The organism is Streptomyces sp. NPDC059875 (assembly GCF_042731085.1).
Taxonomy (GTDB): Bacteria; Actinomycetota; Actinomycetes; order Streptomycetales; family Streptomycetaceae; genus Streptomyces.
Genome location: NZ_JBHWJZ010000041.1, coordinates 1 through 56,527, shown reverse-complemented (window position 1 = coordinate 56,527; position 56,527 = coordinate 1). Strand labels below are relative to the sequence as shown.

Sequence of the window (56,527 nt, the reverse complement as noted above, 5' to 3'; positions counted from 1 at the left end):
CGGAGATCGCGCAGTCCCTCACGGTGAGCCTGGAGACGGTCAAGACGCACGTCGGGAATGTGCTGACCAAGCTCGGCGCGCAGAACCGGACCCATGCGGTGGTGATCGCCTACGAGTCCGGCCTGGTGGTCCCGGGCTTCGTCGGCTGACCGGCTTCAGTACGGGCCGCGACGTAGCTCCGCCCTGCTGTGTGTGACACCCTCGGGCCTCGTGCGCACCCCCACGCACCGTCGGCACCCTCGGGGGAACGGGCCCGGCTCAGAGGCGCGAACACGGGGAAATTCACTAGGTGACGACTTCAAGAAGATCTCGTCGTGGGCGGCCATGCTGTCTGCATCTACGTTGGTGGGCACCAACCACGGGATGAACTTCGATCCATTGATCAACTTCGCAGTCGCGAACGTCGCCGCGGAGCCATTCCGACGCCCTGGGGAGAATCTGGGGAGCATGCGCGCCGCTGGGGGCCCGCCGCCGCTGTGCCGGCGATCCGGCTGGGGGACCTTGCCGGGGTGGTGAGCCGGGCGCACGCTGGTCTTATGGCTGCGCACGAGGGCCCTACGCTCATCACTTCCGTGCAGAGAGCCTTCCGTCTGCTGGAAGCGGTAGGCGCGCACGCGAGCGGCGCGCCGGCGAAGCAGTTGGCACGCGAGACGGGCTTGCCTCTGGCCACCACCTATCACCTGCTGCGGACGCTGGTCCACGACGGGTATCTACGGAAACTGGACGACGGCGGGTTCGTCATCGGGGACCAGCTGGAGGTACTCCATGCCGGAAGCCGCGGGCAGGCGCTCCTCAGCCGTATACGCCCCACTCTCGCCGCTCTGCGGGACGAACTGTCGGCCGCCGCCTACTTGACCTTCTACGAGGAGGGCGAGATCCGGGTCGCCGAGATCGTCGACGGCCCCCGGGCCCCCCGGGTCGACCTGTGGGTGGGATTCGAGGACGCCGGACACGCCACCGCGCTCGGGAAATGCGTGCTGCGCGAGCTGGACGACGACTCCCGCAACGACTACCTCTCACGCCACTCCCTCGTCGACCTCACGCCCCGGACCATCACCCACCGTTCCGAACTGATCCGGCGACTCGACTCCTCGACCACCGACCCGGCCGTCATGGACTTGGAGGAGTACGCCCTCGGTACGGTCTGCGTCGCGGTGCCCGTATACAGCGGCGACACGCTCGGATCGCTCGGTGTCTCCCTGCGGGCGGACCGGCTCTCCCGCATCGACGAGGTGCGGGCGCGACTGGTGCCGACAGCCGGTCGCGTGACCAGGGGTCTTTCGCTCACTATCTGAAATTTCTCTCCTTGTGGCACCCGCAGGGAACCTGTTCCCTGAATGAAAGAGACATTCGGGGCAAATGCGCCGCTGTCAGGAGAGGAATGCGGACCACGACATGAGTCAGGCCGGAGACCATGAAGGCGGCTGGTGGCGGACGTGGCCCTTCGCGACGCCCCGGACAGCCGCCGCACAGTTCGCCGCGGGTATGCCCGCATTGATCGTCTCTGTCGTCGCACTCCTCACCCTCGTCAGCGGAGCCGGGATGACCTGGCTGCCACTGCTCGCCGCCGGACCCGCGCTGGCCGCCACCACCAGCCGGCCGCGGGGGGTTCTCTGTGTCGGCTTCCTCGGCGCCGCTCTGGGCGCCGCACTCGGGGCTCGCGACGCCGTACCGGGTCACGAGCTGGCAATCGTGCTCTCGGCGTTGGTCGCCGTGACCCTGGCGAGTGGCATGGCCAGCGGGCTGCGCGTGCGCCGCGAACAGGTACTCGCAGACGTGCGCTCGGTCGCCGAGGCCGCCCAGCACGCCCTCCTCAAGCCCGTGCCCCCGAGGGTCGGCCAGTTCCAGGTGGCCGTCCGTTACAGCGCCGCCGCGGCGGAGGCCCGCATCGGCGGGGACCTCTACGCGCTGGTCCCGACTCCGTACGGGGTCAGGGTGATCGTCGGCGACGTGCGCGGCAAGGGGCTGCCCGCGGTGGGCACCGCCGCTCTGGTGCTCGGTGTCTTCCGCGAGGCCGCCTACGACGAGCCCGACCTCCTCGACGTCGTCAGCAGGATCGAGCGGAGCCTGGCGCGCAATCTGGGTGCCGACGACTTCGTCACCGCCGTGGTCGCCGGGTACCCCGGGGCCGGGCGCATGGAAGTGGTCAACTGCGGGCACGCCCCACCGCTGGTGGTCCGCGATTCCCACGTCATGGCCGTCGAGCCGACCCGTCCGGCTCCACCGCTCGGGCTGCGCGCCCTGACCGGCGAGACCCCGAGCCTTCAGGTACTGCCTTTCGCCGACGGTGACCAGTTGCTCCTCTACACCGATGGCGTCACCGAGGCCCGCAACCATGATCGTGAGTTCTACCCGCTCGTCGAGCGGGTGGCGCGGCACCTTTCGGACGAGCCGTCCCATACCCTCGCCGCGCTCCACGACGAGCTGCTGGCGCACGTCGGCGGTCGGCTCCACGACGACGCGGCGCTGCTCCTGCTCCGGAAGCCGGTCACTGTCGAGTCGGCGTCCGTCACCGAGAGTCAGACTTCGGCTCGGCGGTCGACTTGTTGCCCGGCCGAAGCACCCTGACGCAGGCGGATCGGGAGGGACTGGTGGCCGTTGCTGATCAGGGAGGGCAGGGGGCGCAGTTCGGTGGGCGGGACGGCGAGGGAGAGGTCGGGGAAGCGGGTGAAGAGGTGCTCCAGGGCCGTGGCCACCTCCAAGCGGGCCAGCGGGGCGCCGAGGCAGAAGTGGATGCCGTGGCCGAAGGCCAGGTGGTCCTTGGTGGTGCGGGTGACGTCGAAGGTGTCGGCCGTGGGGCCGTGCCAGTCCGGGTGGCGGTTGGCTGCCGCGTACGAGGCGAGGATCGCTTCACCCCGCGCGATGGTCCGGCCGTCGGCGAGCGGGATGTCGGTGACGGCGTAGCGCAACGGGAGGTGTTTGACGGCCGGTTCGTGGCGGAGGGTCTCCTCCACGACGTCGTTCCAGCCGGACCGGCCGGCGCGGAGGTGGGCGAGCTGGTCCGGGTGGGTGAGGAGGGAGGTGACCGCCTGGTCGATGACGTTCACCGTCGTCTCGTACCCGGCGCTGATCACCAGCAGGAGCGTGTCGCGCAGTTCGTCCTCCGCCAGGGTGGAGCCGTCCTCGTCGCGCGTGGCGATGAGCAGTGAGGTCATGTCGTCGCCGGGCACGGCCCGCTTGGCGGCGATGAGGTCGTCGAGGAGGCCGTAGAGGCGTACGGCGTTGGCCGTGGCCTCCTCGGAGGTGAGCGTCGTGTCGAAGACGCCGTCCACGAGCGCGCGGAAGCCGCCGCGCCGGTCCTCGGGGACGCCCATCATGTGGCCGATGAGGGCGATCGGCAGCGGGTACGCGAGCCGTTCGCGCAGGTCGACGACCTCGCCGGGCGGCACGGTCGCCAGGTCGTCGAGGAGCCCGGTCACCAGGGCGTCGACGACCGGGCGCAGGGCGGCGACGCGGCGGGCGCTGAACGCGGGGGCGACCAGGCGGCGAAGCCGGGCGTGGTCGGCGCCGTAGGCGGTGAACATGTTCGACACCGCGACCCACAGGGCGAGCGGCCAGTGGGGTACCGCCTCGTCGAACGCCGGCCAGTGGGCGCGGCCGTCCTTGGACACGTCCGGGCTGGTCAGGAGCTTCCTGAGCAGGACCGGGTCGGTGACCGACCACGCCTGCACACCGAGGACGTCCACGCGGGCCGCGGCGCCGTGGGCGCGCAGCAGCCGGTGTTCGGCGTGGTGGTCGGCGCCGGTGGGGTCGAGGACGATCGGGGGGTTCGGCCGGCTCACGGGAGTCCTTTCGAGGGGGTAACACGGGAAGCCCTCCAAGGGTGGGGGGCCGCGGGGTTCTGACGGAAGATCAAGATGTGGCCCCTGTGGCCGGTTTCAGGTGGGTGTCGCGTCCATCAGGTCATCTGTCCCGGACTCTTGACTCCGCTCGCGGCAGTCGGGATCCTCGACACGCCATTCGCGCGGAACATGACAACCTCCCTCGACCGAAGACGTGAGTGATGTCCATGAGACCCCCCTCGCACAGCCGTGCGTCCGGCAGGCGCGGGCCGCTGGCCGTGCTCGCGCTGCTGCTCGCCACCGTGGCCATGCTGCTCGGCCCCGCGTCGGCCTCGTCCGCCGACGACTCCTGGTGGAACCCGGTCGCCCGCCCCGCGCCCGACTCCCAGATCAACGTCACGGGCGAGCCCTTCAAGGGCACGAACGCCCAGGGCGAGGTACGCGGCTTCGTCGACGCGCACAACCACCTGATGTCCAACGAGGCCTTCGGCGGCCGCCTCATCTGCGGTCAGACCTTCTCGGAGCAGGGGGTGGCCGACGCCCTCAAGGACTGCCCCGAGCACTACCCCGACGGTTCGCTCGCGATCTTCGACATGATCACCAAGGGCGGCGACGGCAAGCACGACCCGAACGGCTGGCCGACGTTCAAGGACTGGCCCGCCCATGACTCGCTGACCCACCAGCAGAACTACTACGCCTGGGTGGAGCGGGCCTGGCGCGGCGGCCAGCGGGTGCTCGTCAACGACCTCGTCACCAACGGCGTGATCTGCTCGGTCTACTTCTTCAAGGACCGCAGCTGCGACGAGATGACCTCCATCCGCCTGCAGGCACGCAAGACGTACGAGATGCAGGACTACGTCGACAAGATGTTCGGCGGGCCGGGCAAGGGCTGGTTCCGGATCGTCACCGACTCCGCGCAGGCCCGTGAGGTCATCGAGCAGGGCAAGCTGGCGGTCGTCCTCGGCGTCGAGACCTCGGAGCCCTTCGGCTGCAAGCAGATCCTGGACATCGCGCAGTGCGACCGGGAGGACATCGACCGCGGCCTGGACGAGCTCCACCGGCTGGGCGTGCGCAGCATGTTCCTGTGCCACAAGTTCGACAACGCCCTCTGCGGGGTCCGGTTCGACGAGGGCGCGCTGGGCACCGCGATCAACGTCGGCCAGTTCCTGTCCACCGGCACGTTCTGGAAGACCGAGAAGTGCACGGGCCCGCAGCACGACAACCCGATCGGGCTCGCCGCGGCGCCGCAGGCGGAGAAGCAGCTGCCGGCTGGTGTGGCGGTCCCGGCGTACGCGGGCGACGCGCAGTGCAACACCCGGGGTCTCACCGAACTCGGCGAGTACGCGGTGCGCGGCATGATGAAACGCAAGATGATGCTGGAGATCGACCACATGAGCGTCAAGGCCACGGGCCGGGCGCTGGACATCCTCGAGTCCGCGTCGTACCCGGGTGTGATCTCCTCGCACAGCTGGATGGACCTGAACTGGACCGAGCGGGTCTACGGTCTCGGCGGCTTCATCGCCCAGTACATGCACGGCGCCGAGGGCTTCAGCGCGGAGGCGAAGCGTACGGACGCCCTGCGCGAGAAGTACGGCGTCGGCTACGGCTACGGAACCGACATGAACGGCGTGGGCGGCTGGCCCGGTCCGCGCGGCGCGGACACCCCCAACCCGGTGCGGTACCCCTTCCGTACGACCGACGGTGGCTCCGTCGTCGACCGGCAGACGACCGGGGAGCGGACCTGGGACCTCAACACCGACGGTGCCGCGCACCACGGCCTCGTACCGGACTGGATCGAGGACATCCGGATCGTCGGCGGCCAGGGCGTGGTGGACGACCTGTTCCGGGGCGCGGAGTCCTACCTCGACACCTGGGGCGCCTCCGAGGGGCATCGGGCCGGGGTGAACATGGCCTCGGGCGCTGCGGCCGCCGCCTCCACCACGGAGTGGTGGAACCCGTTCGTCACGTACGCGCCCGGCCGGGCCGTGGACGGGGACGGGGGCACCCGCTGGGCCAGCGAGTGGAAGGAGGGGCAGTGGCTGCGCATCGACCTCGGGGAACCGCAGCTCGTCAAGCGGGTCACCCTCGACTGGGAACGGGCGTACGGCAGGGCGTACCGCATCGAGGTGTCGGACGACGGCGCCGCATGGCGTACGGTCTGGTCCACCACGACCGGTGACGGCGGCCTCGACACGGCGCGGTTCGCCGGCACGACCGCACGGTACGTAAGGATCCACGGCGAGCAGCGCGGTACGGACTGGGGGTACTCGCTGCACGAGGTGGGCGTCTACAGCGGCTGAGCCGCGACGGGACACAGCACTGCAGAGCAAGGCAAGGCCGCCGGGCCGGGCGAGTGGGTCCCATCGGGTCCCCCGCCCGGCCCGCGCGCCGCTCCCCCCAGGGGGCGGCCGACCGGAAAACGGAAAGGATCCACCGTATGTCCCGCAGGCCGCTCGCGGAACGGCGCCGGCAACTGACCGAGGCCGCGATCCGCGCGATGACCCGGGACGGCGTTCCGCGGACGACGACCCGGTCCATCGTCGCCGAGGCGGGGGTGTCGCTGAGCGTCTTCCACTACTGCTTCGACTCCAAGCAGGCCCTCCTGGAGTCCGTGATCACGACCATCACCGACCACTACGTGGGGGTCGTGAAGGAGGCGCTGCGCCCGCGGGCCACCTTCCGGGAGACCATCCGGGCCGGCTTCGAGGCCTACTGGGACCACGTCCGCACACACCCCGGCGAGCACATGCTCACCTACGAGCTCACCCAGTACGCCCTGCGCACACCGGGGTTCGAACCGCTGGCCCGCCGCCAGCACGAGCGGTACGCCGAGATCTACCACGGCCTCATCGAGGAGCTCAGCGCCGGCATGGGCCTCGAACTCCGGGTCCCCGTCCCCGTCCTGGCCCGCTACCTGGCCTCCGTGACCGACGGGCTGACCCTGAACTTCCTGGTGCTGGGCCACGACCCGGACACGTCGGCGGCGATGCTCGACCTGATCACGGATCAGGTCGCCGCGCTCGCGGGCGATCTCGCGGTGCCGACCGCCGCCGGACGGGTGGGCACGGCGGGCGCGTAGCCGCGGGGGCCCGGGAGTTCTTCGTGTCATCCCTGTTCGGGCCCAGCCCTGCCGTGGAGTCCGGCCTTGGCGCGCACCCGGGGGTGCTCGTCCTCGTCGAGGGCGCCGTTCCCGAGCCCTGGCGTCGAATGCGACCTGGCACCCTGTCAGGCCGCGTTCGGCTGTACGGCTGCGTCCAGTGCGGGGGCGATGATCGCGAAGGCGCGGTCGATCAGGTCGGTGGGGTTCTCGGCGCCGCTGCCGGCGCTCCACCTCTGCAGGGTCACGTCGAAGGCGGCAAGTGCCATTCCGGCCGCCAGGCGTGGATAGAGGTCGGCCTCCGGGTCGCGCCCCAGGCGCTGCGCCAGTTCCGCCGTCAGGACGTCCGCCCATTGCGACCGGCGTTCCAGGAAGCGGCCGTGCAGGGCGGGGGTCCGCAGGATCAGCCGGACCACGCGCAGGGCACGTTCGGTGTGGTCGGGGTGGTCGGTGCAGGCGTCGATGGGGATCGAGACGGCGTGTCGGAGCGCCACTGAGGGGGGTTCCGTGGCGGGGCGGGTGGCCAGTTCGGCGCGGATGCCCGTGCCCATCTCGGCCAGGAACTGGACGACCACGTCTTCCTTGGACGCGAAGTAGCGGAAGAACGTCCGCTTGGACACGCCGGCGGTGGCGACGATCTCGTCGACGGTGACCGCGTCGAACCCTTTCACCGCCAGCAGTTGCAGTGCCGCTTCGGTCAACTCGTCGGCGACGAGCTGACGTTTGCGCTGGGCCAGGCTCACTTCAGGGCGGGAACTCACTCGACCATGGTAACCCCATGCCCTCCATGACACTCAGGCGCACCTTGACACTTGGTGCCACAAACGGCAGCGTGTGCCGCATGACAGAGCATCAGCACTGGACCGCCGACCGGATCCCGGACCAGACCGGGCGGGTCTTCCTCGTCACCGGCGCCAACAGCGGCCTCGGCCTGGCGACCACGCGAGCGCTCGCGGGACGCGGCGGGCACGTGATTCTCGGCGTACGGGACGAGGCGAAGGGCCGCCGCGCGGTCGAGGAGATCACCGCCGAGCATCCGGGCGCCCGGCTCGAGGTCCGCCACCTCGACCTTGCCGACCTCGACTCGGTCCGTGCGTTCGCCGACCGGCTGCGCGCCGACCATCCCCGCCTGGACGTGCTCGTCAACAACGCGGGCGTGATGGCGCCGCCACGGTCCCTGAGCGCCCAGGGTCACGAGCTGCAGTTCGCGGCCAATCACCTCGGCCACTTCGCGCTGACCGGGCTGCTGCTCGACCTGCTGGCCCTCGGGGACGGTCCCCGTGTGGTCACGGTGAGTTCCGTCAACCACCGCAAGGCCCGCATCCGTTTCGACGACCTGAACGGCGAGCGCGGTTACTCGCCCATGTCCTTCTACGACCAGTCCAAGCTCGCCAACGCCGTCTTCGGGTACGAGCTCCACCGGCGGCTGGGTGAAGCGGGCAGCCCGGTGCGGAGCGTGCTCGCCCACCCCGGCTACACCGCCACCGGCCTTCAGACGAGTGCGCCGGTGGGTCTGGTACGGCTGGTCTTCGGCCGCCTCCTCAAGCCGCTCGCCCAGCCGCCCGCCCGTGGCGCGCTGCCGCAGTTGTACGCGGCGACCGACCCGAGTGTGGAGAGCGGCGAGTTCATCGGGCCGGACGGCGCGGGCGAACTGCGCGGTGGACCGGCGCGGGTGCGGCTGTCACCCGGGGCGACGGACGCCGGGACCGGCCGCCGGCTGTGGGAGGTGTCGGAACGGCTGACGGACGTGCGGTTCACCTATAAAGGGCGAATGGGAAGCGCCGAACGCTATGAGCTGACATTTCCGGTGTCGGGTGACTCCATCGTGGTCACCCGCACGGACCGCAAGGGCGCCGGCGGGCACCCCGTGTACGCCGACGAGACCGGCATCGTCCAGGCCGAGATCGACGAGCAGGGCCATGTACGGATGCTGGCCAGTGGCGGCCATCAGAGTCACGACGTGCCCGTGAGCGCCGCCCCGCTGCCGTGACCTGCCGTCACGCGTGGGGACCCGTCACGCGTAGGGGTCGAACGGGATGCCGGCCGGCTTCGCCTTCGCCAGATGGGGGGCGAAGTTGCCGTCCTTCAGACCGAAGACGGCGCTGCCGAAGTTCGCCTGGCTCAGCTTGTCGCGCAGCCCGGCCGGGTAGCCGTTCCAGCCGACCAGGGCCGGGAACTGCCACTGGTGCTCGTGGTTCTCCGGCGGCTCGTCGTTGGAGTTGGCAGGGCGGAAGCAGTGGGTGCTCAGGCCGTCCTTGTGGTAGACGACCTTCGGATGGGTCCCGTCCCAGCGGATCTGGTCACGGCCGTAGGTGTTGAAGTTTCCGTGCGCCGACGTGGAGACGTACCGAGCCTCGTTGTTCTGGATCCAGACCACGACGTGCTCCCAGTCGTGGCGGTGCCCGCCGAGTCCGCTGCCCGCCACGGCCTGGTCCTTCTCGAAGTAGAGGCCGTACAGGACGGCGCACCAGCCGTTGTTGCACTTCGAGCGGGCGTAGCCGTTGGTGTTGTCGAGGTCCCAGGAGTCCCGGCACTGGCCGTTGAGGGCACCGGACGGGTTGAGGCCGCCGTTGACGGTCCCGTCCGGGCCGATGGCCGGTGTGGAGTAGCAGCCGTCCGTGTCGTAGTCGTAGGCGGGCTGGAAGGTCTGCTCCAGCCCGTCCGCCGACGCCGGCAGCGCCGTGGGCGGCGCGGCGAAGGCGCTGCCCGGAACGGCGACGACCAGTGCGATGCTGCTGCCGAGGATGAGCGCGACCCTGCGGATCCGCGAACTCGTCTTCACCTGTGTCCTCCTGACGGACCGTCGTACGGTTGCGACGGGATTGGCATGCCCAGATCAGTCATGCCGTACCCCTGCGAACCATGGAGGGCCGTGCGGTGGCCGTGCGATGAAGGACGGCGGCCGAGTCCTCGCCGCGGACCGCGGTGCTCAGACCGCGGACCAGCCGTTGTCCACGGGCAGGACGACGCCGAAGATGTTGCTCGCCGCGTCCGAGGCGAGGAAGACGAGGGCGGCGGCCTGTTCGGCCGGCTCGGACACGCGCCCGATGTTGGCCCCGTATGCCCCGAGCGCGGCCGGGCCGAGCGCCGTCGGGTCGAGCTCGGGGCGCATCCCGGTGAGCGTGCCGCCGGGGGCGATGGCGTTGGCGCGGATGCCCTTGTCCCGGTAGGTGACGGCGAGCGACTTCACGAGGCCGACGATGCCGTGCTTGGAGACCGTGTAGGCGGCCCCGGCCGCGCTGCCACGGAGCGCGGCCTCGGAGGCGGTGAACACGAGGGAGCCGCGGCCGGCGTCGAGCATGTGCGGAAGGACGGCCCGGCTCAGCAGGAAGGGTGCGGTGAGGTTGATCCGTATGACCCGGTCCCACTCGGCGTCGCCGACGTCGGCGGCGGCCGACATGCTGTCCATGATCCCGGCGTTGTTGACCAGGACGTCGATGCGCCCGAACACCCGGAGGGCGGTGGCGACGACCTCGTCGACGACCGCCTGCTCGCCGAGGTCGCCGACCACCGCGACGGCGGTGCCGCCGAGCGCCTCGATCTCGGCGACGGTCCGGGCGGCGCCCTCGGTGCTCAGGTCGGCGACGACCAGGTCGGCACCCCGCTCGGCGAAGGCGAGCGCGGCGGCCCGTCCGATGCCGGAGCCGGCGCCGGTGACGACGACGCCGCGGCCGGTGAAGTCCTGAGGTGTGGTTGCGGTGTTCATGCGTGGCTCTGCTTTCTGTGCCGGGGGAGGTACGGAGGACGGTCAGGCCGCGGTCTCGGACACCGGGCGCGAGGTGGCGGTGGTCTCGGGGGTGCCGGAGGTGTCGGCCCGCTGCCGAACCGGGATGAGGAACGCGACCGCTGCGGCCGCGAGGCCCACGCCGCTGCCGATCAGCAGGGCGACACGGAAGCCATCCTCGGAGGGCAGCAGATGGCCTCCGAAGTCCGTGGTCATCTGAGCGAGCACGACACCCATGACGGCGGCCGAGACGGAGCTGCCGATCGAACGCATCAGTGTGTTGAAGCTGTTGGCCGACGCGGTCTCCGACACGGGGACGGCGCCCATGATGAGGGCGGGCATCGCGCCGTACGCCAGGCCGACGCCCGTGTTGCAGACGAGGGTCACGACGAGCAGGCCGCCGGTCGACCCCATGAGGGGCAGGGCCGACGCGTACCCGAGGGCGATGACGAGGCTGCCGACGCCCAGCGTGACCTTGGGGCCGCGAGCGGCGGTGAGCTTGGCGCCGAGCGGGGCGAGGACCATCATCATCAGGCCCGCGGGGGCCATCCACAGCCCCATCGCCAGCATCGACTGGCCCAGGCCGTAGCCGGTGGCCTCGGGCAGCTGGAGGAGCTGCGGGACGACCAGCGACTGGGCGTACATCGCGAAACCGACCAGGACCGAGGCCCCGTTCGTCATCAGCACCTGCGGGCGGGCCGTGACGCGCAGGTCCACCAGCGGCTCGGCGGTGCGCAGTTCCCACCGCCCCCAGGTCAGCAGGACGACGACCGCGGCGGCGAGGAGGCCGAGTGTCGTGGCGCTCCCCCAGCCCCAGTCGGAGCCCTTGGACACGGCGAGCAGCAGACAGACCAGGGCGGTGCCCAGGCCGAGCGCTCCCGGTACGTCGAAGCGGCCCGGGGCGGTTTCGGTCCGGCCCGCGGGGACGAGCAGCCGGATCAGCACACCGACCACGAGGCTCAGGGCGGCGGCGACCCAGAACAGCACGCGCCAGCTGGCGTTCTCGGCGACGGCCGCGGAGAACGGCAGGCCGAGCGCGCCGCCCACGCCCATGGAGGCGCTGATGAGGGCGATGGATCCGCCCAGCCGCTCGGCCGGCAGCACGTCGCGCAGCAGGCTGATGCCGAGGGGGACGACCCCCATGCCCATGCCCTGCAGTCCGCGCCCGACGATCATCGGGACGACGGAGGAGGAGAGGGCGCAGACGACCGAGCCCAGGACGAGCGGTGCCACCGAGACGAGCAGCATGCGGCGCTTGCCGTACATGTCGCCGAGGCGTCCGGCGACCGGGGTCGCCACGGCCGCCGACAGCAGGGTCGCGGTGACGACCCAGGACGCGTTCGACGCGCTGGTGTCGAAGAGGCGCGGCAGGTCGCCGAGCAGCGGGACCACCAGGGTCTGCATGAGCGCGGCCACGATGCCCGCGAAGGCGAGTACGCCGACGACACCGCCGGGGCGGGCGTCGGTCCTTGAGCTGTTCACGTGGTTCTCCCTCGACACTTGCTCGACGATGTGCATCGTACACATCATTTGCAGAGTACATATTGCATGTATCCTGCATATGCAGCGGGGATGGTTGGCGGGCGGCCGCGCGGGGTTGGGAGGATGGCGCCCATGGAAAAGCCCACGCACCTGATCGAGTTCGAGACCATGCTGATCGGGCGCCACTCGCATCTGTTCAATCCCCGGGCGCGGAGCACCGGCGGGCGGCTCGACCGCAGCGCCTACGTCCTGCTCAGCCGCATCCGGATGGACGGGCCCATGTCCATCGGCCAGCTGAGCGAGGCGTTCGGCCTGGACGCCTCCACGCTCAACCGGCAGACCGCCGCGATGCTGAAGGCCGGGGTCGTCGAGCGCATCCCGGACCCCGACGGCGGCATCGCGCGCAAGTTCAGCATCACGGCCGAGGGCCGGCGCCGTCTGGACGCGGACCGCTCCGAGAACGTCCACGGCCTCGAGCGGGTCCTCAGCGACTGGACGGCCGACGAGGTGGCCGACTTCGCCGCGTATCTGAAGCGGTTCAACAGCGACATCGAGCGCCTGGAAGGACGCCCCTGGCCCCGCCCCGACGCGACGCATCCGGCGTGAAGGGGTGTCTAGACTCCGGGCCATGACGAGCGTGACGGCTGACATCACCGCGGACCTGGCGCCGACCGGCGTCCTGCGGACATCGATCAACCTGGGCAATCCCGTCCTGGCCCAGGGCACGCCGGAGTCCCCCGCAGGGGTCACCGTCGACCTCGCGCGGGAGATCGGCGCGCGGCTGGGGGTGCCGGTCGAGCTCGTCTGCTTCGACGCCGCGCGCAAGTCGTACGAGGCGATGGCCACGGGCCGGGCCGACCTCTGCTTCCTGGCCGTCGAGCCCGCACGGGAGGCCGAGGTCGCCTTCACCGCGCCGTACGTCGTGATCGAGGGGGTGTTCGCGGTGCTCCGGGACTCGGACCTCACCACGGCCGCCGACGTCGACCGTGACGGAGTGCGGATCGGCGTGAAGCGGGGGTCCGCCTATGACCTCTTCCTCTCGCGGACCCTGCGCCACGCGTCCGTCGTACGCGGGGAGGAGGGCGTCGACGTCTTCCGGTCCGAGGGCCTGGAGGTCGCGGCCGGCATCAGGCAGCCGATGACCGAGTTCGTCGCGTCCCGCCCCGAACTCCGGCTGATCGAGGACCGGTTCATGGAGATCCGGCAGGCCGTGGGCACGACCCTGTCCCGGCGACCCGCCACCGTACGGTTCCTGTCCGACCTTGTCGAGGAGCTGAAGGCCGACGGCTTCGTCGCCGAGGCGCTGCGGCGCGCCCACCAGTCGGATGCTCTCGTCGCGCCCCCTCAGAAGGGGTAACGGGCCTGCCGGCCGGCGATCGTGACCCAGCGGGTGTTGGAGAAGGACTCGATGCCCCAGCGCCCGCCGAAGCGCCCGTAGCCGGAGGCCTTGACGCCACCGAAGGGGGCATGGGGCTCGTCGCCGACGGACTGGTCGTTGACGTGCACGATGCCCGAGTGGACGCGACGGGCGACCGCCAGTCCATGGGTGGCGTTCTCGGTGATGACGCCGCAGGTCAGCCCGTTGTCGGTGTCGTTGGCCAGGGCGACGGCCGTGTCGTCGTCGGCGAAGGTGTCGATCACGCACACGGGTCCGAAGACCTCAGCGTGATGGAGGTCCATCTCCTGGGTCACGCCGCTGAGCACGGTGGGCGGGTGCACCGCGCCCTCCGGCTCCCCGCCGCCTGTGAGCACGGTGGCACCCGCGGCGCGCGCCTGCGCGACGAGCGCCGCGACCCGCCGGGCCGCGGCCGGGCTCACCAACGGCCCGACGACGGTGTGCGGGTGGCCCGGGTCGCCGGTCCTCAGCGCCGCGGCCCTGGCGGTGAACCTGCGCGTGAACTCCTCGGCGAGGCGCTCGTGGACGAGGACGCGGTCGCCGGACATGCAGATCTGGCCGGCGTTCATGAAGACGCCGAACGTGGCCGCGTCGACGGCGTAGTCCAGGTCGGCGTCGTCGAGGACGATCACGGAGTTCTTGCCGCCGAGTTCGAGGACCGCGGGCTTGAGATGGTGCGCCGCGAGCGCGCCGATGATCCGCCCGGTCGCGGTCGAGCCGGTGAAGTCGACGGCCCGTACCCGCGCATCGGCGATCAGGGTCTCGGCGATCCCGGGGCCGTCCTCGACAGCGTTGGTCACCACGTTGAGCACGCCGTCGGGCAGCCCGGCCTCGTGCAGCACGTCGGCGACGAAGTACCCGGCGGCGACCGGCGCGTGCTCGCTGGGCTTGGCCACGACCGTGTTCCCCGCGGCCAGCGGGGCGGCGACGGCCCGTACACCGAGGATGAGGGGCGCGTTCCAGGCCGCGAACGCGGCGACGACCCCGAGCGGTTCACGCACCGCGAGGCCGAGCGTGCCCTCCTCCTGGGCGCTGAGCACCTCACCCCGGGGCGCGGTGACCGCCGCCGCTGCCTCGCGCAGGATGTTCGCGGCGAGCGCCACGTTGAAGAGCGCCCACGCGCGCGTGCCGCCGGTCTCGTGGGCCATGAGTACGGCGGCCTCCTCTCCCCTGGCGTCGAGGAGGTCGGCCGCCTTGAGGAAGATCGACCGGCGGGCGAAGGGGGCGAGCGCGGCCCATGCCGGGAAGGCCGCATGGGCGGCATCGACCGCCCGGGTGACGTCCTCGGGGGCGGCGGCGGCCACCGTCGCGTACACCTCGCCGGTGTACGGGTCCAGGTCCTCGGCGGTACGGCCGGAGGCGGCGGGCGTGTACCGGCCGCCGATCAGCAGCCCACGTGTGACGACCACCGTGCGGTTACTCCGCGCCCTGCCGTGCGCGCGGCCCGAACGGGGCGGTGGGGCCCGCGCCCTCCGCGCCGCGCTCGTACCAGTAGTCCCCGGCGGTCATGCAGCGGGCGGAGGACCCGTGGCCGGGCGCGCCGACGGTCCCGGCCTCCCACGGGGCGGGGGTCGGCGGGATGGCGGGGTTCTGGTGGGTCGGGCGATCGGGCATGGCGGCTCCTGGTCGTGGCGGCTGTTCCATGGCGGCTGTTCCATCCTGACCCGCGCGCTCTCCGCTCGCCTCACGGCGCGGCTCGGGGGCGGCCCGGAGTCGACCGACCGGCCCAGGGTGGCGCGGTGAACCGCCCGGTCGGTCCGATCAGCCGCTTCTGCGGCGTCGGCCGGATCCGGTGCGGATCTTCAGCACCAGCAGGGCGATGTCGTCCGTACGCCGCTGGGCCGGGCGGACCTGTGCCAGGAGGGTGTCGATGAGGAGGTCCAGGTCCTGGTCGTCCGCCGTGGCGAGATGACCCGCGAGTTCGGCGAGGGAGGCGTCGTAGTCGGTGCCCGGCGTCTCGACGAGACCGTCGGTGTAGAAGAGCAGGAGCAGTCCGGAGGTGAGCGGGCTCTCGGTGACCGGATAGGCGGCTCCGGGGACGACGCCCAGCAGGGGCCCCGGGGTCACGTCGAGCGGGGTGGTGCGGCCGTCGGGGAAGCGCACCAGGGGCGGCGGATGGCCGGCGCTGGCGAGGGACAGCCGTTGCCGGGCGAAGTCGAGGTGGGCGTAGAGACAGCTCGTGAACAGGCCGGGATCGAGCTCGGTGAGCTGCTGGTTGGCGGCCGAAAGGACCTGCTCCGGCGGCTCGCCGAGAGTCGCGTGCGCGTGGACGCCGGTACGGACCTGGCCCATCAGGGCGGCGGCCTCGACGTTGTGGCCCTGGACGTCTCCGATGACGGCCGCGGCCGCGGTGTCGCCGAGCCGGATCAGATCGTAGAAGTCGCCCCCGATGTCCATGCCACGGGTGGCGGGCAGATAGCGGGCGGCGACGTCGAGGCCGGCCACGGCGGGGAGGCTGTGCGGCAGCAGGGCCTGCTGGAGTCCGTGGGCGAGCCGGTGCTTGGTGTCATAGAGCCGGGCGCGATCGAGGGCCTGCGCGACGAGGCCGGCGAGCGAGGTCATGACGGCGCGTTCCTCTGCGGGGAACGTGTGGGGTCGGTCGTAGGACAGCAGACAGAGGCCGACGGGACGGCCGGAGACGATCAGGGGCAGAAAAGCCCACGCCTGTTTGCCGGTGACCGACTGCACCTCGGGGTAGATCCGTCCCATCTCCTCGGGGTCGGCGAGGAACGAGGGGATTCCGCTGGAGACCGCCTGCCCCGCGGGGGTGGAGGTGGCGTCGATCGGCAGCGCGTCGAAGCGTTCGACGATCTCGGCGGTGTAGCCGCGGTGGCCGTTGATCCGCAGGCGACCCGAGTCGACCGTGGCCAGGATCAGGCCCTGCGCGCCGAAGGCGGGCATGATCTGGTCGGCGACCAGATCCACGACGTCCTGGACCCCGACGACCTCGGTCAGGCCCGCGGCCAGGTGCAGGAGCTGGTAGAGCTGCCCGGCGCGGGCCGGGGTGGCGGTGCTCGTCTCGCGCCGCGGCGCGGGGGCCGCCGGAGGCGCTCCGCCCGTGGGCACGATACGGACGCTCACACCGCCGGCGTCCGGGTAGAGGTGGAAGTCCAGCCAGTGGTCCGGCGGGCGACAGGCCGTGAAGGAGACGGGCTCACGGCCGATGACCGCGGCGCGGTAGCGGTCCTCGTAGGTGGGGTCGTCGAGCCAGGGCAGGGACTGCCACGGCAGGGTCCCCAGCAGGGCCCCGGTCTCGGCGCCGAGCAGTTCGGCGCCGCCGGAGCTGAGATAGGTGATGTGTCCGTCCAGGTCCAGGGCGCAGCAGCCGCCCGGCAGGCGCTCGGCGAAGTCGGCCACCGCCTGCGCCGGGCTCGGCGGCGGGCGGGCGGTGTCGAGGGCGAGCACACGGGGCAGGTCCGCGTGGACGAGCGGCAGGCCGCTCTCCTCGCTCGCTTCCAGGAGCTCGGCCAGCCGCCGGCAGCAGGCGGTGACCAGGCCGTGCTCGCGCCGGGTCAGCCGTGGCGGGCGGGTGGCCGGCCACATCAGAAGGAGGCAGCCCCAGGGGCGTCCACCGGTGATCGGTGCGGCGGCCAGGGCGAGGGGGTACGGGAGGGCCACCGCGGTACGGGGGTAGGAGCGGGCCATCTCCTGCTGGCTGCCCACCCAGACCAGCCGGTTCTCGCGAACGGCGTCGGCCACCGGGGCCGGTGCGGCCAGCGGGACCCTCGCCCACGGGGCGGCGAACTCCGCCGGCGCGCCGCAGAGCGCCTCGATGCGGAGCACCTCGGCGTCGGGCTCGAGGAGGTAGACGGCTCCGATGGAGGCGCCGGTGCGGCGGACCGTCTCCGTCAGCGCGGCACCGGCCCCCTCGGCGCCTCTGGCCGAACCGACCGTGCTCGTCACCTGGCACCTCCAGCGTCACGGCCCCGGTGCACCGTCCCATTATCGCGCGGGCCGCGGTCCGCGGCGGCAGGAGGCGGCAGTCGCAAGGCCCCCACGGCGTCCGAAGGCGGCGGTCGGCGGCTCGCGGCGGTCAGAAGACGGAGAGCCCGGTGATCGTGGTGAAACGGTCCAGGGCGGCGACGCCCGCGACCGAGTTGCCGCGTTCGTCGAGGCCGGGGCTCCACACGCACAGGGTGCAGCGGCCCGGCACGACGGCGATGATGCCCCCGCCGACGCCGCTCTTGCCCGGCAGGCCCACGCGGTAGGCGAAGTCCCCGGCCGCGTCGTAGGTGCCGCAGGTGAGCATCACGGCGTTGACCTGCTTGGCCTGGCTGCGGGTGAGCAGCCGTGAACCGTCCGCGCGGATGCCGTGCCGGGCCAGGAATCCGGTGGCGAGCGCGAGGTCGGCGCAGGACGCCTCGATCGAGCACTGCCGGAAGTACTCGCGCAGGAGGACCGGAACGGGGTTCGCGATGTTCTCGTACGAGGCCATGAAGTGGGCCAGCGCGGCGTTGCGGTCGCCGTGCGCGGTCTCCGATGCGGCCACGTCCCGGTCGAAGTCGAGGTCCTGGTTGCCGCTCTCCGCGCGCAGCAGGTCGAGCAGGCAGCCCGACGCGTCGCCCGTGAGGCTGTGCAGCCGGTCGGTGACGACCAGGGCGCCGGCGTTGATGAACGGGTTGCGCGGGATGCCGTGCTCGTACTCCAGCTGCACGAGGGAGTTGAAGGGGTTGCCGGACGGCTCGCGTCCGACGTGCTCCCAGAGGGGCTCGCCCTCCCGGGCGAGGGCGAGCGCGAGCGTGAACACCTTGGTGACGGACTGGGTGGAGAAGGGCTGTTGCCACTCCCCCACCCCGTACACCGTCCCGTCGAGTTCGGCGACGGCCATCCCGAAGCGGCCCGGGTCCCCGGCGGCGAGCACAGGAATGTAGTCGGCGGGCCGGCCCCGGCCGACGAGGTCCCCGATCTCTTCGGCGATACGCTCGAGGACCGGTTGGAACGACAGCAGCATGATCCTCATTGTGCCGCCCGGCCGAAGGTCCGTTCTACAGGCCGACGTCCCGGCGGCTCATGTCGTCGAGCGACTCCCTACGTACGAGCGTCCGTGCCCGGCCGTCCGCGACGGCGACGACGGGCGGGCGGCCGACCAGGTTGTAGCCGGACGCCATGGACAGGTGGTACGCGCCCGCCGCCGGGACCGCGAGCAGGTCCCCCGGGCGCACGTCCCCCGGCAGCGGCACGCCGTCGGCCAGGACGTCGCCCGCCTCGCAGTGCCGGCCCACAACGGTCACCAGGCGGGGCGCCGACGACGAGCCGCGGCCGATGAGGCGCGGCGCGTACCGCACCCCGTAGAGCGCGGGACGCGGGTTGTCACTCATGCCGCCGTCGACGGCGACGAAGGTGTGCGAACCGCTGCGCTTGACGGTCAGGACGCGGTAGACGGCCACTCCGGCGGGACCGATCACCGCCCGGCCGGGTTCGAGGGTGAGGCGGGGCACCGGCAGCCCGGCCCGCGCGCATCCTTCCTCGATCTCGGCGCGGACGCGACCGGCCAGGACGCCGATGTTCAGGCTCTGTTCGCCGGGGCGGTACGCGATGGCGTGTCCGCCGCCGACATCGAGTTGGGGCAGGGCGACGCCGTGCTCGTCCCGTACGCGCGCCATCAGGCCGATCATCCGCCGTACGGCGGCGACGTACGGCTTGACGGTGGCGATCTGGGAGCCGATGTGGCAGTGCAGCCCGACCAGTTCGAGCCGGGGCTGGTCGAGGACGCGGGCGATGGCGTGGCGGGCGGAGCCGTCCGTGATGGACAGGCCGAACTTCTGTCCTTCGGTACCGGTACGGATCTTGGCGTGGCCGCCGGCCGCGATTCCCGGCACCACGCGCACCATGACCTGTTGGCGGGTTCCGGCGGGCGTGATCGCGGCGAGCCGGGCGATTTCCGAGGCGCTGTCCAGGACGACGCGTCCCACGCAGAGGCGGACGGCGGTGTGGAGGTCCTCGGGGCTCTTGGCGTTGCCGTGCATCACGATCCGCTCCGGCGGGAAACCGGTGGTGACGGCGAGTGCCAGCTCCCCGGCGGAGCACACGTCCAGGCCGAGGCCCTCCTCCATGGCCCAGTGGGCGACGGCGCGGCACAGGAACGCCTTGGCCGCGTAGACCACATCGGCGGCGGGGAAGGCCGTGCGGTACGTACGGCAGCGCTCGCGGAACTCCTGTTCGTCCAGGACGTACAAGGGCGTGCCGAAGCGGTCGGCCGCCTCGGCGAGACGGACGCCTCCGACGGAGACGTCGCCGTCGGGCTCGGGGTGTGCGGTGCGGGGCCAGACGGACAGTCCGGCCGAGGCCTCCGACGACGGGGTCGCCGGGGACGACACCAGAGAAACGGACATGACGCCTCCTCAGCCGATCAGCAGGTTGTCGCGACGGACGGGCGCTGCGGTGACCCGTCGCGGCACGGGCCGAGGGGCGGGAGCGGTGAACTGCGGGTCGACGGTGACGACGGTGACGCCGAGGGGTGCGGCGAGGGCGCGCAGGGCGGGCTCGGAGAGCCTGATGCGGGCGTGGTCCGCCCCGAGGGTGGCGGCGAGTTTCTCCGCCGAGGTGAAGCCGACGGCCGTGCGGTCACCGAGGGGCGTGCGGAAGAACCGGGCGGCGCAGCCCTCGGTTCCCGGCCGGACGGGCACGAAGAGAGGTCCGGCCGGGAACCGTTCGGAAGGCTCGGGATCCTCGGATGCGGAGTGCTGGAGGGCAGTCATGACGATGCTCCCTGAGAGGGCCAAGGTGAGGCCCGGCCGGGACGGCCGGGCGCGTTCCTGTGACGCTATGCCCGGCGTTCGAGGGCCCGGCCGTCTCCTTGACGGATGATTGACGGCCGGCCGGGGTCTCGTAACGCCCCGCTGACGGGAACCGCGGGCCCGGCTGGGAAGTTGTCGAGGCATGGCAGTCATCCACCACACCACCATGAACCCCACCAAGCTCGAGCTGTTGGCCTCCTGGCTTCCCTCACAGCCGTGGTACGTCGCCACCGGGCGCGCACCCGAGCTCGCCAAGGCCGGGGGTTTCCGGCTCGACGACCCGCAGGGGGAGGTCGGCATCGAGTTCATGGTCGTCACGGACGGCTCCGGTGACGGGGCCGTCGCGTACCACCTGCCGCTGACCTATCGCGGCGCTCCGCTCGACGGGGCCGACGCGGCGCTCGTCGGCACCTCCGAGCACGGGGTGCTCGGGAAGCGGTGGGTGTACGACGGGATCCACGACCCGGTGCTCGTGGAGCGGCTGCTCGCGCTGCTCGAGGGCCGCGCCGAGCCGCAGGCCCAGAGCGAGACCGGCGCCCCCGACCGCTCCGTCACGGGACGGTTCGACGGGGTCGGCCTCACCGCCGTCACCGGACCGGATGCGGTGAACGACGGTCCGCACGGAACGGATCTGGCGGTGCGGGCGGCGGGGGACACGGGGTCCCCGCTCACCCTCGGCGTGACGCGGGTGCTCCGGGCGGACGGTCCGGCGGAGGGCCGGGGGCAGGTCACCGCCGAGTGGCAGTCACCCGACGGGAGCCGCAACCGTGTGGCGTTCGTCGTCGTGCGCGAGTCTCGTTAGGGCCTGTCAGGCGTCGCGGCCCCGGCCATGATCCGCCGGACAGGCCCTGGTCCGCGGGCTGACGGGAGGTCACGGGGCCGACGCGGCGGTCAGTCCGGCACCGGGTCCGCGTGGCCCCGGCGCCGGGCGGCCGCCGGCCTGCAGCGCAGCAGACGCGCCGCCGTCAGCCACCCGCCCCGCAGTGCGCCGTGGCGGCACAGCGCCTTGACGGCGTACGTGGAACAGCTGGGCGTGTACGCGCAGCACGGCGGACGGCGCGGGCTGATCTCGTCGCGGTAGTACTGGACGGCCGTGTACAGCGCTCCGGCGACCCGCCCCGGCGGTCGGCCGGATGCGGGTCGCCTGCCGGACGAGGGGCGCAGCAGCGCCAGGAACAGGGCCGGAAGCATGGTCAGCCACATCTCGCCGCAACAGCACTGCCGCGACCCGATGCAGGTGTCGATCATCCCTGAGCAACAGCCCTCTTCACCGTCGTCGCGCCGCTTGCGCCGTCGCTCTCGCCCGGGGTTCCTCATGACGTCACTCCGCCCCCTCCGTGTCCATCGGATGATACGTACGCGTCGAAGGGCCGGTACGGGACGGGCCCGCCCGGAGGTGGGCGGGCCCGTCAAGGACGGCTGCCGGGAGGGCAGCCATCACGGGCGGCTACCGGGCCGGCGTCGTGGCCGCCAGTCCGGCCGGCACCGGGGCGTAGCCGGTGGGCCGGGTGGTGAAGGTGCCCCGGCCCTGGGTGCGGCTGCGCAGCCGGGACGCGTAGCCGAACAGCTCGGCCAGCGGCACGGTCGCGGTGACCACCGCCGTACCGGCCCGCGCGGTCGAGCCGGAGACCCGGCCGCGCCGGGCCGCGAGGTCACCGAGCACTCCGCCCACGGCGCTGTCGGGCACCGTGACCGTGACCTCGACCACCGGCTCCAGGAGCGTCATCGCACTGGCGCGCAGCGCCTCGCGGAGCGCGAAGCGACCCGCCGTACGGAACGCCATCTCCGAGGAGTCCTTGGAGTGCGTGGCGCCGTCGGTGAGCGTCACCCGCACACCGGTGACCGGGTGGCCGCCGAGGGGGCCCTCCGCCAGGGCGTCGCGGCAGCCGGCCTCGACCGCGCGGATGTACTCCTGCGGTACCCGGCCACCGGTGACGGTCGAGCGGAACGCGAACTCCCCCTCCTCCAGTGCCGTCACGTCGAGGACGACGTGCGCGAACTGGCCCGCGCCACCGTCCTGTTTGACGTGCCGGTAGACCAGGTCCGAGACGCCGCGGACGACCGTCTCGCGGTAGGCGACCTGTGGCCTGCCGACGCCGATGTCCAGGCCCTGGGCCCGGCGGATCTTCTCCACGGCCACCTCCAGATGCAGTTCGCCCATGCCCGACAGCACGGTCTGGCCGGTCTCGGGGTCCGTACGGACCGTCAGCGAGGGGTCCTCCTCGACGAGCCGGGCGAGCGCGGACGCCAGCCGGTCGGTGTCGAGGCTCCTGCGGGCCTCGACAGCCACGGAGACGACCGGGTCGGCCACGGTGGGCGGTTCGAGGAGCAGGGGCGCCGAGGGTGCGCACAGGGTGGCGCCGGTCCGGACGTCCTTCACGCCGACGACCGCGACGATGTCCCCGGCCCGGGCCCGGTCCACTTCCGTGTTCCGGTCGGCCTGCACACGCAGGATGCGACCGATCCGTTCGGTGCGCCGTGCGGCCACGTCGAGCACGACATCTCCCTTTCCTATCGTCCCCGCGTACACACGCAGGTAGGTCAGCCGTCCGGTGGCGGTCGAGTTCACCTTGAAGACCAGGGCGGCGAACGGCGCCGCCGGGTCGGCGGCCCGCTCCTCCTCCGCCTCCGCGCCGTCGACGGTGCCCCGGACCGGTGGCACGTCCAGCGGCGAGGGCAGGTAGGACACGACGGCGTCGAGGAGGGGCTCCATTCCGCGGTTGCGGTAGGCCGAGCCGCACAGCACGACCACGCCGTCCCCGGTCCGCGTGAGATCACGCAGCGCCGTGGTCAGCGTCGGCGCGGCCAGCTCCGAGCGCGCGCAGAACTCCTCCAGGGCGGCCGGATGGAGTTCGGCCACCGCCTCTTCGAGGGCTCGGCGGCGGCGCCGGGCCTCCTCCACCAGCGCGTCGGGCACGGGGCCCTCCGTACAGGTGTCGCTGCCCGGCGCCCAGACCAGGGCCCGCATGTGCACGAGGTCCACGACTCCGCTGAAGCCGTCCTCCTGACCGATCGGCAGCTGGACGACGAGCGGCACCGTGTGCAGCCGGTCCCGGATCGAGGCCACGGCGGTGTCGAGGTCGGCGCCCGCGCGGTCCAGCTTGTTGACGAAGGCGATCCTCGGTACCTGGTGCCGGTCGGCCTGCCGCCAGACCGTCTCGCTCTGCGGTTCGACCCCCGCGACCGCGTCGAACACCGCGATCGCGCCGTCGAGGACGCGCAGCGAGCGCTCCACCTCGTCGGAGAAGTCGACGTGTCCGGGCGTGTCGATGAGATTGATCCGGTGGTCGTCCCAGACGCAGCTGACCGCCGCGGCGAAGATGGTGATCCCGCGGTCGCGCTCCTGCGTGTCGAAGTCGGTGACGGTCGTGCCGTCGTGGACCTCGCCGCGCTTGTGGATGGCGCCGGTGAGGAACAGCATCCGTTCGGTGACGGTGGTCTTGCCCGCGTCGACATGGGCGAGGATGCCCAGATTCCGGACGCTGTCGAGGGAGTTGGGCAGGGGAAGGTGAAGGTGGGTACGCACGGCCCGGGGCCTTTCGGGGTGTTCGAGAACAGGGCGGCGCGATTCCCGGACGAAACAGCCCGGAAGCGGGCGGGGAGAGCCCCCGGAGAAGGGTCGGCTCAGGAGTTCGTCACGGGCGTCCGGTGGCGGCCGCGCAGCCGCCACCGGTCGGACCGGGACATCAGGATCACGTCGTACCGTGACCGGGGAACGACGACAGCGATGCGGCAACGCACGGTCGGGCTCCCCTCATCGGATCGTCAGGCGCGCCGGGTTCCCGGCGGCTCGTGAAGTGAGTGTAGGGAGCCGCCCCGGATCGGGACACCGAATTTCCGTGCCGCGGCCCGGACTTGCCCACATCGCGGGTCAGGCGCCGTCGGCCTCCTCGGCCGAAGGTGCCGAAGTCCTCGGTGCCGGTGAGGGTCCGGGGCAGCGTGACGGCATGGCCCTCGCCGAGCGCGGCCGTGAGGGCGCCTTGGGGCCGTCACTCCGAGAACGGCTCCGGGGCGCCCGCCGGGGCGAAGTAGCGGGCGACGGCGTCGTCGGTCACCTCGGCGAGCGTGGGCGGCGACCAGTGGGGGTCGCGATCCTTGTCGATCACCTGCGCGCGGATGCCCTCGACGAGGTCCGCGGAGGTCAGGGCGGCGCAGGAGAGCCGGAACTCCATGTCCAGCGCGGATTCCAGGGTGTCGAGGCGCCGGGCCCGGCGGATCGCCGCCAGGGTGACCTTGAGGGCGACGGGCGAGCGGCCCAGGAGTGTCGTGGCCGTCTCCTTGGCCTCCGGCACTCCGGAGTCGATGAGCCGGTCGACGACGGCCTCCACCGTCTCCGCCGCGTAGCAGGCGTCGATCCACTCGCGTCGGCCGGCCAGCTCTCCGGGCGGGGCGGGCTGCGAGAACCGGCGCACGACCTCGTGTGCGGGGGCCCGCGTGAGCTCCTCTGCGAGCCGGGGCAGCTCGTCCGACGGTACGAAGTGGTCGGCGAGTCCGGTCAGGAGCGCGTCGGCGGCGCCGGCCTGGGCGCCGGTGAGCGCGAGATGGGTGCCCAGTTCGCCGGGCGCCCGGCTCAGCAGATACGTGCCGCCGACGTCGGGCGCGAAGCCGATGCCCGTCTCGGGCATCGCCACCCGGGAGCGTTCGGTGACGAGGCGGACGGAGCCGTGGGCCGAGACGCCGACGCCGCCGCCCATCACGATGCCGTCCATGAAGGCCACGTAGGGCTTGGGGTAGCGGGCGATGCGGGCGTTGAGCCGGTACTCGTCGCGCCAGAAGTCGACGGAGGCGCGGCCGCCGGAGCGGGCGTCGTCGTGGATCGACCGGATGTCGCCTCCGGCGCACAGTCCGCGGTCACCGGCTCCCTCGATGACGACGGTCGCGATCGCCGGATCGTCCTCCCAGGCGGTCAGGGCCTCGTCGACGCGTTGCACCATGGCATGGGTGAGCGCGTTGATGGCCTTCGGCCGGTTCAGGGTGATGAACCCGGCCCGCCCTTCGGTGCGCACCAGGACGTGCGGGGCGTCGGTCGCGGTCATCGCGGGGGCTCCGCCGGGCCGGGGGCCTCGAAGAGTCGCATGATCCCGTTCACTTCCCTCCAGGACGATCTTCCCGCCACCGTATCCGGTGGAGCCTCCCGGGGAACAGACGATCACGGTGGCAGGGGCTTTTCCCCACCGGAGTTGAGTACGGGCACTCAGGCCGTCGGTCCGAACGGCTCGTAGCCTCGCTGCCATGGAAAGTCATGATGCCGTCGCCGACGGCTCCCTCCGCGTCGGAATCACCGGGGCCGGCTCCTGCCTGCCCGAGCAGGTCGTGGACTCGGAGGAGCTGCGGCAGCGGGTGGTCGCGGGCAGCGGGTTCGCGCTGCCCGCCGGCATGTTCGAACGGGCCACCGGGATCGTGACCCGTCGGGTCGCCCGGCCGGACCAGTACGCGTCCACCCTCGCGGTGGGCGCCGCCCGCGTCGCGCTGGGGCGGGCCGGGGTCGGGCCGGCCGACATCGACCTGCTGGTGTTCGCCTCCGCGACGCGCGACATGGTGGAACCGGCCACCGCGCACATCGTGCAGGCCGAACTCGGCTCCCGGGCCCACGCCCTGGACGTGACGAACGCCTGCAACAGCTTCGTCAACGGCATCGACCTCGCCCGCACCATGGTCCTCGCGGGGCGCGCCCGGCGGGCCCTCGTCGTCACCGGGGAGACACCGAGCCGGGCCGTCCGGCACGATCCGGCCGACCTGGCCCAGTTCCGCGACGGCTTCGCCGGCTACACCTTCGGCGACGCGGGCGCGGCGGTGGTGCTGGAGGCGGTGGAGCGCGGCGGGATACTCGACGTGGACAGCGAGACCCACTCCGAGCACTGGCGGGTCGGCGGGATATTCGGCGGCGGGTCACGTCATCCGCGCGGCGACGAGCACACCTATTTCCGCGGCGACGGCAGCGAGCTGCGCGAGGTGTTCGAGAAGGTCGGCGCGTCGGTGATCGACCGGGTGCGGCACCGTACGGGTCTGGAGTGGCGGCACTTCCGCCACGTCCTGGTCCACCAGGTCACCGTGCCGTACCTGGAGCGGTTCGTGGAGATCACCGGCGTCCCCAGGGACCGGCTCGTGGTCACGGTCCCGGAGCTCGGCAACATCGCGAGTGCGAGCCTGGGTGTGCAACTCGACCGGATCCACGACGGGTTGCGCCCGGGAGACCGGGTCCTGTTCGTCGGTCTCGGCGGCGGTGTCAGCATCATGACGATGGTCTGGGAGAAGGCGTGAGCGCGCTGTGGGTGGTGGTGCCCGCCCATCAGGAGGCCGCGCGCATCGGCGACACCCTGGAGGCGCTGGCCGCCCAGGCGGACCGGGACTTCCAGCTGGTCGTGGTGGACAACGCCTCCGAGGACGGCACCGCCGCGATCGCCCGCGCGTTCGCGGAGCGGGCGCCGTTCCCCGTGCATGTGCTCGACGAGCGGGACAAGGGGGTGGGCTGCGCCGTCGACACCGGGTTCCGGTATGCGATCGGGCGCGGGGCCACGCTTCTCGCCCGCACGGACGCCGACTGTCTGCCGCACCCCGGCTGGACGGCGGCGGCCAGGACCGCGCTGCGCAGCGGCGCCGGGCTGGTGTGCGGGCGCATCGACGCCCGCCGGGACGAACACGGGCCGCTGGGGCGCGCCCTGTTCCGTACGCTCGTGCGCGTCGCCGCGTTCTTCGGCCGGGTGCGTCCCGCGCACCGGCGCCGGCACGGCTATCTGGCCCCGTACCGGATGCACGCGGGCAACAACATGGCCATCACCGCGCGGCTGTACGAGGCCGTCGGCGGGATGCCCCGCCGCCCCTCCCCCACCGACCGGCTCTTCCTGAACCGGGTACGGCGCCGCACGACCGCCATCGTCCACGCCCGCGACATGGTCGTGGAGAACTCGACCCGGCGCCTGCGCGCGTACGGAATCGTCGGAACCGCCCGCTGGTACCTCGACAAGGGCCCGGGCCGTCACGGGGAGGACCCGCGCTGATGCTGGACGCTCTCGCCCACACCCTGCGGTCGCGGCCCGGACGCCCGGCCGTTCTCGGCACCACGCACACCGGAGCCGTCCGCACGAAAGCCACCTGCGGGGACCTCGCCGATCTCGCCTACCGGTACGCCGCCGCGCTGCACGCACGCGGCCTCCGGCGCGGTGACACGGTCGGTGTCGCGGTACGGCCGGGGCCGCGCGCGCTGGCCGTGATGCTCGCCGTGCACCGGCTGGGGCTGCGGGCCGCGGTGCTCGATCCCGGCGCGGGCCCCGACGTCCTGCGCGCCCGCCTCGCGCTGGCCCGCCCGGACGTCGTGCTCGCCGATGCCGCGGCCCAGGCGGTCGCCGGATGGGCGCGGCCGCTCGCCCGCCGGGCCCGGCTCGCGCTGCCGGACCTCGCCGAGCTCGGCCCGGTGGCCACGGTCGGCCGGAGGCTGCCGGGCTGTGCCCCGGCGCTGGACACCGGCGTCGGTACGGCGATCCTGCCGCGCCCGCTGGACGAGGACGGTGATGCGGTGATCGTCTTCACCTCGGGCACCACGTCGATGCCCCGCGCGGTGGTCCACACCCGCTCCTCCCTCGCCGCCGGCATGGCCACGGTGACCGGACTCGTTCGGCCGGAGCCCGGGCGCCCGGTCCTCGGCGGTACGTTCTTCGTCCTCGTACCGTCCCTCGCGAGCGGTGCGCCGGTCGCGCTGCCGGCCCGGTCGCCGCGCGTCCTGGCGCGGCAGATGCGACGACTCGCCCCGCAGGCCACGTATCTGACGCCGCCTCAACTACGGGCGGCGCTGGCGGCGGACGCGCGGTTCTGCGGGCGGGTCTGGACCGGTTCCGCGCCGGCGAGCGCCGAGCTGCTCACGCGCGTGCGGCGGGCCGGGGCGGACGAGGCGTGGGGGGTGTACGCGCTCACGGAGCTGTTCCCGGCGGCGGCCGTCGAGCAGGCGGAGAAGGCCGCCTTCGAGGGCGAGGGCGAGGGCGATCTGGTGGGGGCGCCGCTTCCGGGGGTGGAGGCGAAGGCGTCGGCAGCCGGGGAGTTGCTGCTGTCCGGTCCCGCGTCCCGGGACCGCTATCTCGGGGAGGAGCCCGAGGCCTGGGTGCGCACCGGTGACCGGGGGCGGCTCGACGCGGACGGCCGGATCGTGCTGGAGGGCCGCTGCAAGGACATGATCCTGCGACGGGCGGAGAACATCTACCCGGGGCTCTACGAGCCCGCGCTGCACGTGCCCGGGGTCGAACTGGCCCTGCTGGTGGGCGTTCCGGCCGGGGACGGGGACGAACGTCTGGTCGCCGTCGTCCAGCCGCGCCGCGAGGCCGACCACGACCGGGTACGGGCGGCGCTCACCGGCCCACTGCGACGCATGGGCGCGGCCCGCCCGGACGCCGTTCTGCTCGCCGACATCCCGCTGTCCGGCCGCTCTATGAAACCGGACCGCGCGGCGACGGCGCGACTGGCGGCAGCGCGGACGGCGGAGGCGGTTCGATGAGGACGGCGCGGGAGCGGCGAGCGGCGAGAACGGAAGTGGGGGCAGGGGTGGGGGTGCGGACAGAGCCGGGTGCGGTGGCTCAGCGCGCCGTACGCCACGCGGACGAGGCGGCGGAGGCGGGACCGGGTGCGCGGGCGGGAGCGGCGTCCGGGTCGGCTCCCGCCGCAGAGCCCGCCACAGAGCCCGCCACGGAGCCCGGCGGGGCGGTCGGTACGCGGGTGGATACCGCGGCCGCGCTGCGGGGCGCGCGACGGCGGGATCGACGGGTGTACATCCGGTCGCATCCGGTGCTGTTCGCCCTGCTCGCGGCGGTCCGGCGCCGCCCGGTGGCGCGGCTCGGACGCGCCGTCCTGGTGAGCGGCACCGAGCCGTACCGCGAGGCCCTCACGCGGATCCCGCTGGACCGCGCGGCGGCTGGGACGACGGGCGGCGCGGCGCGCGAACTCTCCGGTGGGGGAACCCTGTTCGACCAGGAGGGAACCGACCACCGCGACACGCGGCGGGCCGTCGCCGGAGACCTGGGCGCCGCCGGTGTGGAGCGGCTGCGTCCGGTCTGGCAGGCCGTGCTCGCCCGCGAGCTCGCCCCGCTCTCGGCCGGGCACACTGTCGACCTGGTCCCACTGGCCCGTGCGCTGGCCGGCGCTACCGTCCGCGCCCTGTTGGCCACCTCCGCCGACCCCTCGGCCCTCGCCGAGGCGGCGGCGGACGCCGCGTCCGCTGCCGTCCGCGACCACCTCCCCGGACCACGCCCGCCGGGCACGGCGCGCGCTGCGGCCAGGGCGACCGCCCGCCTTGAGGAACTGCTCGCGAGCGAGGACGCGGTGCTCCGGCACCGAAAGGACGCCGCGAGGCAGCCGGTGGCCGGCGCGTGCCCACACAGCAGCGCCGACGGGCAGGACGACGGCGCGGCGGTGGTGGCCTCCCGTGACGATGTCGCGCTGCGCGCGATGGTCGCCGTCGCCGCCGTCAACACCACCGTCGCCGCGTTGCCGCGGGCCGTCGCGTGGTGCGCGGACGGCGGGCTGTGGGAGCAGGCGGCCGATGACCGGCTGCGGCCCGCGCTCGTCGGCGAGCTGCTGCGGGTCACCGCGCCGTCCCCGCTGCTGCCGCGCGTGGCGGCGGCCGACGCCGTGCTCGACGGGTGTCCGGTGAAGGCCGGGGACCGACTCGTACTGGTGGCACGGCACGCCGTGGGGGCCGACCTCGATCCGCCGGACGCCCTGCGCCCCGCACCGTCCGCCGTCGGCCGGCTGGTCTTCGGGGCCGGTCCGCACGCCTGCCCCGGTGCGCGGCTCGCCCTCGCGCAGTTGGACGACCTGCTGGCCGCCCTCGCCCCCTACCGTCCGACCGTCGTCACCGCGCGCGTGGACCGGCGCGCCGCGCTGCCGGGCTGGCGTCGGCTGACCGTCCGCGCGACCACGGAGACCCCCTCATGACCACGATCGCCGTCACCGGAGCGAGCGGCTTCTGCGGCTCCCATGTCGCCGCCCTCGCGGCCGCGCGCGGCGCCGACGTGCTGTGTGTGGGGCGTCGGCCGGGACCCGTCGGCCGGCACGTGTACTGGGACGCGGAGGCCGGCCCGCCGGAGCTCGCCGGCGCCGATGTCGTCGTGCACTGCGCGGCGGCCGTCGGCGACCCGGTGCCCGGTTCGCCGGCCGAGGGGACGATGCGGGCCGTGAACGTCGACGGCACCGCCCGGCTCCTGGAGGCGGCCGGTGGACGGCCGGTGGTCTGGGTGAGCAGCGCCAGCGTGTACGCGCCCGGTCCCGGCCGGGACCGGATCTCCGAGGACCATCCCGTGCGCGGGCAGCTGAACGCCTACGGCCGTACGAAGGCGGCGGGAGAGGCCCTCGCGCTCGCGGCGGGGGCGGTGGTCCTGCGGCCACGCGCGGTGTACGGTCCCGGCGACCCGCACCTGGTGCCCCGGCTCCTCGCCCGCGTGCGGGCCGGCCGCTTGCTGCTGCCGGGCCCCGACGTCGTCCTGAGCCTGACGGCCGTCGAGAACCTGGCCGACGCGTGTCTCGGCGCCGCCGACTGGCGCCCGGGCGCGTACAACATCGCCGACCCGGTGCCGTACCGCCGCGACGAGGCGATCGGTACGGTCCTGCGGGCCCACGGCGTACGCGCCCGGATCCATCACCTCCCGCTGTCGGTGGCCTGGGCGGCGGCCGCGGCTGCCCAGGCCCTGGGGCGTCTCCGGCCGGGGGCCGAGCCGCCGCTGACCCGCTACGCCGTCGATCAGCTGGCCCACCGGGTCGTCCTGGACGTGTCCAAGGCGCAGGCACAGGGCTGGCGGGCGAGCCGTACCCTGACCGACTACGCGTCGGAAGCCCCGCTCGGGCGGCGTTGATCGGCGAGCTCGCCGAAGGTGCCGAGCCCTTCCTCGGGGGTGCCCGAAAGACGTCTCCAGGCATCGACGCGACTGTGGTGCCTGCGCTCTTCGCGGACACGGAGAGTCGCCTGCGCGGGACGCGCCGCGCCGGGGAGCACGGCAACAGGACATGCCCCATCACCTGATGTATGCCTTTCACATGGATGCCCGCCGGCGCGACCCCGGACCCCGCCTCTCCCGGCGCGGCGGGCGGCTGCTGCTCTCCGCGTCGTTCGCGCTGATCGCGGCGGTCACGGTGGTGGACATCCTGGCTCCGCCCGAGGTCCACCTCGGGCCGTTCCTGATCGCCGCGCCGGCGGTGACGGCCTCGTTCGCCGGGCCCCGGATGACGGCCTTCGTGGGTGCGGTCGCGGTCCTCGCGCAGTCGGTGGTGGCGATCGTGCGGACGAGTCTGACCGACCTCAACCACACGTACCAGATCGTCGCGCTGATCCTGATCTCGATCATCGTCACCTTCTTCGCGCACCTGCGCGAGCGTCACGAGAGCAAGGTGACCCAGCTCCGCTCCATCGCGCAGGCCGCGCAGAGCGTCGTCCTGCGTCCGCTCCCCCATCGGTCGGGTCCGCTGCGGATCTCCTCGCTCTATCTGGCGGCGGAGGAGGAGGCGCAGATGGGCGGCGATCTGTACGCGGCCGCCCGCACGGGGTCGGGGACGAGGCTGCTGATCGGGGACGCCCGCGGCAAGGGGCTCGACGCGATCAGCGAGGCCTCGCTCGTGCTGGGTGCCTTCCGCGTCACCGCGGGCCGGGAGACCGAGCTGCCCGAACTGATCGGGCACCTGGAAGCCGGTGTCGGTTCGGCGGAGGGGCACGAGCGCGAGGGCCCGGCCAGTGGCCCCGGGGACGCCGACGAGGCCCAGGAGGCGTTCGTCACCGCGCTGGTCCTGGACATCCCCGATCACGACCCGGTCGTCCGGCTGGTCAACTGCGGACACCCGCCGCCGCTGCTTCTTCGGCAGGGCCGGGTCGTCGCCCTCGACAGCGCCGACTCGAGCCCGCCGCTGGGGCTCGCGGATGTCCTCTCCCCCTCGGTCACCGTGGAGTCCTACCCCTTCGATGTCGGGGATGTGCTCCTGCTCTACACCGACGGTGTCGTCGAGGCCCGCGACCGCGACCGCGTCTTCTACCCCCTGACCGAACGGCTCACCGCCTGGGCGGGGGACGACCCGCAGACCTTGCTCGGCCATCTGCGGGACGACCTCCACGCCTACGCGGGCGGCCACCTCGGTGACGATGCCGCGCTGGTCGCGGTCGAACGGCTGGCCCCGGAGCCGTAGCCCGGCCTGCTTCGGATCGGTGCGGCTCCGGGGCCGATGCGGGCGCGGACCGGGCGGCGTCGTGAGGCCACGATCACGGGTGAATGCATCAGGGCTGATGACTCTTCGCCTTCTGCCGAGCGTAGTAAGCGCGGGCGCGGTTGCGGTCGCCGCAGTCCTTCGTGTTGCACCAGCGGCGGTTCCGCCGCGGTGACGTGTCGAGGTAGACCCATCCGCACTTGGCGTCCTCGCATTGGTGGAGGCGGTCGAGGTCGTCGCGCTGGGTGAGAGCCACAAGCCCGCGGACGATGCGGTTGCGGGGCAGGCGGAGGTCGGCATCCCAGTCTTGCCATTGCCAGCGGCCGCCTGTGTGGACCAGGTCGGCTGCGGCGATCGCCGCCCGGTACATGCTCGCGAGGTCTGCGGCGGCTTCGGCGTCGTCGTCGAAGAGAGCTCGGTAGGCCCTCTCGCGCGCTTCGACGACCTGTTCCCGTTCCCGCTCGGCCCCGGCGCCGTCCCGGCCGGCGAGGTGGTGCAAGGCCTCGGCCTCATCAGTGCTGATCAGGTCGGATTCGATGCACCACTCGACGACGTCGGAGAAGGTCTTCAGGGACTCGATGCGTTCGGGCCCGCCGAGCCGCCAGGCAACGGTGTTCACCAGGTCGAGCATGCGGTCACCCGCGATGTGGCCGAACCTCACCATCAGCTCCTCTCGCCGGCAAAGGCGCTCGTGCCTGCGAGTCAGCTCTCACGGGCAAAAGCAGTATTGCATGTGAGGTGATCCACTTGGCATCATTCCCAATCGGCCAATCACCCATGAGATCATCACGAGGAGAACGATCGTGCCCGTCGCCGCCCTCAGACCGTTCACCGCACTGTGGGCGTCCCAAGCGTCCTCGAACCTCGCCGACGGGGTGTTGCAGGCCGCCGCACCGCTGCTCGTCGCCACGCTGACCCGTGACCCACTTGTGGTGGCGGGCATGACGGTGGTGCAGTTCCTGCCCTGGCTGCTCGCAACCCTCCCCACAGGTGCGATGGCCGACCGCATGGACAGGCGCCGGATACTCATCGTCGGCAATTTGCTGCGCGCGGCGGGGTTCGCGCTGCTGGCCCTCGCCTTGGCCAACGGTTGGCACCACGTCGCACTTCTCTACGCCGCGGTGTTCATTGCCGGCTGTGCCGAGACGATGGTCGACAACGCCGCCCTGGCCATCCCGCCCCGTCTCCTGCCGCGCGAGAAGCTGGAGCGCGCCAACGGCAGGTTGTTCGCCACGCAGTCCGTCATCAACACGTTCATCGGTCCGCCTGCCGGCGCGGCGTTGTTCGCGCTGGCGGCATCGGCGGCCTTCTACACCGGCGCGGCCGCGTTCGCCCTCGCCGGCCTGGCGGCCCTGCTGCTGCCCGCGCTGCGCCCCACCAGCAAGGAACACGAGCACCGCCGCTCGAACCCGACCACCATGACCCAGGACATCCGCTCCGGATGGGCCCACTTCTGGCGCCACGACCTGCTGCGCCGAGTCGCGTTCATCTCGGCGGCCATCAACTTCTTCAGCGCCGCCACCGGTGGGCTCCTCGTCCTGCTGATCACCGGCCCGTACCAACTGGCCATGTCGAGCTACGGCCTGTTCATCGCCGTTCCCGCAGCCGGCGCGATCGCCGGCTCACTGCTCGCCGAACACGTCGTGCCCCGCATCGGCGGCGGCCCCACCACCTGGCTCGCCGCCCTCACCCCGGCCGCCGGCTACGCCGTCCTGGGGCTGGGCCACAGCACGCCACTGGCCCTGGCCGCCATGTTCGGTGCCGCTCTTGCCACCTCGCTGAACCAGATCGTCGTCAGCACCCTGCGCCAAGCAGCAGTCCCCGACGAACTCCTCGGCCGCGTCACCGCCGCCTACCGCCTGATCGTCCTGGGGGTCGTCCCCCTCGGCGCCCTCGGCGGCGGTCTGCTCGGACGCAGCATGGGGATCCGTGCCACCTTCGTCGCCGCAGCCCTCGGACTCACCCTCGCCGCGATCCCACTCGCCTTCCGGGTCACCACCCAAGGCCTCCGCGATGCTGAAACACACCCCTCACGCCCGCGCCCGCTTCAAACCGGTTCCCACTGACACCGGCAGCCACGGCACCGGGACCGTCCGCGTGCGTCGTCGCCGTACAGCCGTGGCCCGCATGGTTCGCCGTGGTGCGGGCACGCGCGGGGCAGCAGCCCCGGCGGGAAGGAGCGCGTCATGCCCGCGGACGCGCGCATCGGTGCCTCGTACTGGATGCACGGCACACCGTCCCCCGACCGTCCCGCCCTCGCCGACGACCTGACGGCCGATGTCGTCGTCATCGGGGGCGGTATCGCGGGGCTGTGCACCGCCCACGAGCTCGTCCGCGCCGGGCGGGAGGTCGTGGTGCTGGAAGCCGACCGCGTCGCCGGCGGAGTCTCCGGACATACGACGGGCAAGCTCACCGCCCTGCACGGCCTCACCTACGCGCGGCTCCGCGCGGCCCATGGCGACCTCGCCGCCGCGCGGTACGCCCGTGCGCAGCAGGAAGCTCTCGACCACGTCGTCGACCTGTGCGCCGAGGTCGGCATCGACGCCGAACTGGAGCGGGCTCCGGCCTTCACCTACGTCACCGATGCGGAACGGTCCGGGGAGATCCGCGCGGAGGCGTCCGCCGTCCTGGGGGCGGGGCTCGACGCCGCGTACGTGACGGAGACCGATCTGCCCTTCCCGGTGGCCGCGGCGGTACGCCTCGACGACCAGCTCCTCTTCCACCCGCGCAGGTTCCTGCTCGGTCTCGCCGAGGATCTCGTCGCTCGGGGCGGCATCGTCCACGAGCACACCCGGGTCACCGATCTGCGGGAGCTCGCGGACTGCAGGCTGACCACGGAGGAGGGAGCGACCGTGCACGCCCGGGACGTCGTCGTCGCCACGAACTTCCCGCTGACCGTGCACAGCTCGCTCCTGGCCAGGCTGACGGTACGCCGCGAACTGGTGATCGCCGCCCCGGTCGCCACGGCGACGGCGCCCAAGGGCATGTACCTCACCCCCGAGGAGCGCACCCGTTCGGTGCGCACCGCCCCGTACGACGACCGCCACCGGCTGCTGATCGTGACCGGCGAGGCCTTCGAGCCCGGCACCGATCACGCGGGTGAGCGTCTCGAACGGCTCACCGGTTGGGCCCGCCGGACCTTCCCGGGCTTCGGCGAGACCGGGACCACCTTCCGGTGGGCCGCGCAGGACGTGCGGTCGGTGGACCATCTCCCCTACGTCGGTCATGAGCACCCGGAAACCCAGCACGTCTTCGTCGCCACCGGGTTCGGCGGCTGGGGCATGAGCAACGGGGTGATGGCGGGGCGTCTGCTGGCCGCCCACATCACCGGCGCACCGCGCCCGGACTGGACCGAGCTCTTCGACCCGCGCCGCCACCTGCCCCTGCGGGAGTTCCCCGAGGTGGTGCGGTCCCAGGCGTCCGTGGCGCGGCACTATCTCGTGGGGCGGCGGCCGCGCTGCACCCACATGGGCTGTGAACTCGGCTTCAACGAGCTCGAGGACACCTGGGAGTGCCCCTGCCACGGCTCCCGCTTCGCCGCGGCCGACGGGCGGGTGCTGCAGGGGCCCGCGACCCGTCCCCTGGAGGAGACGGGTCCGGTCCCGGACGGTACGGACGGGCTCAGCGACGCAGCGGGCCCTCACACGTGAAGTCGGAGGTTCCGGCGCGGGCGTTCGACCAGATCTCCACCCGGCCGAAGGAGCAGTTCATGTCGTTGAAGTTGTTCCCGCCGCTCCGGCTGCGGTCGAGGACGAAGTAGTCGACGGTCTCGGACATGTCCTTGAACACCTGGTCGGGGTCGCCGGCGTCGGCGAGGTTGGCGGTGATCCGGCCGGTGCAGACGAAGCGCGGCAGCACGGGGTCGCCGCTGCCGGTACAGCTGGGCGCGTTGCTGGTGGCGGCGGCGAAGGCGGTGCGTATCTCGGCGGGGGTGGCGTGGCGCAGTGTGGCGGTCGGCTCGTGCGTGGTGTCGGGCACGAACAGGTCGTCGACCTGGGCGATCTGCCGGTCGAGGAAGGCGTCGTAGGCGGCTTGGGTCCCGGCGTCCTTGCCGATGAGGTCGCGCCAGGTGTCGTAGCCCCGGACGTCGCCCGCGCGGAGATGGCCGTACATGGCCTTCAGGAGGGCGGGCCGCTCGGTCCACAGGTACTCGAAGAAGGTGCCCGCGTAGGCGTAGAAGCGGAAGCCGTCGCCCTCGTAGGTGGCGTGCAGGATCTGGTCGACGGTCATGCGGGGGCCGCCTCCGGCGGTGTCCCGGATGACGCTCTCCACGAGTGATTTGCGCACCGCTATGCCGTCGTCGCGGGTGGCGCCGTCGAAGAACTCGGCCGTTCCCTCGTCCATGGCCGTGGTGCGGTCGTTCTCGTACCAGGGTCCCTCGCCGAAGAAGCCGGGGACGGCGAAGCGACCGTTCAGGTAGTGGACGTACTCGTGCCGGAAGAGCTCCTCGAGGGTGAGGCTGGAGTCCTGCGGCACGCGCCGCTGGTACGTGTAGAAGGTCGCGCCGCGCTCGATGTAGATGCCGCCGTTCTCGGTCCCCATGCCGGTGAGGATGGGGTGGTACGTCTCGTAGTCCTGCCGCGAGGCGTAGAGCACGATGGTGAGGACCGAGTTGGGGTCGCCGGCGAGCGGCTGCTCCGTGCCGAGCACCCGGTGGAACTGGGACTTGACCTGCTTGCTCGCGTAGTAGAGCTGGTCGACGGTGGCCCGGTCGAGACCGGTGCGGACCTTGATGGCCCCGTTGTCGTAGGTGTACGTGTGCGGGAAGATCTTCGCCTCGATGTCGGCCTTGCAGACCTTGTACGGGGCGCAGGCCTCGTAGAAGTTGAGCCAGCCGACCAGGGAGGCCCAGGGGGCGCTGCCGGTGCCGAAGCCGGACTCCACGGGGCCGAGCAGCCCGCCGAGGTCGGCGACGATCCCGGGCTTGAGGCCGTCGATCTGGCCGAAGCGGCCGTACTCGGAGAGGGCGTCGCGGACGACCCAGGCGTTGGCCGTGCCCTTCAGGTGGGTGTGGCCGGAGAAGGCCTTGAAGGCGGCGCGGTAGGCGGGGTCCTTCGCGACGGCGCCGCGGAAGGCGGTGTCCTGGTTGCCGGGGTAGACGCCGAGGTAGTTCACCGAGAGCGCGGCGAGGGCGGCGCCGCCCCAGGCGGGGTCGCCGGCGGTCTGCGGGTGGCCGGCACCCATGCGGGCGAGGACCTTGGTGATCAGGCCGAGTTGGTGCTGCCGCAGGCCGGGGGCGCTGCCGGTGTAGAGGGCCTCGCGGAGGGTCTGGGCGTTCTGCGGGGTGACGTCGAAGGTGTGCGGGGCGGCGGCGTAGGCGGCGGTGGCGGCGCGGATCGCTTCGACGGTGGGCGCGTCGGTGATGTCGATCTCGGGGCGGCCGAAGTCGTGGTAGGCGACCGCGTGGAGGTAGGTGAACATCTCCAGGAGGTGGGTGGAGTTGGCGCCGTCGTGGCCGGCGGCGAGGCCGCCGATCCGGGCGGCGACGGCCTGGACGTGGGCGTCCGACATGACGGGGGCGAGGCGCGCGTCCCAGGTCCAGATGAGTCCGCGCAGGCAGCCGTCGGCCTGGACGGCGGGGTCGGCGAGGAAGTCGGCCAGCTGGGCGGGGGTCAGCTTCGTGATGCCGTCGAGGGTGCAGGGGACGCCTGCGGCCGTGGTGGCCGCCGCGCCCCGCGCGGTACGCGACGTGGCCGCGGTGCTCGGGTCGCTCTGGAGGCCGGGGACGCGTCCGGCGGTGACGCCGCGGGGTGCGGCGGCAGGTCCCGTCTTCGCCGCGGGCGCCTCGGCGAGGCGGTCGACCTCGTCGTGCGGGTTCGGGGCGTAGGCCGCCGGGGCGGCCGGACCGGCGTTCCGCGGCGCGAAGGTGGCCGGGACGCCTGCGGGGGCCGCGGCCTGGGCGGAGTACGCGAGCGGCGCGGCGAGGGTGGCGGCGAGCGTCGCGGCGAGCAGGGTCGTGCGCACGGTTCTGTGCTGGGACACGAAGTCTCCTGTGATGGGGGGTGGACTTCCTTTGGGAGCAGGGGTGTTGGCGGCCATTGACATGCCCCTGCCCTGGGCATGCCATGTAACATAGCAATGTGAAATTGCACTGAGAAGCCTTATGCGCCGTCAGTTTCCTGAGCCACTCCGCCACTTCCGCCCTGTAGGGCACGCAGAGCCTCATCGGCGATGGCGGGTGCCGCGAGTGAAATCCGGCCCGAACAGGGCCCGTTGAGCATCTTGGCAAGCTGGGTGGCATGTGAAATGTTACTGCCGTGCCCACGAGACACCTCTCCGCGGCGACCGACGTCATCATCGTCGGCGCCGGAATGATCGGCGCGGCCTGCGCGTACTACGCCGTACGCGCAGGCCTCTCCGTCACGGTCGTCGACCGCGGCCCCGTCGGGGGCGGCGGATCTCCTGCGACGCGGTGGCCGTGGGTCACGGTCTCGTCCCCCGGGTCGACCTGGGCAGGGCCCTCGGCTGCGCCACCCGCGCCACGCCGGACGGCGCGACGGCCCTCGTGGTCGACTCCGCGCAGCGGACCACGGTCGCGGGGCTGCGGTCGGCGGGCGAGACCGCCGGTGCCGGCGGCGCCCGACTGGCCCTGACCGAGGCCGAGTTGGCGGGCACTGCGATCGCCGTACGCTTGCGCGGAGCGTCCGCCGAGGGGTCGTCCGCGCGGACGCGGTCCCTGCTGCGCACCCGGCCCGGCTGCGGGCCTTCGCCTCGCTGATGGCCGCCGCGCACGCGCCCGGCGACGGCTGGCCGGCCGGCGCGGCCGGCTCGACGACGACACGGAGGTGTGCCGTTGCGAGGAGGTCAGCGCGGGGAGCGTCCGCGAGGCGGTCGAGAGCCTGGGCGCAGGCGACGCCCGTTCGGTGAAGCTGCTGACGCGCCCCGGACGACGAGTGCCCCGCCCCGACCCGTACCGACCCGTACCGGCAGCGACGCATCTGGCGATCCATCAGCACAATGTCACATCTCACTTCTGAAGGGCTCCACGTGACCGTCAATCCCGCCCCCGCTCACTGGACCGCCACCCGCCCCTGGCGCGGCATCATGGTCGCCACCGCCCTCCCCTTCCGCGACGACGACCTCACCGTCGACCACGACGCCTACGCCGCGCACGTCCGCTGGCTGCTCGACAACGGCTGCGACGGCGTGGTGCCCAACGGCTCGCTCGGCGAGTACCAGACCCTCACCGACGGGGAGCGCGCCCGAGTCGTCCGTACGGCCGTCGAGGCGGCCGGCGACGGGGCGCGGGTGATGCCCGGGGTCGCGGCCTACGGCAGTGCCGAGGCGCGGCGCTGGACCGAACAGGCCGCCGAGGCGGGCTGCGGTTCGGTCCTGCTGCTCCCGCCGAACACGTACAAGTGCGATGCCCCCGCCGTGCGCGCCCACTACGCGGAGGTGGCGTCCGTCGGCGTGCCGGTCGTCGCGTACAACAATCCGCACGACACCAAGGTGGACCTCACCCCCGACCTGCTCGCCGGGCTGCACGCGGACGGTCACATCGTGGCCGTGAAGGAGTTCAGCGGCGATGTCCGCCGGGCGTACGAGATCGCCGAACACGCCCCGGAGCTGGATCTGTTGATCGGCGCCGACGACGTCCTGCTCGAACTGGCCGTCGCGGGCGCGGTCGGCTGGGTGGCCGGCTACCCGAACGCCTTCCCGGCCTCCTGCGCGGAGCTGTACCGGGCCGCGGTCGCGGGCGATCTCGAGCGCGCCCTGCCGCTGTACCGCGCGCTGCACCCGCTGCTGCGCTGGGACTCGAAGACGGAGTTCGTCCAGTCGATCAAGCTGTCCATGGACATCGCGGGCCGACGCGGCGGACCCTGTCGTCCACCGCGCTCGCCGCTCGCGGGCATTCCCGAGGCCGAGGTCCGCGCCGCCACCGAGAAGGCCGTCGCCGACGGCCGGCACTGAGAGGAGCCCCGTCGTGCGCACCCGCCATGTGTTCCATGCCGTCGACTCGCACACCGAGGGAATGCCCACCCGCGTCGTCACCGGCGGCGTGGGGCTGATCCCGGGCGCCACCATGGCCGAACGCCGGCTGCACTTCATCGAGCACATGGACCACGTCCGTACGCTCCTGATGTACGAGCCAAGAGGTCACGCCTCCATGAGCGGGGCGATCCTTCAGCCGCCGACCAGGCCGGACGCCGATGTCGGCGTCCTGTTCATCGAGGTGTCCGGGCTGCTGCCGATGTGCGGGCACGGCACGATCGGGGTGGCGACCGTGCTGGTGGAGACGGGGATGGTGCCGGTGGTCGAACCGGTGACCACCGTACGGCTCGACACCCCGGCCGGTCTGGTGCGTGTCGAGGTACGGGTCGAGGACGGTGTGGCGAAGGCGGTGACGCTCACGAACGTCCCCGCGTTCTGCGCCGCCCTGGACCGGGAGGTGAAGGTGCCCGGGTTCGGCGCGGTCCCCTACGACCTGGCCTTCGGCGGCAACTTCTACGCCTTCGTCGATCTGGACGCGCTCGGGCTTCCGTTCGACCGGGAGCACAAGGACGAGCTGCTCAAGGCGGGCCTGTCGGTCATGGAGGCGATCAACGCCACCGACCGCCCCGTCCATCCGGTCCGGCCGGAGATAGGCGGCGTCAAGCACGTCCATCTCACCGCGCCCGGATCGGACGCGCGCCACTCGCGCCATGCGATGGCCATCCACCCCGGCTGGTTCGACCGCTCCCCCTGCGGCACGGGGACGTCCGCGCGCATGGCGCAGCTCCACGCCCGTGGGCAGCTCCCGCTGCACCAGGACTTCGTCAACGAGTCCTTCATCGGCACCCGGTTCACCGGCCGGCTGATCGAGGAGACGGAGGTGGGTGGGGTGCCCGCGGTGGTGCCGACCATCACGGGGCGCGCGTGGTTGACGGGCACCGCGCAGTACTTCCTCGACCCGGACGACCCGTTCCCCGGCGGGTTCCTGCTGTGAGCTGTCACGCGCCGTGAAAACGTGAAATTGTACGCTGGTGCGGCGCCACGCCACGGCAGCCGGGCGGCGCGACAAGCGGAAGTCGGAGAACGGCACATGGGCCATCTGAAGCAGAGTCATCTGATCACCACCCGGGAGCGACTGCGCGACCAGGTGGCCCACGCTCTGCGGGCCGCGCTGATCTCCGGCGAGCTGAAGCCCGGCGAGGTGTACTCGGCGCCGGGTCTGGCGGAGGACTTCGGGATCTCCGCCACGCCGGTACGGGAGGCCATGCTCGACCTCGCCCGCGAGGGTCTGGTCGAGCCGGTGCGCAACAAGGGCTTCCGGGTCACCGAGGTCGACGAACGCGACCTCGACCAGTACACGGACATCCGGCTGCTCATCGAGGTGCCGACCGTCGGCCGGGTGACGCTGACGGCGGACCGCGAGGACCTTCGGGCACTGCGCCCGATCGCCGAGGAGATCGTGGCGGCGGCCCGCGCCCACGACCTCATCGGCTATCTGGAGTCCGACCGCCGCTTCCACCTCACGCTGCTCGGGCTCTCCGGCAACGCGCGCCTGGTGGAGACCGTCGGCGACCTGCGCAAGCGGTCCCGGCTCTACGGCCTGACGGCGCTGGACGAGCGGGGCGAGCTGCTGCCCTCCGCCGAGGAGCATCTGGAGCTCCTCGACTTCATGCTGGCGGGCGACGCGATGGGCGCCGAGGCCTGCATGGTCCGCCACCTCAGCCACGTACGGTCCCTCTGGGCGCGGGACGAGGCCCGTGCGGCGTCGGCCGCGGCACCGCCCCCTCCGCGCAGCGCGTCCCGCTGAGGTCGAGGTCCTGGGCAAAACAGCCGATAATGGACCTCATGGCGCGCAAGACAGCTCCGCCGCACCCCCCTCCGACCCTGTCCGTGAAGGGCCGGGACATGCGTCTGCGCACGATCGGGTTCGTGGTCCTCGCGGGTCTCGCGATCTGGTTCATCGCGGCGAACACGGGGTCGGTCACGATCAAGCTGTGGGTCTCCGACGTCACCCTGCCCCTCTGGGCCGTCCTCACGGTCACACTCCTGGTCGGCGTGGTCCTCGGCGCCTTTCTCGCCCGTCGGCGCGCACGGCGCTGACCGGTCCGCGCATGGACGACACGGAGCCGCGGCTCGACCTCGGCGAGGCGCTCGCGGCCACGGGTGTGGGCCTTTTTCTGTGGGTACCGGCCATCGGGCAGCTGGTCCTGGACGCGAGGGGCCGGGAGGCGCTCGACCTGCTCCCCGAGGAGTACCACGGGCTGACCGCCGACCTCCGGCCCAAGATCCTCCGGGACGACTGGGCGCTGCTGTCGGGGCTCTCCGCCGATCTCCTGGCCGGTCGCAGGGACGCGTACAGCGCGTACTTCCGCGTCGCGCTCCACGACGGTCGCAGCCGCTGGACCCACGCCCGGGGCAACGTCGTACGCGACGGCGCGGAGGGACCGGCGCGAGTCGTGGGCGTTGTCCGAGACGCCACCCTGGATCTGGCGCACGCCGCCCTGCGGCCGCCGGCCGACGAGGACCGCGACCATCTGCACGCCCTGGGTCAGGCGGCGATCGCCCTGGCCCGCGCGATGAGCGTCCGCGAGGTCGCCGCGGTCCTCGGTGACGATCCGTGTCTGCGCAGGCTCGGCGTGAAGGCCATGTCCCTGGCCGTGCTCGAGCAGGGACGGCTCCGGCTCGTCCGCACGGTGCTGGCCCCGGACGCGGCGCCGCAGAAGACCCGGCTCGCGGACTCCTGGCCGTTGAACGATGTCGTACGTTCCGGCAGGCCGCTGTTCTTCACCTCCGTGCGCGCGTTCCTGAACCGCTACCCGGGGCTGGCGCCGTACCGGCACGACTTCCGGGCGTCGGCCGCCGCGTTCCTGCCGCTGGTGGAGCAGGGGCAGCCGCTCGGCGGCATGGGCATGTTCTACGAGAACAGGTCCACGTTCTCGCTCGCTGACCACACCCTGATGACGTCCTGGTCGAGGGCCGTGGGCCGGGCCCTGCACCGGGTCACGCTGCTCGACCGGTCGAGGGAGATCGCCGCCGGTCTGCAGAACGCGATGCTGCCGCGCAGGATCCCCGAGACTCCCGGCGGACGGATCACCGTGCGGTACCGGACGGCGCGGCACGGAGTGCGGGTCGGCGGGGACTGGTACGACGCGGTGACGCTGCCCGACGGCGGTGTGGGCGTGGCGATCGGGGACGTGCAGGGCCATGACACCGAGGCCGCGGCGCTCATGGGGCAGTTGCGCGTGGCCATGACCGCGTACGCGGCGGAGGGCCATCCGTGCGGACGGGTCCTCGCCAAGGCGTCGGCGTTCCTCGCCGACCTGGGCGCCGATCGCTTCGCCACCTGCCAGTATCTGCGGATCACCCTCGCCACCGGGGCGGTCGAGGCGGCCAACGCGGGCCATCCGCCGCCGCTGCTGCGGCGTGCCGACGGCACGGTCGGCCGGCTGGAGCTGGCGGGCGGGCCGCCGCTGGGGCTGCCCGCCGAGTGGGGTCTCGCGCCCTATCCGCCGACCGCGGCCCGGCTGGCCCCCGGCGACACGCTGCTGCTGTACAGCGACGGCCTGGTCGAGAAGCCGGGCGAGGACATCGACCACGGACTGACCCGGCTGGAGGCCGCGTTCTCGGCCGGCCCGGCCGATCTGGAGGAGCTCGCCGACCACCTCCTCGACTCGCTCACCGCGGGCCCGCACGCGGAGGACGACGCCGCGCTGCTGATGCTGCGCCGCGACGGGGCGGTGCCGCCGTAGCGCAAGGGCCGGCACGCGCTCGCACCGACCCCGCTGACCCAGGTGCCCCCGGCGCGCACGGCCGCGGACCGTGCGGGGATGTCCGCATCTGCCCCCTCAGACGCTGGTGCTCTCCCATTGGTCTGAGTCTCCACCAATCAGAACCCAGCCCTTCACCGCTCCTCGGAAGTTCACTCAGAATTACCGCACAGATCTATACCTTTGACGCCCCCTCCCCCATCCTGTCCTCGGTGTGCCGCTGGGGCACGCAGTGACGTGAGAGGCGGGGCATGACTCCCATCAGCCGCAGGGGATTCGTCGGGATCGGGGCAGGTCTCGTGGCGGGCGCCACCCTCCCCACGGGCACGGCATCGGCCACCGCCGCGGCCGCCACGGGCACCATCACCGACGTCAAGCACGTCGTGATCCTCATGCAGGAGAACCGCAGCTTCGACCACTACTTCGGCAGGCTGCGCGGTGTCCGCGGCTTCGGCGACCGGGCCGCCGGCAACATCCCCGGCGGCTGGGGCACGTTCAACCAGCCCAACTGGGGTGGCCGTCAGTACCCGTGGAAGCTCAGCTCCACCCCGCCCGCCGGCGGCGTCGACGGCGAGACCCTGGCGCAGTGCAACGGCGACCTTCCGCACAGCTGGACCTCGCAGCACGCCGCGTGGAACAAGGGCCGCATGGACAACTGGGTGACCGGGGTCGGCAACACCCGCACGCTCGGCTATCTCGACCGCGGCGACATCCCCTTCCACTACGCCCTCGCCGACGCCTACACGACATGCGACGCGTACTTCTGCTCGGCGCTCAGCGCCACCGGCCCCAACCGCACCTTCCTGTGGAGCGGGAAGATCGACGCGTCCAGCAAGGACGGCGGCGAGGAGTCCGGGCTCACCTGGGAGACGTACGCGGAGGCGCTCCAGCGCGCCGGCATGAGCTGGAAGGTCTACCAGAACGCCCAGGACAACTACGGCGACAACGGCCTCGCGTACTTCAAGAAGTTCACCGACGCGCGCCCCGGCGACCCGCTGTACGACCGCGGGATGGGATCGGTGCCCAAGGTCACCGGCTCCACCCCGGACGACATCGCCGCCGCGATCCGCGCCGATGTCGTCGCCGGGACGCTTCCGCAGGTCTCCTGGGTGGTCGCGAGCGAGGCGTTCTCCGAGCACCCCTACGCCCCGCCCGGTGACGGCGCGCACTTCGTCGACCTCGTCTACCGCGCGCTGGCCGCGAACCCCGAGGTCTTCGACTCGACGGTGCTGTTCCTCAACTACGACGAGAACGACGGGTTCTTCGACCACGTGCCGCCTCCGGTCGCCCCGCCCGACACCCCCGGCGAGTACATCGACGGCGTGCCGATCGGGCTGGGCTTCCGCGTCCCGATGCTCGTCATGTCGCCGTGGACGCGCGGCGGCTGGGTCAGCTCGGAGGTCTTCGACCACACCTCCGTCCTGCGCTTCATGGAGACCTGGACGGCAGCTCTCGGCACCCCCGCCACCTGCCCGAACATCAGCGCCTGGCGGCGGAAGGTCACCGGCGACCTGACGGGCGTCTTCGACTTCGCGCGCCCGGTGTACGGCGTCCCCTCGGGCCTTCCCTCCACCGCCAAGGTCATCGGGCAGTCCAACTGCGCCCCGCTGCCCAATCCGGTGCCGCAGGACAACGCCCTGCCCGCGCAGGAGTCCGGCACCCGCCCGGCGCGCGCCGTGCCCTACCAGGTCAACGGGAACCTCGACCGGTTCGAGTTCGGGGATGCGGGCAAGATCCTCGCCTGGTTCTCGATGACGAACCAGGGCGCGCAGGCGAAGCGTGCCGCGCACTTCACGATCCATCCGCACCAGCACCGGGAGACGGCGGCCTGGCAGTACACGGTCGACCCGGGCGCGACATCCACGGACTACTTCAACATCGGGCTCGGGTCCGGGTCGGGCAAGTACGACATCTCGATGATGGGCCCCAACCGCTTCCTGCGGCGCTTCATCGGCGACGCCTCGAAGGCGGGCAAGTCGATCGAGGTGGCGGCGCGGTTCGCGACCGAGCCGGGCACCGGGAAGACGGCGATCTACTTCAAGATGACCAACACCTCCGCCGCCCCGGTGACCTTCACCATCCGCTCGAACGCCTACCGCACGGACGGGCCGTGGACGTACACGGTCGCCGCGAACTCCTCGCGTGAGGACTTCTTCAACGCCGTCGCGTACCACAACGGCTGGTACGACTTCACGATCCTCGCCGACGTCGACGGCACCTGGTCGCGCCGCTACACCGGCCACATCGAGACGGGCGCGGCGAGCATCACGGGCTGACGTACAGCCACAGTTCCCACTAAAAGGGATACAAGGGATGCAAGGGATATCACTCGCCCTTGCATCCCTTTTCTCAACTCAGCTGAATTTACCGTAATGACCGATTTGGCACTCCGGGTGAGATGAATCACCAGGGGGTGGCGACGATCTTCCGGCACGTTCCGTTCCCTTGTCCTTCAAGGAAGTTCGGCGCGGAGGGCGGGGCGAACAGGGCCGTCGTGAATTACCCGGGTACGCGGCGTCTTGTTTCGGCCGACATTTCTCGCCTACGGTCACCTCGACCCGGATGGATCGCCGAATCCTGCCACCGTCCGGAAATACCGATCATTCACCCGAAGGCAGGAGCGGGGGACCCACGTATTCGCCGGTACGGATTATCCGGAACGGCTCGGGGTGAAGTCGCACGTGTGCGGCCGGGCATCTCCAGCCCGAACCCGACAGCTCACCCCGCAGGCGCCGGAGAGGAATGCGACATGCCCGCACACGGTAAGCACCGGCGCCCCAAGCGACGTCCCCTGACCCGCGGTATCGCCCTGGCCAGCACGGGTGGCGCGGCACTGGCCCTGCCCCTGGTCGCCACGGCCACCGCGCACGCGGCGCCCGCCACGACCCCCGAGACCGCCCCCGCCAAGACGACCGTCTTCAGCGCCCCGGCGAAGATCGTGGAATCAATTCCCGCCGCCCAGAATTCCGCCGCCAAGACCTATAAGGTCGTTCGCGGCGACTCCCTTTCGGTGATCGCGCACGAGCAGGGTGTGAAGGGTGGCTGGCAGGCCCTGTACCGAGCGAATCGCAGCGCCGTGGGTGACAACCCGTCACTTATCCACCCCGGCCTCGAACTGACGCTCCGCGGGAAATCCGCCACCGCTCCGAAGAAGCCGAAGTCCGCCGCGCGCACGGAGACCGACCGGGCCGACCGCTCGCAGCAGCGGAGCGCCACTCCCGCCAAGGCGGCTCCCGCGAAGAAGGCCCCCGCGGCCTCCGCCGCCGCGCCCGCTGCGGCCGCCCCTGCGGCCGCCAAGAGCTACACCAACGACCTCGACGGCTGGATCCGCGAGTCCCTCGACGTCATGGCGAAGTACGGCATTCCGGGCACGTACGAGGGCATCCACCGCAACATCATGCGCGAGTCCTCCGGCAACCCGCAGGCCATCAACCTGTGGGACTCGAACGCCGTCAAGGGCACCCCGTCCAAGGGTCTCCTGCAGGTCATCGAGCCGACCTTCCTGGCCTACCACGTGCCCGGCACGTCGATGGACCTGTTCGACCCGGTCGCCAACATCACCGCGGCCTGCAACTACGCCGCGGACCGCTACGGCTCCATCGACAACGTCAACGGGGCGTACTGACCCTCGATCCGCGTCGACTCCACGCCCCGGCCCCGGTCCCTCCTGGGCCGGGGCTTCGGCGTCCCGCCAGGGTCGCGGAGGGGACAGGGCCTAGCGACGCCGCCGCGTGCCCGACAACCAGGAGTGGTGGTGTGTGCGTCCCAGGACGTCCCCGCTGTGGGCGGCCGCCACACCACCGATCACCGGCGTGGCAAGGAGGGTGAGCAACATCGGCCCGTAGCCTCCGTCGCTGCCGACCGCCACCACAACGGTTTGGCCCAGGAACACGGTGCTCGCGACAAGGCCGGCGAGCAGACCCCGCAGCGGAGCCCGAGCGGCCACCCATTCAGGCGACAGTCCCAGGGCCACACCGGTCACCGCACCGAGCAGAACCCCGATCACCAGGCTTCCGCCCACTGCGACAACGCCACGCATGAGACCCGCCACACCGCCTGGGTACGCCCCGGTGGAGAGCCACATCGCGGCACCGACGAGCCATAGCGAGCCGAAGGCGATCGCCGACACCAAGCCGATGCGCACCCCGAGCCGAACACCTCGCCGAGCCACCTGTCCGACCATCACGCACCTCCGAGACGTGGCACTCACCGGCTGAACCATCACACCTGGGCGGAGACCGCGGCGTCGGCGCGGGGCTCCGTGCGGCGCACTGCCACCCGCAGCGTCACGACAGCCGCGACTCCCGCGAGCAGGCCCCAGGTGAGGGCGGCCGGGACGCCGCTTCCGAGGGTGGCGGACGCGTGCAGCAGACCCCAGCGCAGGCCCGACCCGTCCGTCGCCACCCGCAGCATCTGGCTCGCCAGCAGCCCGAGGACGGTCGCGCAGACCGCGCCCGCGGCCATCGCCGGGACCGTGGCCCGGGTGAGCAGTCCGGGCAAGCGCCGCAGGGACCACCACACCACGACGAGCAACAGGACGTCGGCGGCCCGGTACAGCAGCCAGTCGCCCAGCGGCCCGCCCGCCGGGCTCGCCCAGGCGCCGAGCAGCAGCCACAGGCGCAGGAGTTCGCCCGGTTCGGCGAAGAACCCGCCGTCCGGGGAGACGGTCTGGAGAGCGGCGGCGACCGGATGGTACGAGAGGACCGCCAGGGAGAGGGCGATCACCGCGGTCCCGACGGTGGCGGCGAGGCGGGCGGCGCGCGCGGGGACGACCTCCTGCGGCAGCGGACCTGCGCCCTTGGCGGTGACCCGCGCGGCGAGCACCGTCACCGCCGCCGCGAGCAGCGCGGCGCCCACGAGGACCTGGCGCCCGGAGGAGATCAGGCTCGCCAGCTGCGGCAGGAAGCGATAACTGCCGCGCCCGTGGGCGGCGATCAGCCACGGCGCGGAGACCGCCACCGCCAGCATCCCGGCCACCATGCCCCAGGCCCACACCGCGAGCAGCGCGGCCGGCATCCGGCCCTGCACCGGCGGCAGCCTGCGGACCAGGAGCAGCGCTCCGGCCACGAAGAAGGCGAAGACCGCGCAGAACCGGATCTGCATCCCGGTGGTGTACAGGGAGAGGTAGCGGCCGCCGTCGGTCTCGGCAAGGAACCGGTACCGGAGCGAGGCCGGGGGTTCGTACGACCAGGGGCCGAGCCAGCCTTCGAGCTCTGCGGCGGCCCGGCCGCCGATGGTGCTCGTGGTGCCCGGCAGGTGCAGCGCCTGTTCGCTCGCCCCCGCCCACCACAGAAGCACGGTGAGCAACAGTCCTCCGGCCACTGCCGGTATCGCCGCGCGACGGTATGTCATGTACTGGCCCCCACCCTGGTCGTGCACCCCGTGAATCCCCTGGTCGGGTGGAGGTTACGGGGTGTTGATCACATCCGGATCACGGGCCGGGCGCGCTGTCAGAGGCGGTCGCCGAAGTGGTCGTCGAACCAGCCGGCCGCGAGCTCGCCGACCCGTTCGAGGGTGCCCGGTTCCTCGAAGAGGTGAGTGGCGCCGGGGACGACGACGAGTTCGTTCTCGCAGCGCAATTGGCGCTGGGCCTCTGCGTTCAGGTCCAGGACGAGGGGGTCCCGGCCTCCCACGATCAGGAGCGTGGGGGCGCGCACCGCGGCGAGGCGTGGGCCCGCCAGATCCGGGCGGCCGCCGCGGGAGACCACCGCGGCCACGTGGGCGGCCGGGTCGGCGGCGGCCCAGAGGGCGGCCGCGGCGCCGGTGCTGGCGCCGAAGTACCCGGTGCGCAGCCCTCGGAGGCCGGGCTGTTCGCCGAGCCATGCCGTGGCCCGGGCCAGCCGGTCGGCCAGGAGTTCCGTGTCGAACACATTGGCCCGGTCGGCCGCCTCCTCCTCGGTGAGCAGGTCGAAGAGGAGCGTGCCCAGTCCGGCTCGGTTCAGGTCCTCGGCGACGGCGCGGTTGCGGGGGCTGTGCCGGCTGCTGCCGCTGCCGTGGGCGAACAGGACGATCCCCGCGGCGCCCTCGGGCACCACCAGATGCCCCGCCACCGGCGCCTCCGTGACCGGGATGCGCACTTCCGCGTCCTGGGCGCTCGATCCGTGTGCGGCGTGGTTGCGCTCCAGGCACGCGATGACCTCCTCGTCGGCGGTCTGCGAGAAGTCCTGGTAGAACTGGCCGATCGCGTAGAAGAACTCCGGCTCGTGCACGCTGGCGGTCTCGTCCGCCTCCCCGCCGATCCGGGCCGGCCAGCCGGCCGGGGCGACCGGCACGGCCAGCACGATGCGTGCGGCGCCCCGCGCGCGGACGACCAGGCAGGCGGCGAGCGCCGTGGCGCCGGTCGCCAGGCCGTCGTCGACCACCACGGCCGTGCGGCCGTCGAGCCGGGCCGGCCGCCCCGTCCCGCGATAGCGCTCGGCGCGCTGCCGCAGCACGACCCGTTCCCGCTCCTCGACCGCGGCGACGTCGCGGTCGGAGACGCCGGTTTCGGCCAGCACGCTGTCGTTGAGGACCCGCACGTCTCCCTCCCCGATGGCACCCATGGCGAGCTCCGGCTGGAAGGGCACCCCCAGTTTGCGTACGAGACAGACGTCCAGGGGAGCCCCGAGTGCGTCGGCAACCTGTTCGGCGACCGGCACGCCGCCGCGCGGAAGTCCCAGCACCACGACGTCGTGGCCCTTGAGGTGGTCCAGGCGGGCGGCGAGTTGCCGTCCGGCGTCCGTACGATCGGTGAAGTACATGTCCCGCTCGTCTCCCTGGTCCGGAGCGTGCGCGCGGTCGGTGCCGTGCCGTGTCCCGTCAGGCGGGACGGGCGACGAGGGTTCCGTCCTCGTCGAGGGCGACCTGCGCGCCGTAGGGCCGGCTCGTCCGGCCGAGAACCTCGTGGAGCCACCGCGCATCCCGGCCGGGGGCGTGCTCCAGCCTCATGCGCCGGGCTCGCAGGGGAATGATGCGCACCTCCTGGAGTCCGCCGTCCTCGGGCCTCACCGCGGCGACGGGGAGCAGCCGCAGGTCGTCGCGGTACTGCTCGTAGCCGTTGATGCCCTCGTAGTCGTTGATCAGATCGCCGCAGCCGTGCAGGACGAGCCTGCCCCGGTACACCTCCACGGGCCGCGGGTGGTGCGAGGAGTGTCCGTGCACGATGTCGGCTCCGCTGTCGATCAGCGCGTGTGCGAAGTCGATGTCGGCGCGGGAGAGGGCGTAGCCCCAGTTCGAGCCCCAGTGGACCGACACCACGACGATGTCGCCCGCGCTCTTCGTCTCCCGTATCCGGGCGGTGAGGCGGGTCGCGGCCGCGGCGGCCGGCGTGGCGGCGAAGTGGACGCCGCCGAGATCGGTGGTGGCCGCCCACGTCCGTGGGATGCCGCTGGAGGCCATGCCCAGGGCGTGGACGACGAGTCGTCCGCCCCCGGGGAGGTCGACGACGGCCGGCCGCTCGGCCTCCTCGGCGTTCCGGCCCGCTCCCGCGGTCCGCAGTCCGCTCCCGGCGAGGGCGGCGAGGGTGTCGTCGAGTCCGCCACGGCCGTAGTCCAGGACGTGGTTGTTGGCGAGGACGCAGACGTCGGGGCGGACGGCCGTCAGGCTCGGCAGGTTCTCCGGGTGCATCCGGTAGTGGACGGCCTTGCCGGGGGCGAACTCGCCGTGCGTGGTCACGGCCGTCTCCAGGTTGGTGACCCGGACGTCGGGCGCGGCGGCGTCGAGGGCGTCGAGCGCGACGCCCCAGGGGTAGGCGAAGTCCACGCGGTGGGGAATGGGGCCGTTGACCGCCTCCGCGAGCGCCACATAGGACCGTGCATCGTGCACATAGCGTTCACGGAGGGCCGGATCGCCGGGATGGGGAAGGATCTGGTCGACCCCGCGGCCGAGCATCACGTCGCCGCAGAGGAACAGTCTGACCAGGTCACTGCCCATACACCCAGGGTAGACGCGGTGCGGCGGGGGCGGCCGGGGCTCAGAGCCCGCCCACGAGCACCACCTCCAGGGTGCGCGGGCCGTGCACTCCCTCGACCCGGTCGAGTTCGATGTCGCTGGTCGCGGAGGGGCCGGAGATCCAGGTGAGGGGCCTGGTGGGGTCCAGCCGCGCGAGGGCCTGGGGCACCGAGGAGACGACCTGGTCGGGGACGCGGACGAGGCAGATGTGATGGTCGGGGACCAGGGTGATGCGGCGGCGACCCTGGTCGGGGCTGCCGTCGAGGACGAGGGTGCCGGTCTCGGCGACGGCCAGGGCGCAGCCGGTGACGACGCTCTCGACCTCGTCCAGCTCGCGCGGCGTGCTCGCGGCCCGGTCGTGGACCCGGGTGGGATCCGCGGCCGACATCCACTCGGGCGGCAGCCCCGGAGGCACGAGGACGTACCGCGGGCCCCGCGCGGCGAGCAGCCTCATGATCAGATACGGGAGTTCCTCGGCATCGGTCCGGTGCACGATCGCGCGGTAGTCCGCCAGGTTCTCGGCCAGCAGCTCGATCGTCTGCTCCGTCGTCCGCGCCCCGTGCTCGCGCAGATAGTCACGATCGACGGCCCGGTCGTACGCGTCGGGGGCCTCGTCGGCCTCGGGCCGGCCGAGTGCGCGCCATACGCGTCCCAGAATCACGTCTCTGCTGCTCATCGGCCGCTCTCCTCCGCTCCCGCGCCGTGCGTGCGCTGCCACCAGTCGCGGAACGGTTCGGGCGGGACCTTCGGGAGGTCTCGCGTCGCCGTCCATGCCCGGCCCGGACCGGGCAGCGTACGCGGGTGGAAGCGGCGCGTGCGTGCGGCCAGACGCTGGCCGGCGGCGAGCGCGCCCGGGCGGGTCAGCGCCCATCGGGCCGCCCGCATCGCCGCCCGCTCGGCCGCGTGCCCCTTCGCGGGCTTGATCACCGCCTTCGTTCCGCCGCGTGTCACCGGCCCGCCCTCGGCGACGCGTTCGCGGAGGTGGACGAGGACTTCGGGGATGTCGATGGCGACCGGGCACACGTCGTAACAGGCGCCGCAGAGGGTGGACGCGTACGGGAGTGAGGCGTCGATCTCGCTTGCGGTGCCCCGGAGTTGAGGGCTGAGGATCGCGCCGATCGGCCCCGGGTAGACGGAGCCGTAGGCGTGGCCGCCGGCGCGTTCGTAGACGGGGCAGACGTTGAGGCAGGCCGAGCAGCGGATGCAGCGCAGGGCCTGGCGGCCGACCTCGTCGGCGAGGGTGTCGGTGCGCCCGTTGTCGAGCAGGACGAGGTGGAAGGTGCGGGGTCCGTCGCCGTCCGTGGTGCCGGTCCACATGGAGGTGTACGGGTTCATGCGTTCGGCGGTCGAGGAGCGGGGCAGGGTCTGGAGGAAGACTTCCAGGTCCTGCCAGGTCGGCACGATCTTCTCGATGCCGACGACGGAGATCAGGGTCTCGGGCAGGGTGAGGCACATCCGGCCGTTGCCCTCGGACTCGACCACGACCAGGGTGCCGGTCTCGGCCACCATGAAGTTCGCCCCCGAGATGCCCACCTTCGCCCGCAGGAACCTCTCCCGGAGGTGCAGCCGCGCGGCCTCGGCCAGCTCCCTGGGACTGTCGGTCAGGTTCTCGGGCGCGGGCCGGCCCCACTTGCCCATCTCCGAGCGGAAGATGTCCCGGATCTCACCACGATTGCGGTGGATGGCCGGCACGAGGATGTGCGAGGGCCGGTCCTCTCCGAGCTGCACGATCAGCTCCGCCAGATCCGTCTCGTAGGCGGAGATGCCCTCCGCCTCCAGCGCCTCGTTGAGCCCGATCTCCTGCGTCGCCATCGACTTGACCTTCACCACCTCGCTTTCCCCGGTGGCCTTGACCAGGTCGGCGACGATCCGGTTCGCCTCGGCGGCGTCCACCGCCCAGTGCACCGTCCCCCCGGCCGCCGTGACCGACTCCTCCAACTGGACCAGATACCGGTCGAGATGACGCAACGTGTGGTCCTTGATCTGCTTACCCGCCTCGCGCAGCTCCGCCCAGTCGTCCAGCTCGGCCACCGCCACCGCCCGCTTGTCGCGGATGGTGTGCGTCGCGTGCCGCAGATTCGCCCGCAGCGTGGCGTTCCGCACGGCCTCATGCGCAGCCTTCGGGAAAGCCGGCATCCCCACGAACGCACCGCTCATGCCGCTGGCTCCTCTTCCGTGCTCGCCAGGATCTCGGCGATGTGAACGGGCCGGACACCGGCTTTGAGCCGGCTCATGGTGCCGCCGATGTGCATCAGACAGGAGTTGTCCCCCGCGCACAACACGTCCGCACCGGTCGAAACGGCGCTACGGACCTTGTCCGCGCCCATCGCGGCCGACACGTCGGCGTTCTTCACCGCGAACGTACCGCCGAAACCGCAGCACTCCTCGGCCCCCGGCAGCTCCACCAGCTCCAACCCCTTGACCGCCGTCAGTAGCCGGTACGGACGGTCCGCGAGGCGGAGGGAGCGCAGGCCGTGGCAGGAGGGATGGTAGGTGACCTTGTGCGGGTAGTACGCACCGACGTCCGTCACCCCCAGCACGTCGACCAGGAACTCCGTCAGCTCGTACGTCTTCGGCACGACGGGCGCGAGGGCCGCGGCCAGCGAATCCCCGCGCCCCTCCGACCGGGCCCGCTCCCCCATCCGCGGGTACAGCTCGCGCACCATCGCCCCGCAGGATCCCGACGGCGTGACGATCGCGTCGTAGCCGCCGAACACCTCGGCGAACCGGCGTGCGAGCGGCTCGGCCTCGTGCCGGTAGCCGGTGTTGTAGTGCGGCTGCCCGCAACACGTCTGCCCCATCGGGAAGTCGACCTCGACACCCAGTCTGCTCAGCAGCCTCACCACGGCGCGGCCGGTGTCCGGGTACAGCGTGTCGTTCACGCAGGTGAGGAAGAGAGCGACACGCATCGCGGCTCCTTCGAATCGGTCGGGCGGCCTCCTCGATGTTCATACCTCACCCGCGGTCGGGTGTGGAACGGCGGCTCAGGACGTGGACGGTGGCGTCGACGTCGGGGGTGTCTGCACCGCCGGAATGTTGAACACGTGCTCCGGGCTCACGATGCGGGTGATCGCCTGGCCGAACAGGGAGCTCGGTTCCTCCCCGTCGTGGTCGGTGTCCGTGTTGAGCATCACGACCATCGTGGCCTTCGCCTCGGGCAGGTAGACCACCAGCGACTCGTACCCGGGCAGCGAGCCGTTGTGGCCGATCCAGCCCTCGACGTTGAAGATGCCGAGACCGTATCCGGCGGCGGGGAGGCCCGTCGGCTCGGTCTTGAGGCGTTGCGCCTGGGTCTCGGGGGTGAGCAGGGTGCCGGTGGCGAGGACGCGTGCCCAGGTGCGCAGATCCCCGAGTTGGGAGATCATGGCGCCCGCCGCCCAGCCCCAGGACGGGTTCCAGTCGGTGGCGTCCTCGGTCTTCCCGGAGGCCGTCTGGTCGGTGTAGCCGTGGGCGTGCGGGCTGGGGAACTCGGCGCCGGTCGGGAAGATCGTGTGGCGCAGTCCGGCCGGCTCGATGACGTTCTCCTGGATGAACTCGTTCAGCGGCTGTCCGCCGACCTCCTCCACGACGAGCCCGAGCAGGATCAGGTTGGTGTTGCAGTACTCGAACTCCGCGCCCGGCTGGAAGTTCACCGGGTGTTTGAAGGAGTAGTCGAGCAGCTCCTGGGGTGTCCAGGGCCGATACGGGTCGGAGGTCAGCGCCTTGTAGAACCCCTCGTCCGCGGAGTAGTTGAACAATCCGCTGCGCATTCCCGCGAGTTGGCGGAGGGTGATCTCGTCGCCGTTGGGGACGCCGTCGACGTACTCGTCGATCGTGTCGTCCAGGCCGATCCTGCCCTGGTCGACCAGTTCGAGCATCGCGGTCACGGTGAACGTCTTCGTCACGCTGCCGATGCGCATGTACAGGTCCGGGTCCATGGGAGCGTTGGTGGCCTTGTCGGCGACACCGAAGGTCCGCACGTAGTTTCCCTTGCCCGGAGCGGACAGCGAGACCATCACACCCGGCACCTGGGCCTCCCGCATGACCTGCTGGATCGCGGCGTCCAGGCGGGCCGCCACGGCCGGGGTGAGCTCGGCGAACTCGCCGTTCGTGGCGGACGGGGCGAGCTCCGTGGCGCTGTACACGACTGCGGGGGCTTCGACGGAGAACGCCGTCCCTGCCGATGCGGGGACGGCCAGCATGCCGGTCGCGGTGAGAACCACGCAGACCCGGCGCCACCGCGCTTGCGACGGCGAGTGTGCTTGCGAGTACCTCACGGGCAGGCCTCCTGCCAGACGAGGGCAACTCCCCTCGTCCAGGCTAGGCCGGACGGGCGGGCCGTGCACGGCGAGTGCCGATCGCCGCGAACGGGGGCTTCTGGGCGCTGCTCGGCGCGGCGGGCCCCGCGGGCCGGGGCCTCGGCGGTGAAGCCGGCGGGGGCGGGGGGGGGGGGGGGCCCCCCCCCCCCCCCCGCCCCCCCGCGCCCGCCCCCGCCCGCCCGCCCCCCCCCCCCCCCGCGCATATAAAAAAAAAG

At 72.3% G+C, this 56,527-nt stretch carries 49 protein-coding genes, 2 pseudogenes and 1 riboswitch (1 of these 52 cut by a window edge); of the genes and pseudogenes, 27 read left to right on the top strand and 24 right to left on the bottom strand.

Annotated elements, in window-relative coordinates:
- The 3 genes from ACFV9D_RS33830 to ACFV9D_RS33820 all read left to right on the top strand — a co-directional run.
- Positions 1–149, top strand: the 3' end of a protein-coding gene (locus tag ACFV9D_RS33830; RefSeq protein WP_385155017.1) for a response regulator. It extends 574 nt beyond the left edge of the window; 149 of the gene's 723 nt are visible here — the last part of the coding sequence; its start codon lies beyond the left edge, outside the window; it ends in the stop codon at positions 147–149.
- A gap of 387 nt (positions 150–536) precedes the next feature.
- Positions 537–1,295: an IclR family transcriptional regulator gene (locus tag ACFV9D_RS33825; RefSeq protein WP_385155014.1), complete on the top strand. Its 759-nt coding sequence runs from the start codon at positions 537–539 to the stop codon at positions 1,293–1,295.
- A 190-nt stretch (positions 1,296–1,485) separates the two neighbouring features.
- Positions 1,486–2,568, top strand: a complete 1,083-nt coding sequence (locus ACFV9D_RS33820; protein WP_385155011.1) for a PP2C family protein-serine/threonine phosphatase — start codon at positions 1,486–1,488, stop codon at positions 2,566–2,568.
- Here the strand turns inward: ACFV9D_RS33820 and ACFV9D_RS33815 are convergent.
- A complete protein-coding gene (locus ACFV9D_RS33815) occupies positions 2,520–3,782 on the bottom strand; it encodes a cytochrome P450 (RefSeq protein ID WP_385155008.1) in 1,263 nt (420 codons plus the stop codon). The genes ACFV9D_RS33820 and ACFV9D_RS33815 overlap by 49 nt on opposite strands.
- A gap of 221 nt (positions 3,783–4,003) precedes the next feature.
- Here ACFV9D_RS33815 and ACFV9D_RS33810 point away from each other — a divergent pair, with 221 nt between their 5' ends.
- The gene (locus ACFV9D_RS33810) at positions 4,004–6,082 is read left to right on the top strand and encodes a discoidin domain-containing protein (protein ID WP_385155005.1); all 2,079 of its coding nucleotides are present in this window, start codon (positions 4,004–4,006) and stop codon (positions 6,080–6,082) included.
- Positions 6,083–6,219: 137 nt separating this feature from the next.
- A complete protein-coding gene (locus ACFV9D_RS33805) occupies positions 6,220–6,861 on the top strand; it encodes a TetR/AcrR family transcriptional regulator (RefSeq protein WP_385155002.1) in 642 nt (213 codons plus the stop codon).
- A gap of 146 nt (positions 6,862–7,007) precedes the next feature.
- Here ACFV9D_RS33805 and ACFV9D_RS33800 read toward each other — a convergent pair whose 3' ends face one another.
- On the bottom strand, positions 7,008–7,640 hold the full coding sequence (locus ACFV9D_RS33800) for a TetR family transcriptional regulator (RefSeq protein ID WP_385154999.1): 633 nt from the start codon (positions 7,638–7,640) through the stop codon (positions 7,008–7,010).
- 80 nt (positions 7,641–7,720) lie between these two features.
- Here ACFV9D_RS33800 and ACFV9D_RS33795 point away from each other — a divergent pair.
- A pseudogene (locus ACFV9D_RS33795) lies at positions 7,721–8,641 on the top strand (oxidoreductase); the annotation flags it as partial.
- Between the two features lie 9 nt (positions 8,642–8,650).
- Positions 8,651–8,869, top strand: coding sequence for a DUF6296 family protein (locus ACFV9D_RS33790; protein WP_385155035.1), 219 nt, complete (start codon positions 8,651–8,653; stop codon positions 8,867–8,869).
- A gap of 24 nt (positions 8,870–8,893) precedes the next feature.
- On the opposite strand, the gene ACFV9D_RS33785 is transcribed toward ACFV9D_RS33790, so the two are convergent.
- The 3 genes from ACFV9D_RS33785 to ACFV9D_RS33775 form a co-directional block, all read right to left on the bottom strand.
- Positions 8,894–9,661, bottom strand: a complete 768-nt coding sequence (locus tag ACFV9D_RS33785) for an NPP1 family protein (protein ID WP_385154996.1) — start codon at positions 9,659–9,661, stop codon at positions 8,894–8,896.
- A 147-nt stretch (positions 9,662–9,808) separates the two neighbouring features.
- A complete protein-coding gene (locus ACFV9D_RS33780) occupies positions 9,809–10,585 on the bottom strand; it encodes an SDR family NAD(P)-dependent oxidoreductase (RefSeq protein ID WP_385154993.1) in 777 nt (258 codons plus the stop codon).
- 42 nt (positions 10,586–10,627) lie between these two features.
- The gene (locus ACFV9D_RS33775; protein WP_385154990.1) at positions 10,628–12,085 is read right to left on the bottom strand and encodes an MFS transporter; all 1,458 of its coding nucleotides are present in this window, start codon (positions 12,083–12,085) and stop codon (positions 10,628–10,630) included.
- Between the two features lie 132 nt (positions 12,086–12,217).
- Between ACFV9D_RS33775 and ACFV9D_RS33770 the strand changes: the two genes are divergently transcribed.
- Both ACFV9D_RS33770 and ACFV9D_RS33765 read left to right on the top strand, forming a co-directional pair.
- Positions 12,218–12,691 (top strand): MarR family winged helix-turn-helix transcriptional regulator, encoded by a 474-nt coding sequence (locus ACFV9D_RS33770; RefSeq protein WP_385154986.1) that lies wholly within the window; start codon positions 12,218–12,220, stop codon positions 12,689–12,691.
- Positions 12,692–12,713: 22 nt separating this feature from the next.
- A complete protein-coding gene (locus ACFV9D_RS33765) occupies positions 12,714–13,442 on the top strand; it encodes a transporter substrate-binding domain-containing protein (protein WP_385154983.1) in 729 nt (242 codons plus the stop codon).
- Here the strand turns inward: ACFV9D_RS33765 and ACFV9D_RS33760 are convergent.
- The 6 genes from ACFV9D_RS33760 to ACFV9D_RS33735 all read right to left on the bottom strand — a co-directional run bounded on the left by ACFV9D_RS33760 (position 13,430) and on the right by ACFV9D_RS33735 (position 20,179).
- Positions 13,430–14,890, bottom strand: coding sequence for an aldehyde dehydrogenase family protein (locus ACFV9D_RS33760; RefSeq protein WP_385154980.1), 1,461 nt, complete (start codon positions 14,888–14,890; stop codon positions 13,430–13,432). The genes ACFV9D_RS33765 and ACFV9D_RS33760 overlap by 13 nt on opposite strands.
- Positions 14,891–14,897: 7 nt before the next feature.
- The gene (locus ACFV9D_RS33755) at positions 14,898–15,095 is read right to left on the bottom strand and encodes a hypothetical protein (RefSeq protein WP_385154977.1); all 198 of its coding nucleotides are present in this window, start codon (positions 15,093–15,095) and stop codon (positions 14,898–14,900) included.
- Between the two features lie 147 nt (positions 15,096–15,242).
- Positions 15,243–17,384 (bottom strand): SpoIIE family protein phosphatase, encoded by a 2,142-nt coding sequence (locus tag ACFV9D_RS33750; RefSeq protein WP_385154974.1) that lies wholly within the window; start codon positions 17,382–17,384, stop codon positions 15,243–15,245.
- Between the two features lie 130 nt (positions 17,385–17,514).
- A complete protein-coding gene (locus tag ACFV9D_RS33745) occupies positions 17,515–18,441 on the bottom strand; it encodes a glutaminase (protein WP_385154971.1) in 927 nt (308 codons plus the stop codon).
- Between the two features lie 25 nt (positions 18,442–18,466).
- Positions 18,467–19,813: a diaminopimelate decarboxylase gene (lysA, locus tag ACFV9D_RS33740; protein WP_385154968.1), complete on the bottom strand. Its 1,347-nt coding sequence runs from the start codon at positions 19,811–19,813 to the stop codon at positions 18,467–18,469.
- A 9-nt stretch (positions 19,814–19,822) separates the two neighbouring features.
- Complete coding sequence (locus ACFV9D_RS33735) at positions 19,823–20,179, bottom strand: SAV_915 family protein (RefSeq protein WP_385154965.1); 357 nt, start codon at positions 20,177–20,179, stop codon at positions 19,823–19,825.
- Positions 20,180–20,360: 181 nt separating this feature from the next.
- Between ACFV9D_RS33735 and ACFV9D_RS33730 the strand changes: the two genes are divergently transcribed.
- Complete coding sequence (locus ACFV9D_RS33730; RefSeq protein WP_385154963.1) at positions 20,361–21,020, top strand: 1,4-alpha-glucan branching protein; 660 nt, start codon at positions 20,361–20,363, stop codon at positions 21,018–21,020.
- Positions 21,021–21,109: 89 nt separating this feature from the next.
- Here ACFV9D_RS33730 and yidD read toward each other — a convergent pair whose 3' ends face one another.
- The 3 genes from yidD to ACFV9D_RS33715 all read right to left on the bottom strand — a co-directional run bounded on the left by yidD (position 21,110) and on the right by ACFV9D_RS33715 (position 25,254).
- A complete protein-coding gene (yidD, locus tag ACFV9D_RS33725) occupies positions 21,110–21,466 on the bottom strand; it encodes a membrane protein insertion efficiency factor YidD (RefSeq protein ID WP_385154960.1) in 357 nt (118 codons plus the stop codon).
- A 199-nt stretch (positions 21,467–21,665) separates the two neighbouring features.
- Positions 21,666–23,744, bottom strand: a complete 2,079-nt coding sequence (gene fusA, locus ACFV9D_RS33720; protein ID WP_385154957.1) for an elongation factor G — start codon at positions 23,742–23,744, stop codon at positions 21,666–21,668.
- Between the two features lie 463 nt (positions 23,745–24,207).
- The gene (locus ACFV9D_RS33715; RefSeq protein WP_385154954.1) at positions 24,208–25,254 is read right to left on the bottom strand and encodes an enoyl-CoA hydratase/isomerase family protein; all 1,047 of its coding nucleotides are present in this window, start codon (positions 25,252–25,254) and stop codon (positions 24,208–24,210) included.
- A 196-nt stretch (positions 25,255–25,450) separates the two neighbouring features.
- Here ACFV9D_RS33715 and ACFV9D_RS33710 point away from each other — a divergent pair, with 196 nt between their 5' ends.
- The 6 genes from ACFV9D_RS33710 (at position 25,451) to ACFV9D_RS33685 (ending at position 32,368) form a co-directional block, all read left to right on the top strand.
- Positions 25,451–26,479, top strand: coding sequence for a 3-oxoacyl-ACP synthase III family protein (locus tag ACFV9D_RS33710; protein ID WP_385154951.1), 1,029 nt, complete (start codon positions 25,451–25,453; stop codon positions 26,477–26,479).
- On the top strand, positions 26,476–27,216 hold the full coding sequence (locus ACFV9D_RS33705; protein WP_385154948.1) for a glycosyltransferase family A protein: 741 nt from the start codon (positions 26,476–26,478) through the stop codon (positions 27,214–27,216). Before ACFV9D_RS33710 ends, ACFV9D_RS33705 begins: the two co-directional genes overlap by 4 nt.
- Positions 27,216–28,700 carry a class I adenylate-forming enzyme family protein gene (locus ACFV9D_RS33700; protein ID WP_385154946.1) on the top strand — a complete coding sequence of 495 codons (1,485 nt, stop codon included), beginning with the start codon at positions 27,216–27,218 and terminating at the stop codon, positions 28,698–28,700. The genes ACFV9D_RS33705 and ACFV9D_RS33700 overlap by 1 nt, the downstream gene beginning before the upstream one ends.
- 53 nt (positions 28,701–28,753) lie before the next feature.
- Positions 28,754–30,136 carry a cytochrome P450 gene (locus ACFV9D_RS33695; RefSeq protein WP_385154943.1) on the top strand — a complete coding sequence of 461 codons (1,383 nt, stop codon included), beginning with the start codon at positions 28,754–28,756 and terminating at the stop codon, positions 30,134–30,136.
- Entirely contained in the window at positions 30,133–31,050 is a 918-nt protein-coding gene (locus ACFV9D_RS33690) for an NAD-dependent epimerase/dehydratase family protein (RefSeq protein ID WP_385154940.1), read from the top strand. The genes ACFV9D_RS33695 and ACFV9D_RS33690 overlap by 4 nt, the downstream gene beginning before the upstream one ends.
- Positions 31,051–31,231: 181 nt before the next feature.
- A complete protein-coding gene (locus ACFV9D_RS33685) occupies positions 31,232–32,368 on the top strand; it encodes a PP2C family protein-serine/threonine phosphatase (protein ID WP_385154937.1) in 1,137 nt (378 codons plus the stop codon).
- 88 nt (positions 32,369–32,456) lie between these two features.
- Here the strand turns inward: ACFV9D_RS33685 and ACFV9D_RS33680 are convergent, their stop codons facing one another.
- A complete protein-coding gene (locus tag ACFV9D_RS33680) occupies positions 32,457–33,017 on the bottom strand; it encodes a CGNR zinc finger domain-containing protein (RefSeq protein WP_385154934.1) in 561 nt (186 codons plus the stop codon).
- 172 nt (positions 33,018–33,189) lie between these two features.
- Here ACFV9D_RS33680 and ACFV9D_RS33675 point away from each other — a divergent pair, with 172 nt between their 5' ends.
- Both ACFV9D_RS33675 and ACFV9D_RS33670 read left to right on the top strand, forming a co-directional pair.
- Positions 33,190–34,452 (top strand): MFS transporter, encoded by a 1,263-nt coding sequence (locus ACFV9D_RS33675; RefSeq protein WP_385154930.1) that lies wholly within the window; start codon positions 33,190–33,192, stop codon positions 34,450–34,452.
- A 120-nt stretch (positions 34,453–34,572) separates the two neighbouring features.
- Entirely contained in the window at positions 34,573–36,036 is a 1,464-nt protein-coding gene (locus ACFV9D_RS33670; protein WP_385154929.1) for an FAD-dependent oxidoreductase, read from the top strand.
- On the opposite strand, the gene ACFV9D_RS33665 is transcribed toward ACFV9D_RS33670, so the two are convergent.
- The gene (locus ACFV9D_RS33665; RefSeq protein WP_385154926.1) at positions 36,008–38,368 is read right to left on the bottom strand and encodes a collagenase; all 2,361 of its coding nucleotides are present in this window, start codon (positions 38,366–38,368) and stop codon (positions 36,008–36,010) included. The genes ACFV9D_RS33670 and ACFV9D_RS33665 overlap by 29 nt on opposite strands.
- Positions 38,369–38,697: 329 nt before the next feature.
- On the opposite strand from ACFV9D_RS33665, the pseudogene ACFV9D_RS33660 reads away from it, so the two are divergent.
- The 9 genes and pseudogenes from ACFV9D_RS33660 to ACFV9D_RS33620 form a co-directional block, all read left to right on the top strand.
- Positions 38,698–38,793: pseudogene (locus ACFV9D_RS33660) on the top strand (hypothetical protein); the annotation flags it as partial.
- Positions 38,794–38,798: 5 nt separating this feature from the next.
- Positions 38,799–39,104 carry a hypothetical protein gene (locus ACFV9D_RS33655; protein WP_385155038.1) on the top strand — a complete coding sequence of 102 codons (306 nt, stop codon included), beginning with the start codon at positions 38,799–38,801 and terminating at the stop codon, positions 39,102–39,104.
- A gap of 326 nt (positions 39,105–39,430) precedes the next feature.
- The gene (locus ACFV9D_RS33650; RefSeq protein WP_385155032.1) at positions 39,431–40,297 is read left to right on the top strand and encodes a dihydrodipicolinate synthase family protein; all 867 of its coding nucleotides are present in this window, start codon (positions 39,431–39,433) and stop codon (positions 40,295–40,297) included.
- A 13-nt stretch (positions 40,298–40,310) separates the two neighbouring features.
- Complete coding sequence (locus ACFV9D_RS33645; RefSeq protein WP_385154923.1) at positions 40,311–41,312, top strand: proline racemase family protein; 1,002 nt, start codon at positions 40,311–40,313, stop codon at positions 41,310–41,312.
- A gap of 96 nt (positions 41,313–41,408) precedes the next feature.
- Positions 41,409–42,125 carry a GntR family transcriptional regulator gene (locus ACFV9D_RS33640; protein ID WP_385154920.1) on the top strand — a complete coding sequence of 239 codons (717 nt, stop codon included), beginning with the start codon at positions 41,409–41,411 and terminating at the stop codon, positions 42,123–42,125.
- A gap of 38 nt (positions 42,126–42,163) precedes the next feature.
- Positions 42,164–42,418 (top strand): LapA family protein, encoded by a 255-nt coding sequence (locus tag ACFV9D_RS33635; RefSeq protein WP_385154918.1) that lies wholly within the window; start codon positions 42,164–42,166, stop codon positions 42,416–42,418.
- Positions 42,419–42,429: 11 nt separating this feature from the next.
- Positions 42,430–44,067: a SpoIIE family protein phosphatase gene (locus tag ACFV9D_RS33630; RefSeq protein WP_385154915.1), complete on the top strand. Its 1,638-nt coding sequence runs from the start codon at positions 42,430–42,432 to the stop codon at positions 44,065–44,067.
- Between the two features lie 269 nt (positions 44,068–44,336).
- Entirely contained in the window at positions 44,337–46,361 is a 2,025-nt protein-coding gene (locus ACFV9D_RS33625) for a phosphocholine-specific phospholipase C (protein WP_385154912.1), read from the top strand.
- Positions 46,362–46,643: 282 nt separating this feature from the next.
- Positions 46,644–46,830: riboswitch (cyclic di-AMP (ydaO/yuaA leader) on the top strand.
- Positions 46,831–46,834: 4 nt separating this feature from the next.
- Positions 46,835–47,710 (top strand): transglycosylase SLT domain-containing protein, encoded by an 876-nt coding sequence (locus tag ACFV9D_RS33620; protein ID WP_385154909.1) that lies wholly within the window; start codon positions 46,835–46,837, stop codon positions 47,708–47,710.
- Between the two features lie 90 nt (positions 47,711–47,800).
- Here ACFV9D_RS33620 and ACFV9D_RS33615 read toward each other — a convergent pair whose 3' ends face one another.
- From ACFV9D_RS33615 to ACFV9D_RS33580, 8 genes are all read right to left on the bottom strand, one after another.
- Entirely contained in the window at positions 47,801–48,229 is a 429-nt protein-coding gene (locus ACFV9D_RS33615) for a hypothetical protein (RefSeq protein ID WP_385154906.1), read from the bottom strand.
- A gap of 77 nt (positions 48,230–48,306) precedes the next feature.
- Positions 48,307–49,437: a hypothetical protein gene (locus tag ACFV9D_RS33610; protein ID WP_385154903.1), complete on the bottom strand. Its 1,131-nt coding sequence runs from the start codon at positions 49,435–49,437 to the stop codon at positions 48,307–48,309.
- A 98-nt stretch (positions 49,438–49,535) separates the two neighbouring features.
- Complete coding sequence (locus tag ACFV9D_RS33605) at positions 49,536–50,825, bottom strand: phosphoribosyltransferase family protein (RefSeq protein ID WP_385154900.1); 1,290 nt, start codon at positions 50,823–50,825, stop codon at positions 49,536–49,538.
- A gap of 58 nt (positions 50,826–50,883) precedes the next feature.
- Positions 50,884–51,996: a CapA family protein gene (locus ACFV9D_RS33600; protein ID WP_385154897.1), complete on the bottom strand. Its 1,113-nt coding sequence runs from the start codon at positions 51,994–51,996 to the stop codon at positions 50,884–50,886.
- Between the two features lie 40 nt (positions 51,997–52,036).
- Positions 52,037–52,690: a lactate utilization protein C gene (locus ACFV9D_RS33595; protein WP_385154894.1), complete on the bottom strand. Its 654-nt coding sequence runs from the start codon at positions 52,688–52,690 to the stop codon at positions 52,037–52,039.
- On the bottom strand, positions 52,687–54,171 hold the full coding sequence (locus ACFV9D_RS33590; RefSeq protein WP_385154891.1) for a lactate utilization protein B: 1,485 nt from the start codon (positions 54,169–54,171) through the stop codon (positions 52,687–52,689). Before ACFV9D_RS33590 ends, ACFV9D_RS33595 begins: the two co-directional genes overlap by 4 nt.
- Positions 54,168–54,923: a (Fe-S)-binding protein gene (locus tag ACFV9D_RS33585; RefSeq protein WP_385154888.1), complete on the bottom strand. Its 756-nt coding sequence runs from the start codon at positions 54,921–54,923 to the stop codon at positions 54,168–54,170. Before ACFV9D_RS33585 ends, ACFV9D_RS33590 begins: the two co-directional genes overlap by 4 nt.
- A 75-nt stretch (positions 54,924–54,998) precedes the next feature.
- Positions 54,999–56,195, bottom strand: a complete 1,197-nt coding sequence (locus ACFV9D_RS33580) for a serine hydrolase domain-containing protein (protein WP_385155029.1) — start codon at positions 56,193–56,195, stop codon at positions 54,999–55,001.
- Positions 56,196–56,527 lie beyond the last annotated feature (332 nt).

Excerpts from the sequence above, each read along its gene's own strand:
- ACFV9D_RS33605 (WP_385154900.1), bottom strand. The coding sequence starts at position 50,825 with ATGTACTTCACCGATCGTACGGACGCCGGACGGCAACTCGCCGCCCGC.
- ACFV9D_RS33680 (WP_385154934.1), bottom strand. The coding sequence starts at position 33,017 with ATGCTCGACCTGGTGAACACCGTTGCCTGGCGGCTCGGCGGGCCCGAA.
- ACFV9D_RS33635 (WP_385154918.1), top strand. The coding sequence starts at position 42,164 with ATGGCGCGCAAGACAGCTCCGCCGCACCCCCCTCCGACCCTGTCCGTG.
- ACFV9D_RS33630 (WP_385154915.1), top strand. The coding sequence starts at position 42,430 with ATGGACGACACGGAGCCGCGGCTCGACCTCGGCGAGGCGCTCGCGGCC.
- ACFV9D_RS33690 (WP_385154940.1), top strand. The coding sequence starts at position 30,133 with ATGACCACGATCGCCGTCACCGGAGCGAGCGGCTTCTGCGGCTCCCAT.
- ACFV9D_RS33755 (WP_385154977.1), bottom strand. The coding sequence starts at position 15,095 with ATGCCCGATCGCCCGACCCACCAGAACCCCGCCATCCCGCCGACCCCC.
- ACFV9D_RS33610 (WP_385154903.1), bottom strand. The coding sequence starts at position 49,437 with ATGACATACCGTCGCGCGGCGATACCGGCAGTGGCCGGAGGACTGTTG.
- ACFV9D_RS33700 (WP_385154946.1), top strand. The coding sequence starts at position 27,216 with ATGCTGGACGCTCTCGCCCACACCCTGCGGTCGCGGCCCGGACGCCCG.
- ACFV9D_RS33770 (WP_385154986.1), top strand. The coding sequence starts at position 12,218 with ATGGAAAAGCCCACGCACCTGATCGAGTTCGAGACCATGCTGATCGGG.
- ACFV9D_RS33810 (WP_385155005.1), top strand. The coding sequence starts at position 4,004 with ATGTCCATGAGACCCCCCTCGCACAGCCGTGCGTCCGGCAGGCGCGGG.
- ACFV9D_RS33710 (WP_385154951.1), top strand. The coding sequence starts at position 25,451 with ATGGAAAGTCATGATGCCGTCGCCGACGGCTCCCTCCGCGTCGGAATC.
- ACFV9D_RS33765 (WP_385154983.1), top strand. The coding sequence starts at position 12,714 with ATGACGAGCGTGACGGCTGACATCACCGCGGACCTGGCGCCGACCGGC.
- ACFV9D_RS33580 (WP_385155029.1), bottom strand. The coding sequence starts at position 56,195 with ATGCTGGCCGTCCCCGCATCGGCAGGGACGGCGTTCTCCGTCGAAGCC.
- ACFV9D_RS33600 (WP_385154897.1), bottom strand. The coding sequence starts at position 51,996 with ATGGGCAGTGACCTGGTCAGACTGTTCCTCTGCGGCGACGTGATGCTC.
- ACFV9D_RS33735 (WP_385154965.1), bottom strand. The coding sequence starts at position 20,179 with ATGACTGCCCTCCAGCACTCCGCATCCGAGGATCCCGAGCCTTCCGAA.
- ACFV9D_RS33730 (WP_385154963.1), top strand. The coding sequence starts at position 20,361 with ATGGCAGTCATCCACCACACCACCATGAACCCCACCAAGCTCGAGCTG.
- ACFV9D_RS33745 (WP_385154971.1), bottom strand. The coding sequence starts at position 18,441 with ATGAGGATCATGCTGCTGTCGTTCCAACCGGTCCTCGAGCGTATCGCC.
- ACFV9D_RS33780 (WP_385154993.1), bottom strand. The coding sequence starts at position 10,585 with ATGAACACCGCAACCACACCTCAGGACTTCACCGGCCGCGGCGTCGTC.
- ACFV9D_RS33620 (WP_385154909.1), top strand. The coding sequence starts at position 46,835 with ATGCCCGCACACGGTAAGCACCGGCGCCCCAAGCGACGTCCCCTGACC.
- ACFV9D_RS33625 (WP_385154912.1), top strand. The coding sequence starts at position 44,337 with ATGACTCCCATCAGCCGCAGGGGATTCGTCGGGATCGGGGCAGGTCTC.
- ACFV9D_RS33715 (WP_385154954.1), bottom strand. The coding sequence starts at position 25,254 with ATGACCGCGACCGACGCCCCGCACGTCCTGGTGCGCACCGAAGGGCGG.
- ACFV9D_RS33590 (WP_385154891.1), bottom strand. The coding sequence starts at position 54,171 with ATGAGCGGTGCGTTCGTGGGGATGCCGGCTTTCCCGAAGGCTGCGCAT.
- ACFV9D_RS33650 (WP_385155032.1), top strand. The coding sequence starts at position 39,431 with ATGGTCGCCACCGCCCTCCCCTTCCGCGACGACGACCTCACCGTCGAC.
- ACFV9D_RS33805 (WP_385155002.1), top strand. The coding sequence starts at position 6,220 with ATGTCCCGCAGGCCGCTCGCGGAACGGCGCCGGCAACTGACCGAGGCC.
- ACFV9D_RS33825 (WP_385155014.1), top strand. The coding sequence starts at position 537 with ATGGCTGCGCACGAGGGCCCTACGCTCATCACTTCCGTGCAGAGAGCC.
- yidD (WP_385154960.1), bottom strand. The coding sequence starts at position 21,466 with ATGATCGACACCTGCATCGGGTCGCGGCAGTGCTGTTGCGGCGAGATG.
- ACFV9D_RS33585 (WP_385154888.1), bottom strand. The coding sequence starts at position 54,923 with ATGCGTGTCGCTCTCTTCCTCACCTGCGTGAACGACACGCTGTACCCG.
- ACFV9D_RS33670 (WP_385154929.1), top strand. The coding sequence starts at position 34,573 with ATGCCCGCGGACGCGCGCATCGGTGCCTCGTACTGGATGCACGGCACA.
- ACFV9D_RS33685 (WP_385154937.1), top strand. The coding sequence starts at position 31,232 with ATGGATGCCCGCCGGCGCGACCCCGGACCCCGCCTCTCCCGGCGCGGC.
- ACFV9D_RS33640 (WP_385154920.1), top strand. The coding sequence starts at position 41,409 with ATGGGCCATCTGAAGCAGAGTCATCTGATCACCACCCGGGAGCGACTG.
- ACFV9D_RS33790 (WP_385155035.1), top strand. The coding sequence starts at position 8,651 with ATGGGAAGCGCCGAACGCTATGAGCTGACATTTCCGGTGTCGGGTGAC.
- lysA (WP_385154968.1), bottom strand. The coding sequence starts at position 19,813 with ATGTCCGTTTCTCTGGTGTCGTCCCCGGCGACCCCGTCGTCGGAGGCC.
- ACFV9D_RS33820 (WP_385155011.1), top strand. The coding sequence starts at position 1,486 with ATGCCCGCATTGATCGTCTCTGTCGTCGCACTCCTCACCCTCGTCAGC.
- ACFV9D_RS33595 (WP_385154894.1), bottom strand. The coding sequence starts at position 52,690 with ATGAGCAGCAGAGACGTGATTCTGGGACGCGTATGGCGCGCACTCGGC.